45 protein-coding genes (1 of these 45 only partly in view) are annotated in these 57,671 nt (G+C 41.9%); 21 read left to right on the top strand and 24 right to left on the bottom strand.

Going from position 1 to position 57,671, the window contains the following annotated elements:
- The 5 genes from AC59IL_RS04610 to AC59IL_RS04590 form a co-directional block, all read right to left on the bottom strand.
- Window positions 1-946, bottom strand: partial view of a RagB/SusD family nutrient uptake outer membrane protein gene (locus tag AC59IL_RS04610; protein ID WP_496550912.1) — the 5' portion only. It extends 704 nt beyond the left edge of the window; the window shows 946 of its 1,650 coding nt (coding positions 1-946); it begins with the start codon at window positions 944-946; its stop codon lies beyond the left edge, outside the window.
- A 28-nt stretch (window positions 947-974) separates the two neighbouring features.
- Window positions 975-4,454, bottom strand: coding sequence for a SusC/RagA family TonB-linked outer membrane protein (locus tag AC59IL_RS04605; RefSeq protein ID WP_496550911.1), 3,480 nt, complete (start codon window positions 4,452-4,454; stop codon window positions 975-977).
- A gap of 239 nt (window positions 4,455-4,693) precedes the next feature.
- Window positions 4,694-5,854, bottom strand: a complete 1,161-nt coding sequence (locus AC59IL_RS04600) for a FecR family protein (protein WP_496550910.1) — start codon at window positions 5,852-5,854, stop codon at window positions 4,694-4,696.
- Window positions 5,855-5,923: 69 nt separating this feature from the next.
- Window positions 5,924-6,454, bottom strand: a complete 531-nt coding sequence (locus AC59IL_RS04595; RefSeq protein WP_496550909.1) for an RNA polymerase sigma factor — start codon at window positions 6,452-6,454, stop codon at window positions 5,924-5,926.
- Between the two features lie 244 nt (window positions 6,455-6,698).
- A complete protein-coding gene (locus AC59IL_RS04590; RefSeq protein WP_496550908.1) occupies window positions 6,699-7,463 on the bottom strand; it encodes a LytR/AlgR family response regulator transcription factor in 765 nt (254 codons plus the stop codon).
- Between the two features lie 180 nt (window positions 7,464-7,643).
- Between AC59IL_RS04590 and AC59IL_RS04585 the strand changes: the two genes are divergently transcribed.
- From AC59IL_RS04585 to ppsA, 9 genes are all read left to right on the top strand, one after another.
- Window positions 7,644-8,189, top strand: coding sequence for an RNA polymerase sigma-70 factor (locus tag AC59IL_RS04585; protein ID WP_496550907.1), 546 nt, complete (start codon window positions 7,644-7,646; stop codon window positions 8,187-8,189).
- Window positions 8,190-8,253: 64 nt separating this feature from the next.
- Window positions 8,254-9,270: a FecR family protein gene (locus AC59IL_RS04580; protein ID WP_496550906.1), complete on the top strand. Its 1,017-nt coding sequence runs from the start codon at window positions 8,254-8,256 to the stop codon at window positions 9,268-9,270.
- A 46-nt stretch (window positions 9,271-9,316) separates the two neighbouring features.
- Complete coding sequence (locus AC59IL_RS04575; RefSeq protein WP_496550905.1) at window positions 9,317-11,944, top strand: carboxypeptidase-like regulatory domain-containing protein; 2,628 nt, start codon at window positions 9,317-9,319, stop codon at window positions 11,942-11,944.
- Between the two features lie 257 nt (window positions 11,945-12,201).
- The gene (locus AC59IL_RS04570) at window positions 12,202-12,909 is read left to right on the top strand and encodes a c-type cytochrome domain-containing protein (RefSeq protein ID WP_496550904.1); all 708 of its coding nucleotides are present in this window, start codon (window positions 12,202-12,204) and stop codon (window positions 12,907-12,909) included.
- A 29-nt stretch (window positions 12,910-12,938) separates the two neighbouring features.
- Window positions 12,939-13,322 carry a hypothetical protein gene (locus AC59IL_RS04565; RefSeq protein WP_496550903.1) on the top strand — a complete coding sequence of 128 codons (384 nt, stop codon included), beginning with the start codon at window positions 12,939-12,941 and terminating at the stop codon, window positions 13,320-13,322.
- Window positions 13,323-13,330: 8 nt separating this feature from the next.
- Window positions 13,331-13,753 carry an OB-fold protein gene (locus AC59IL_RS04560; protein ID WP_496550902.1) on the top strand — a complete coding sequence of 141 codons (423 nt, stop codon included), beginning with the start codon at window positions 13,331-13,333 and terminating at the stop codon, window positions 13,751-13,753.
- A gap of 22 nt (window positions 13,754-13,775) precedes the next feature.
- Complete coding sequence (locus tag AC59IL_RS04555) at window positions 13,776-14,327, top strand: YceI family protein (protein WP_496550901.1); 552 nt, start codon at window positions 13,776-13,778, stop codon at window positions 14,325-14,327.
- Between the two features lie 14 nt (window positions 14,328-14,341).
- On the top strand, window positions 14,342-15,217 hold the full coding sequence (locus tag AC59IL_RS04550) for a DUF5777 family beta-barrel protein (protein WP_496550900.1): 876 nt from the start codon (window positions 14,342-14,344) through the stop codon (window positions 15,215-15,217).
- Between the two features lie 219 nt (window positions 15,218-15,436).
- Complete coding sequence (gene ppsA, locus AC59IL_RS04545; RefSeq protein WP_496550899.1) at window positions 15,437-17,839, top strand: phosphoenolpyruvate synthase; 2,403 nt, start codon at window positions 15,437-15,439, stop codon at window positions 17,837-17,839.
- 133 nt (window positions 17,840-17,972) lie between these two features.
- Here the strand turns inward: ppsA and AC59IL_RS04540 are convergent, their stop codons facing one another.
- The 3 genes from AC59IL_RS04540 to AC59IL_RS04530 form a co-directional block, all read right to left on the bottom strand.
- Entirely contained in the window at window positions 17,973-20,513 is a 2,541-nt protein-coding gene (locus AC59IL_RS04540; protein ID WP_496550898.1) for a cation-translocating P-type ATPase, read from the bottom strand.
- Between the two features lie 297 nt (window positions 20,514-20,810).
- Window positions 20,811-21,788 carry a CFI-box-CTERM domain-containing protein gene (locus AC59IL_RS04535; RefSeq protein ID WP_496550897.1) on the bottom strand — a complete coding sequence of 326 codons (978 nt, stop codon included), beginning with the start codon at window positions 21,786-21,788 and terminating at the stop codon, window positions 20,811-20,813.
- A 269-nt stretch (window positions 21,789-22,057) separates the two neighbouring features.
- Entirely contained in the window at window positions 22,058-22,834 is a 777-nt protein-coding gene (locus tag AC59IL_RS04530) for a glycoside hydrolase family 16 protein (RefSeq protein WP_496550896.1), read from the bottom strand.
- Window positions 22,835-23,234: 400 nt separating this feature from the next.
- Here AC59IL_RS04530 and AC59IL_RS04525 point away from each other — a divergent pair, with 400 nt between their 5' ends.
- From AC59IL_RS04525 to AC59IL_RS04505, 5 genes are all read left to right on the top strand, one after another.
- Window positions 23,235-25,067, top strand: coding sequence for an ABC transporter ATP-binding protein (locus AC59IL_RS04525; protein ID WP_496550895.1), 1,833 nt, complete (start codon window positions 23,235-23,237; stop codon window positions 25,065-25,067).
- Between the two features lie 125 nt (window positions 25,068-25,192).
- Window positions 25,193-25,618, top strand: a complete 426-nt coding sequence (locus AC59IL_RS04520; protein ID WP_496550894.1) for a DUF3276 family protein — start codon at window positions 25,193-25,195, stop codon at window positions 25,616-25,618.
- Window positions 25,619-25,942: 324 nt separating this feature from the next.
- Window positions 25,943-28,345: an endopeptidase La gene (gene lon / locus AC59IL_RS04515; RefSeq protein WP_496550893.1), complete on the top strand. Its 2,403-nt coding sequence runs from the start codon at window positions 25,943-25,945 to the stop codon at window positions 28,343-28,345.
- A 400-nt stretch (window positions 28,346-28,745) separates the two neighbouring features.
- Window positions 28,746-29,798, top strand: a complete 1,053-nt coding sequence (gene porQ / locus AC59IL_RS04510) for a type IX secretion system protein PorQ (protein ID WP_496550892.1) — start codon at window positions 28,746-28,748, stop codon at window positions 29,796-29,798.
- A 237-nt stretch (window positions 29,799-30,035) separates the two neighbouring features.
- Window positions 30,036-30,458, top strand: coding sequence for a response regulator (locus AC59IL_RS04505; RefSeq protein ID WP_496550891.1), 423 nt, complete (start codon window positions 30,036-30,038; stop codon window positions 30,456-30,458).
- Between the two features lie 114 nt (window positions 30,459-30,572).
- On the opposite strand, the gene bioB is transcribed toward AC59IL_RS04505, so the two are convergent.
- From bioB to AC59IL_RS04465, 8 genes are all read right to left on the bottom strand, one after another.
- Window positions 30,573-31,553 carry a biotin synthase BioB gene (bioB, locus tag AC59IL_RS04500; RefSeq protein WP_496550890.1) on the bottom strand — a complete coding sequence of 327 codons (981 nt, stop codon included), beginning with the start codon at window positions 31,551-31,553 and terminating at the stop codon, window positions 30,573-30,575.
- Window positions 31,554-31,715: 162 nt separating this feature from the next.
- The gene (locus AC59IL_RS04495) at window positions 31,716-33,215 is read right to left on the bottom strand and encodes a sulfatase-like hydrolase/transferase (RefSeq protein WP_496550889.1); all 1,500 of its coding nucleotides are present in this window, start codon (window positions 33,213-33,215) and stop codon (window positions 31,716-31,718) included.
- A 101-nt stretch (window positions 33,216-33,316) separates the two neighbouring features.
- Entirely contained in the window at window positions 33,317-34,702 is a 1,386-nt protein-coding gene (locus AC59IL_RS04490) for a class I SAM-dependent methyltransferase (protein ID WP_496550888.1), read from the bottom strand.
- Window positions 34,699-34,878 (bottom strand): hypothetical protein, encoded by a 180-nt coding sequence (locus tag AC59IL_RS04485; RefSeq protein ID WP_496550887.1) that lies wholly within the window; start codon window positions 34,876-34,878, stop codon window positions 34,699-34,701. Before AC59IL_RS04485 ends, AC59IL_RS04490 begins: the two co-directional genes overlap by 4 nt.
- A complete protein-coding gene (locus AC59IL_RS04480) occupies window positions 34,875-35,981 on the bottom strand; it encodes a M42 family metallopeptidase (protein WP_496550886.1) in 1,107 nt (368 codons plus the stop codon). The genes AC59IL_RS04485 and AC59IL_RS04480 overlap by 4 nt, the downstream gene beginning before the upstream one ends.
- Window positions 35,982-36,048: 67 nt before the next feature.
- On the bottom strand, window positions 36,049-37,608 hold the full coding sequence (locus tag AC59IL_RS04475; protein WP_496550885.1) for a hypothetical protein: 1,560 nt from the start codon (window positions 37,606-37,608) through the stop codon (window positions 36,049-36,051).
- Window positions 37,609-37,643: 35 nt separating this feature from the next.
- Entirely contained in the window at window positions 37,644-38,486 is an 843-nt protein-coding gene (locus AC59IL_RS04470) for a UbiA prenyltransferase family protein (RefSeq protein WP_496550884.1), read from the bottom strand.
- Window positions 38,487-38,535: 49 nt separating this feature from the next.
- Entirely contained in the window at window positions 38,536-38,991 is a 456-nt protein-coding gene (locus AC59IL_RS04465; protein WP_496550883.1) for a hypothetical protein, read from the bottom strand.
- Between the two features lie 52 nt (window positions 38,992-39,043).
- Between AC59IL_RS04465 and AC59IL_RS04460 the strand changes: the two genes are divergently transcribed.
- The 4 genes from AC59IL_RS04460 to AC59IL_RS04445 all read left to right on the top strand — a co-directional run bounded on the left by AC59IL_RS04460 (window position 39,044) and on the right by AC59IL_RS04445 (window position 41,933).
- Complete coding sequence (locus AC59IL_RS04460; protein ID WP_496550882.1) at window positions 39,044-40,030, top strand: LuxE/PaaK family acyltransferase; 987 nt, start codon at window positions 39,044-39,046, stop codon at window positions 40,028-40,030.
- 277 nt (window positions 40,031-40,307) lie between these two features.
- Window positions 40,308-40,688, top strand: coding sequence for a hypothetical protein (locus AC59IL_RS04455; RefSeq protein WP_496550881.1), 381 nt, complete (start codon window positions 40,308-40,310; stop codon window positions 40,686-40,688).
- Between the two features lie 267 nt (window positions 40,689-40,955).
- Window positions 40,956-41,423 carry a cupin domain-containing protein gene (locus AC59IL_RS04450; protein ID WP_496550880.1) on the top strand — a complete coding sequence of 156 codons (468 nt, stop codon included), beginning with the start codon at window positions 40,956-40,958 and terminating at the stop codon, window positions 41,421-41,423.
- Between the two features lie 36 nt (window positions 41,424-41,459).
- Window positions 41,460-41,933, top strand: coding sequence for a nuclear transport factor 2 family protein (locus tag AC59IL_RS04445; protein WP_496550879.1), 474 nt, complete (start codon window positions 41,460-41,462; stop codon window positions 41,931-41,933).
- A gap of 96 nt (window positions 41,934-42,029) precedes the next feature.
- On the opposite strand, the gene AC59IL_RS04440 is transcribed toward AC59IL_RS04445, so the two are convergent.
- From AC59IL_RS04440 to AC59IL_RS04425, 4 genes are all read right to left on the bottom strand, one after another.
- On the bottom strand, window positions 42,030-43,103 hold the full coding sequence (locus AC59IL_RS04440; protein ID WP_496550878.1) for an oxidoreductase: 1,074 nt from the start codon (window positions 43,101-43,103) through the stop codon (window positions 42,030-42,032).
- 163 nt (window positions 43,104-43,266) lie between these two features.
- On the bottom strand, window positions 43,267-44,376 hold the full coding sequence (locus AC59IL_RS04435) for a D-TA family PLP-dependent enzyme (protein ID WP_496550877.1): 1,110 nt from the start codon (window positions 44,374-44,376) through the stop codon (window positions 43,267-43,269).
- 84 nt (window positions 44,377-44,460) lie between these two features.
- Window positions 44,461-44,937 (bottom strand): RidA family protein, encoded by a 477-nt coding sequence (locus AC59IL_RS04430; RefSeq protein ID WP_496550876.1) that lies wholly within the window; start codon window positions 44,935-44,937, stop codon window positions 44,461-44,463.
- A gap of 76 nt (window positions 44,938-45,013) precedes the next feature.
- Window positions 45,014-46,327, bottom strand: a complete 1,314-nt coding sequence (locus tag AC59IL_RS04425) for a gluconate:H+ symporter (protein ID WP_496550875.1) — start codon at window positions 46,325-46,327, stop codon at window positions 45,014-45,016.
- Window positions 46,328-46,528: 201 nt separating this feature from the next.
- Between AC59IL_RS04425 and AC59IL_RS04420 the strand changes: the two genes are divergently transcribed.
- On the top strand, window positions 46,529-47,536 hold the full coding sequence (locus AC59IL_RS04420) for a metal-dependent hydrolase (protein ID WP_496550874.1): 1,008 nt from the start codon (window positions 46,529-46,531) through the stop codon (window positions 47,534-47,536).
- A gap of 143 nt (window positions 47,537-47,679) precedes the next feature.
- On the opposite strand, the gene AC59IL_RS04415 is transcribed toward AC59IL_RS04420, so the two are convergent.
- The 4 genes from AC59IL_RS04415 to AC59IL_RS04400 form a co-directional block, all read right to left on the bottom strand.
- Window positions 47,680-48,852 (bottom strand): phospholipase D-like domain-containing protein, encoded by a 1,173-nt coding sequence (locus AC59IL_RS04415; RefSeq protein WP_496550873.1) that lies wholly within the window; start codon window positions 48,850-48,852, stop codon window positions 47,680-47,682.
- Window positions 48,853-48,917: 65 nt separating this feature from the next.
- Entirely contained in the window at window positions 48,918-50,132 is a 1,215-nt protein-coding gene (locus tag AC59IL_RS04410) for a FecR family protein (RefSeq protein ID WP_496550872.1), read from the bottom strand.
- Window positions 50,133-51,914: 1,782 nt separating this feature from the next.
- Window positions 51,915-52,514 (bottom strand): RNA polymerase sigma-70 factor, encoded by a 600-nt coding sequence (locus AC59IL_RS04405; protein WP_496550871.1) that lies wholly within the window; start codon window positions 52,512-52,514, stop codon window positions 51,915-51,917.
- A gap of 434 nt (window positions 52,515-52,948) precedes the next feature.
- On the bottom strand, window positions 52,949-53,980 hold the full coding sequence (locus tag AC59IL_RS04400; protein WP_496550870.1) for a GntR family transcriptional regulator: 1,032 nt from the start codon (window positions 53,978-53,980) through the stop codon (window positions 52,949-52,951).
- Window positions 53,981-54,172: 192 nt separating this feature from the next.
- Here AC59IL_RS04400 and rhaT point away from each other — a divergent pair, with 192 nt between their 5' ends.
- On the top strand, window positions 54,173-55,300 hold the full coding sequence (rhaT, locus tag AC59IL_RS04395; protein ID WP_496550869.1) for an L-rhamnose/proton symporter RhaT: 1,128 nt from the start codon (window positions 54,173-54,175) through the stop codon (window positions 55,298-55,300).
- Window positions 55,301-55,496: 196 nt separating this feature from the next.
- Complete coding sequence (locus AC59IL_RS04390) at window positions 55,497-57,620, top strand: bifunctional aldolase/short-chain dehydrogenase (protein WP_496550868.1); 2,124 nt, start codon at window positions 55,497-55,499, stop codon at window positions 57,618-57,620.
- The last annotated feature ends 51 nt before the right edge of the window (window positions 57,621-57,671 follow it).

The following is a 57,671-nucleotide window of genomic DNA, read 5'->3' as shown; positions in this document are numbered from 1 at the left end:
TACGAATGCAAAACTGGTAGTCGGTTGCTTTAATGCCGGCATTGGCAAGGGCGAGTACCTGGCTCCAGTCGGCAGTTTGCATATCGGCTACTTTTTTATTTACCAAAAGCGTGCGGGCTTCAAATGTGTTGATGTTATCGATCCATTCCTGGGGCGAGGGATACGATTTGCCTGCAAACTGCATGGCTCCGGGAATAATGGTTGCCATCACTTCGTTGTAACCGCCGCCGGTTGTTAAACCACTCAAAATAGTTTTGGCGGCTTCCATTTTAGTAACGGCTTCGGTAATAAGCGCCTGATTCGTAACATAATTGCCATTGCTGCCATTGGCCGAATCGGTAATGATACCGGCTATATACATAGATCCTATGCGGCTGTATGCATAACCTTTCCACCAGTATGCCCATGCTTTCAGTACGTTCTTTTTGGTAGCTGCATCGCCGCTAAGGCTTACCTCATCTAACTTCGACAATAATACATTGGTGGCATTATTTAAGAAATACATATACGTCCATTCGTTGATCAGTGCATTTTTGCCGTTGTACGAAGCGCTGTTGCGAAGCCGTAATTCAGGAATTTGTCCTTTGCCAATGGGTGAAGTAACTACGGTTCCATTATCTGTTTGAATTGAAAGCGGACCATTCACATACATCAGGCTGCTGTTGCCATAAGGGCACCATACGAGGTCGCCCATGCCTTCGTGATAACCTGATACAATTTTAAACATGCCCATGCCAATACCATCATCGTTGGGTGAAAAAGTTTGATCACCAAAGGCCAGTTTATAAACCCCTTTTGCATATGCCAGTACACCGGCTTCGTTATTCAATACTTCAAGCGGCGGCTGGTTCAGGTTCATCACTTCGAGCGAGGTTTTTTTGCAGGCCGTATTAAGCAGCAACAGGGTTAATGGTATCGTAAAGGAAATATATTGAATGCTTTTCATGATTCGAATAATTTAAGCTGTGAATGGTTTAATTGATACCGATATTCAAACCTACCTGTACCGATTTGGTATTGGGGAAAGCGAAATAATCGAGTCCCTTCAGTACCGTGGTTTGTGAACCGCTCACGGGGCCGCCGCCTGTTGTATTTAAATTGGCTTCGGGGTCCATACCGGTATATTTTGTTTTTGTCCACAGGTTTCTACCGCTAACCATTAACTGCAATTTGTTAGTGAAAGATATTTTGATCACTTTGGCCAGGTTGAACGACAGCGATACATTTCTTAAACGCAGGTAAGAAGCGTTTTCGAGGAAATAATCTTTGGTGCCATTGGTTTCGCCGCCATCGTAAATTGAACGGTAAAAAGCGGCCCATGCCCCTGTTTGTCCGTTTATGGTAACAGGATTGGCAAAGTCGCTGTGCAACCCATCGCTATACATCCATTCCTTGGTCTGGTTATAATTATGCTGACCGCTTATCCAGTCTAACTGAAAGCTGAAACTGAGATAATCTTTATAAGTAAAAGAATTGGTGAACGACATGTTGAATTTGGGCGCCGTTGTGCCGATGTATTGTTTATCGGTGGTTAACACTACCCGTTTGGTGGTTTTATCGGTCACAAAACCATTCACGATTTCATAGTTGCCCTGAAGGTTCTGAGCAATATACAATTTGCCCGAAGGATCGGTTTGGTTTATGCTGCGCAGTATTTTGTATCCATATAAAGCGCCGATGGGTTGTCCTTCAATTAAACTGAAATTGGCTGCATTGGGCCATTTCAACGGAAGCTGGTTGGCAATGCCGTAAATATCGTCTATATGCGTCGTATACTGTCCAAACGTAGTCAGAAAATTCCAGGTAAAGGGTTTGCTTTTATAAACATTTACATCGAGGCTAAACTCGGTTCCTTTTGATGACATAGCCAGTGCATTGTTCTTTATTTCAACAGCGCCTGACGATATGGGTACCGGTAATATCCAGATTACGTTTTTGCTTTTCCGTTGCCACCAGGTAGCAGAGAAGTTGATAAGGGAAAACCAGTCGCCTTTAATTGGTCGAAAAGTGAGATCCATACCCATTTCTGTTTCACTCGAACGTTCTACAGTTAAAGCGGGGTTGGCAATACGGGTGGGGTTGTAAATGCCGGGGCCGTTATCGAAGTTCAGGGAGTTGAGCGACAATATGCGGTCGAATACGCCCGGCTGTATACCTGCCTCGCCATAGGCTATGCGAAGTTTTGCCTCCGGCCACCAGTCGGTCCATTTCCAGAAGCTAAGAGCAGTTGGCCGAAAATAGGCGTCTCCGCGTGGAAAGGTTTGTGGTTTTTTTGAATCGCCGAAGGTAGATGAATAGTCAGAACGAAAGCCTCCCGAAATGCCTGCGATATCGCCCCATTCTAACCGTTCGTTAATAAAATAACCGAATGTGGTAAATATATCCTGATACACGCCAACGACCGATTTGGTTGAAGCCTGGTTGGCATTGGCAGCGTATAAAGGTAATCCAGCGTATTGATTGCCGGTTACATTGTACGTGCGCTTGCGCCAGTCGTAAGCAGCTGTAGTGGTACTTACTATTGGTAATTTGGTGTGAAAGTCTTTATCAAGATCGAGTTTAACCGAAGTGGTGAATAAAGAGTTTTGTGTTACCATTCTGCTGATCTGGTTATAAACACCGCCTGTAACACCTTCCTGTCCGGCATACCAGGTGCTTTTATTCAGCATCGACGTTTTGTTTTGGGTTTGATTATCTGCCGTACGGGTGCTATCGCCCCGGCTAACGTTGATACTGTATTTATAATCGAATTCAACAAAGCGGGGCAATTTATAATTCAGGTTGATGCTGGGTATTACATCTAATTTTTGCAGGTCGAAATGCTGGTATCGCTGAAAATAAAATGGATTGGTTGAGTTAACACCGGCGCCGCCATATTTATAGGTAGGGTTGCCATCTACATCGAGCATTCGCAGATCGGCAAAAGGATACGTATACAGGGCTGCACTGATTTGCGTGTTGCCGGTGGTGTTATTCGTGTATGCCAGTTGGGTAATGCTGCGGATCTTAAAATTTTTGAATACCTCAAAACCCATGTTGCTGGTAAAATTGGTGCGGGTATATTTGCCGTCTACCACACTTTCCTGCGACATACGGGAAATGCTAAGGGCATAATCGCTTTTTTCTTTACCTCCCGAAACGGTAAGACTGTTATTAATGGTTTGTGCGGTACGAAAAAGTTGTTTAAAGTGATCGTTATACTGTGTGTTATCCTTGTAAGGTTTATTAAACTGATCGTTCACGCCTGATAAATAAATAGGGTTACCCCATAGTCCGTACGCATCTTTCGCAAGAGGAACCGGCTGGTTGGCGCTGTTGAGCATAACAATATCGCCATTGGCATCTGTTTGAAAAGAGTGGGTGGTGGGCTGGTGTAGGTTGCCTGTATTCAGGTAACTATCCCAACCCATGCGCGATGAAAATTCAATGTGCGTGGCGCCCGATTTTCCTTTTTTGGTAAATACATTGATCACGCCATTGGCGCCCTGTGCTCCGTAAATAGTAGCAGCGGCAGCGCCCTGCACCACTTCAATATGATCTACCGTACTTAAATCAATCGTATTTAATGCCGAAGCGCCCATTTCAACGCCGTCGATCAGCACCATAGGCTGCGAACCATTTTGAACGGTGTTGGGTCCACGAAGCTGAATGCTTACAGGAGCGCCGGGATTACCTGAGGTTGTATTGATGCTGGCGCCGGCAATTTTACCAACCAGCGCCTGATCGATAGATGCATTGGGAACAGCCGGTAATTTATCGGCCCCAACAGTTTGTACAGAGATGGCAACTTTTCTTTTGCTGGCAGCGCCGCCCACACCGGTAGTTACTACCACATCGGCCAACGCCTGCATTTCAGGTGCCAATTGAATGATAATGTTATTATCTGTAACAGCTACTTCACGTTTTTGATATCCGGTAGCCGATACAATTAAAATAGTGCCGGGTTTTACTTTCAACACAAAGCTGCCATCGTCCCCGGCACTTGTTCCCCTTCTGGTACCCTTTTCTATAACCGACGCACCTGATACGCCGCCTCCGGTTTCGTTTTGAACTTTTCCGCTAATTTCAATGAACCCGGAAGCAGGCGAATCGTTCGATATATCATTAACAGTATGAGAGGCTTTCTTTTTCTGCAACACGATCACCTGGTTGCGATAGGTCCAGGAAATGTTTTTTTCTTTGAGAAGGGTCGTGAGCAGGTCATCGAGCTTTACTTTTTCTCCGTTAAGTGTAACTTTTTCCTGGTCGTTTAACAGGCCATTGCTGTAAAATACAGTAAGCCCGGTTTGCTGTTTGATTGATTTGAAAACTTCTGCAAGATCAACTTCTCCCTTTTGTGTAGTTACCCACTTCTCTTCGCTTTTTTGCGCCCTGGTTGAAAAGCACATAAACAAAAGCGGAAGAAACAGGCAATAACGGGTTTTCTCTTTTACCTGTTGTAGTAAAAAAAGCATAAGCAGCAGTGTTTGTGTATTGTAATCGGTTCCTTTCTTTTTAAGAGACAGATTTTACTTTTCGAACGGGTGAAGGGAGGAGAAATATTTTTGGTGAATAGTGAATGGTCAATGGTGAATAGTGATCGGAAGTCTTATGTTACTGGTTTCAGGTTGCAAGGTTTCAGGGCCTTTACAGCAGTTATTCCGTGTAACTTGTGACCTGTAACCTGAAACTGTTAACCCAAACGTCGCCGCCCTCACCAGAAATATACTACATCATTCCTGAGTTCTGCGTTAACTGCATCGGATTCGCGAAGGTTATCGAGAAATGCCTGCAGAGATTCTTTTTTAAATAATACGCCACTGAAAGTTTTGCCGGTTAGTGTGTTGTTTTTGAATTGCACCTGAACTGAAAACCATCGTTCCAGTACTTTTGATAATTGTTGCAGCGACACGTTATGGAAATAATAAGTGCCCTGTATCCACGACAATGTTTCATTTGTATCGAACCCCGCTACAGCGAAATGGGCTTTGTCGTTATTAAATACCGCTTCGTATCCGGGTTTTAATGTAACAGCAGTATTGCCGGCGGTTTGAATATGTACTGAACCTTCAACAAGGGCCGTACTGATCTTTGCCGAATCGTAGGTGTTCACATTGAACCGGGTGCCCAATACCCTGATATTGGTTTTGGGAGTATGAACAATAAAAGGCTTGTTTGCATTTTTCGATACATTAAAAAAGGCTTCGCCATCAATATATACTTCACGTGTATTGCCGGGAAAACTAAATGGAAATTTGATTTGTGTTTGCGAATTCAGGATCACTACGGTGCCATCTGCCAGTGTTAATGTATAGTTTCCGGCTGAAGGAATGTATAAGGTATTCCATTCCTGTACAGCGGCAGATGCCTGCGCCGTATAGCTTAATCCATTGCCGGCGTTGTGAATGGTGGTGTTGCCTGCCTGAATGTTTTTGTTGGCGGCCTCTGACAGGTTAATTTCCTGCCCATTAGCGAGGCGGAGTGTAATAGCGTCTGAATGTTTAACGGTTGGCGTTTTGACTACCGCATGCAATTCAGGTTGTTTGGTTCGATAAAAATAAAAAGTGCCCGTTACCAGTAGCAGGCAGGCGGCTGCCGCTGTTGCTATTTTGGTAAAGTTGATAATGCGGCCTTTGGTAGTATGATGTTGTTGTAAATCTGGTTGCAATCGGGCCCAGGCAGCATCTTCATCAGTATTTTTAGTAAAACCATTCTCCATGGCTTCGGCTAATTTGTTTTGCAGTTGCGCCCATTGTAGCTGAATGGTTTCATCTTCCTGTATCAACGTGGTAAGCAATGCATCATTAGCCGGGCTGATGGTACCCGCCAGCTTTTCAATCATCAATATCTGTATGTCATCTCCGGTATATTCCATAATGCTTATCTCAACCTGCGCTTTGCCTCTTTTTATTATAAGACAATAATATGCATTAAAGCGGGTGAATTATTTAATATTATGTAAATGGTTTTTCAGTGATTTAATGGCCAGCTTCAAGTGGCTTTTAATAGAATTAATGCTGATGCCCATTTCGGCTGCTGCCTCTTCGTACTTTTTTTCTTCCATATATACCAGGGTAAACGCTTTCAGGCGTTGGGCCGGCAGCTTATTTAAGGCAGATTGAAAAATATGTGGTAAGGAAATATCGTGCTCGTTGGGTAGGGTGGTCAAAGAAGGATTATATGCCTGAACTTTCTTTTGCGTACGTTTTTCTTTTTCAAGGTAGTTAAGGCATTTATTGCGTATAGCCATGTGCAGGTAGGCGCCTATGGCATGTTGCACATTGCGGTACAGTTGTTTGTTCCATATATCAAGAAAAAGCTCCTGTACAAGGTCTTCTGCATCTTTTTGGTTTTTAAGCAGCAGAAAGGCCTCCATGCGCAACTGTTTATAGTAGCGTTTAAAAGCGGCTTCAAAGGCCGTTATATCCCCCTTTTTAAAAGCCTGCAGTAAGGCTGTTTCCTGGTATTTATCCATGAGCCCTTAATAACCCGGCAACCGGTTATAGTTGAATAATACAATATGTGTTATGGTTAATTACCCGAACGACAAGCAGGAAATAAGTGTAAAAATGATCTTTTTTCAGGCGAGCAACAGCTGAGAGGTACAGATCGACTGGTATAGAATGTTATACCATCGAATTAAAGATAGGGGGAAAAATGATTACTGTTAATTTATCATGAGGGATTTTTTTACGAAAACGTTAGAGAGGGCAACAGGTTTACGACATGCTAAAGCCTCCCAGTATCCACTTGCAAAAAGAATCGGTTCGCCCAAAGCTCGTTGTTGTATTGTAACGGGTTTCGGGCCTGAGTAAAACTTCGAGCCGTGATTTGCTGGCCGGCACCATTTTTACAATGGCTGAAATATTGATAATAAACTGGCGATTGATACGAAAAAATATTGCCGGGTTCAATAGTTGCTCAAGTCGTTCAAGTGTGAAACCTGTACAATATTTGGCCCCTGCAAAAGTGATGAGGTATACCATCTTCTGTTCCGAAAAAAAATAGGCAATCTCATCTGCAGTAACCAGCTTCATCTGGTTGCCTACAGTAACTAAAAAACGTTCCTGGAACCTTTTGTTAGCGGCATTCCGGCAATTGTCAGCCGGGATGTTTTTCAGCTCATTACAAAACAAATTCCGGTACCGGTATATTGCTTTCTGAACTTCTTCTTTATTTAATGGCTTCAATAAATAATAAATTCCATTCGACCTGAAAGCATCCAGGGCGTATTTGTCATTTGCACTTGTGTATATAACCGGTAGATTGTTTTCCGGATTTTTAAACGAATCGAAGCTCAAACCTTCAGGGAAATCGGCCAATGAAAAAACAAGATCGGGTACTTCATTGTTACGGAGCCAGTTCATAGCTTCATTTATACTGCTACAACGGCTGATCACAATTTCCCCGGGCGTCACCTCCTGTAAGATATGTTCGAGTTCTTCTATAGCTGCCGGCTCATGGTCTACAATCAGAATGCGCATATTGTATTTACGGTAAAAAGCATCTTTCCTATACTATCAGACCAAATAAAAAGCACATGGTCCTATAGGGTTTTAAAAAAAAGCTGTGATCATAAAAAAATATGTACATTTCAATCATAACGTTATTTTGCGGGGTACGATGCCCATTCATAAGGCCTTTACTTACTATCTGCAGCATTAATGAACCCATCAGAGGAAATAATATGGAATCAGATCAGGGAGAGGAATATATCCGTTTTTGAAAGCTATTATAAAGAGCATTTCAAAGAGTTCTTCCTGGTTGCCTACAAATATGTCAGATCGGTTTCTGTATCACAGGAGATCGTGAATGATGTATTTTTAAAGATCTGGGAAGATTCGGATAAGATCATGATCGAATCCTCGCTCAAAGCCTATTTATACAAGGCAGTGGTGAACAGAAGCATCAATGCCCTGAACAAACAACAAAAAGAAAAGCAAAACCAGCGTGAGTTAGCCCGGTTGCCGCAGGAATTTTATGAAGAAAAGCAGATAGAGGCTAATGAATTGAAAATACAGTTGTATAAAGCCATTGATAATCTGCCCGATCAATGTAAAAAAGTATTTCAGCTTAGCCGGTTCGAGGGACTGAAGCAACAGGAAATTGCGAACAAGCTGGGCATTTCAATAAAAACAGTCAAAAACCATATAACGCATGCACTAAAACAACTGGCCAGGGTTGCCGGCAAATTGATGATTATATTCTGATCATTTTATTTTTTTAACATTACCGGGACCACACCGGATTTATTTTGTCTTAGTAATGAATAACATGGATTTTTTATCTGACCATACCATTCCGTGGGAACTGATCAGCTCCGCGCTGATTGACAACCTCAATACTGAAGAAGATGCGGCTTTTCGGCAGTGGGTGGAATCAGACGTGCAAAACAGGGAATTGTTCATGAAGCTGAAAGAAATCTGGAACAATGGCCTGAATGATTATACGGTTTACCAGCTGGCCGGCGAAACAGTTGCCTGGAATGCTTTACGCAGTAAACTGAATGAACAAGTAACCGCAGAAAAGCATCAGCAGCCGATGGTGGTTGCCCATGCCGGGATCAGGACCGCCCGTTTTATGAGGATAGTATCTATTGCGGCCATTTTTGTAATTGTAACAGGCATTGTTGCCTGGTATATGATGACAAAAAACGATGACAGGAACTATAATACAGGAAATGCTGAACAGTTAGTTTCCCTGGCAGATGGTACTGTTATAAAACTATTCCCCGCTACCAGCATCGAAGTACCCGCTGATTATGATCAGTTGGTTCGCAAGGTTATATTAAAGAATGGGGAAGCATTTTTTGAAGTACAGCATAAAGAAGAAAGACCCTTTATAGTTGACCTGGGTACTGTCAGTGTAAAGGATATCGGCACCGGTTTCAGTATCCAAAAATCAAATGACAGTATAAATATTAAAGTAGTTTCCGGAAAAGTAGAATTCATAAATCATGAAAATAACCAGGTGCGGCTGTTAACGGCCGGAATGCATTTAAGGTTCCTGCCCGGAGCAGGTGATTCCCGGCCGCTCATTTTTGTTGATTCTTCTGCTGCTGACAGCGAAAGCCGCCTGCATTTTTTCAATACGCCATTACCTGAAGTAATCGGCAGGTTTAAAGAAGTTTATAATAAACAAATAATTATAATTGATACCATGGTAAAGCAAAAAAGGTTTACCGGTCACCTCGAAGAACAATCTTTTGAAAGTGCTATGGATGTGCTTTGCAAATCGATGAACATCACCTTTGTTCAGAAAAATGATGTTTATTATTTAAAAAAAGAATAAATTCATAGTGACCAGCCATTCTGTACCCAATCCAATAAAATACTCAATGTTTTCTGTTGCCAATAAAAAGATACCTAAAAGTCTATTATTGCAGATAACTTCATTTGTATTATTTCTGCTGGCATTTACTATATCCTTACAATCGCAGATCGTTAATGAAAAAGCAAACAGGATCACTATTGATGTAACAAATGAGCCCCTGCAAAAAGTACTCACTGCTATAGAAGCGCAGTCATCCTTCCGGTTTGCCTATGACGCTGAATTGATTGCATCGCAAAAGAATATCACATGCCGGGTTATTGACGAGCCTTTAACCAAATTGCTGAATAAGCTGTTCAAAGAAAGCGGGATCACTTACCATATCAGCGGCAACCAGGTGATTTTGCAAAAAAGCATGTCCGGTAAAATAACGCTCAGTGGTTATACCAGGGATAAAAAAAATGGAGAATTACTCATTGGTACAAACATATTTTTTCCGGCCATTAAAAGAGGCATTGTTTCAAATAATTACGGCTTTTATTCCATTACTGTACCTTCAGCAGATTCCCTGGAAGTGGAAATTTCCTATGCGGGATTTCAAACCATGCACACCACTATCAAGGCACAAAAAGATCTTTCGCTGGATGTGCAACTGGGCCACCGCGAAGATTCCGTTACGTTTAAACCGGTGATCGTAATGAATGAAAAAGACAATCCCCTTAACAGGAGCGAGGTTGATCTGATAGATATGTCGTCTGAAATCATTACTGCAATCCCGGCTGTCAGTGGTAATGGTGATATCATCAATTCGGTACAGCTCTCTGCAGGCGTTCAGGCAGGCCTCGATGGATCTGCAGGATATTTTGTAAGAGGCGGCAATGCCGATCAGAACCAGGTATTGCTTGATGAAGCCACTCTGTATAATCCCGGTCACCTGTTCGGGTTAGTTAGTGTTTTCAATTCGCCTGCCATAAAAAAGGCAACCCTGATGAAAGGAGGTTTTCCGGCCTCTTATGGAGATTATTTAAGTTCTGTGCTCGAAGTATATATGAAAGACGGCAGCAACCAGCAGCCGGGCGGAGAGTTGCAACTGGGCACCATGACTTCATCATTTGCTTTGTATGGTCCGGTTTTTTCCGACAAATCTTCTTTCTTTTTATCGGCCCGAAGAAGTACCATCGACTGGATGCTTCGACCTGTTTCAACGACCGGCTACTTCAGTAATTATTATTTCTATGATCTGAATGCAAAGTTTCAGTTCCGGTTGTCATCGCGCGACAGGATCTTCCTCGGATTTTACCAGGGATACGACAAGGGGGGCTATAAATCAGGTGAGGAAGAAGATGATGATGCCCCGGACCATTATATAGATTATAACATTGCTTTCGGTAACAGGGCATTCAGCACCCGGTGGAACCATGTGTTTTCAAATAAACTCTTTTCAAATACATCGCTGGTTTACAATTCGTATTTTCAGCGGCTTTCAACTATACAGGGCAACTATTTTGCAGAATTGTATTCGGGCATCCGCGATCTGCATGCCAAAACAGATCTGTATTATTATCCGCATATTGCACACAGAATGCGCCTGGGTTTCGATTACCTGCAGCAATCGCTTTTTCCCGCCACCATATCAGATAAGATATCTTCAACGGGGTTTATAAACATCAATGAAGACGATATACCGGCAAAGAGATCGGAACGTTTTGCCGCTTACCTGAGCGACGACTTTAAAATTACCCGCCGGTTTGCCGTATATGCAGGTATCAGAACGCCCGTATACCTGAAACCTGACGCCCGGTATTTAAACTTCGAACCGCGTGTATCGCTGTTGTACCTTATCGGCTTAAACAGCAGTGTTAAACTGGCCTATAGCCGTATGCACCAGTACATTCACCTTGTGCAAAGTTATAATGCCACTTTTCCGGCAGAAATATGGATAGGAAGCAGCAGCAAAGTAAAACCACAGGGCAGTGATCAGGTATCTGCGGGATTATATAAAAACTTCAAAGGGAAAATGTTTCAGGCCAGCCTGGAAGTTTATTACAAGAAAATGGATAACCAGTTGCTGCTGAAGGGCGGCACCACGCCCTACATAGATAATAACCTCGAAGAACGGCTGATATTCGGAAAAGGCTGGAGCTATGGAACAGAATGTATAATCAGAAAAAACAGTGGCAAAATAAAAGGATGGATATGTTATTCTTTTACCAATGCATTTCAACAGTTTGATTCACTGAACAATGGGGTAAGTTTTCCATTGGCTGTTAACCGAAAACACAGCCTGTATGTTTTAGCCGCCTATGACCTGAATCAGCATTGGTCATTTGCTGCAACGGGTTACCTCACAAGTGGCCGCTCTGTTACGTTGAATACAAATTCCAATACTACACCGGGTAACGGAGATGATAATCCATTATATGAAGATGAACATGACAACAACGGGAATGATGCCTATTACCATCAGCTTTCACCATACAACCGGTTAGATGTAAGCATTACCTACAGGAAAAACAGAAATACCAAACACCGAACATTGACAAGTGAATGGGTGCTATCGGTTTACAATGTGTACGCACACCAAAATACCCAATTCTATTACAGAACAATCAACCCCGAAACAAAACAGCCGTATATAAAGGAAATATCATTTTTCCCTGTTATACCCACGCTCACATACAGGCTCAAATTCTGATGATATTTATCACTGCCCTCCGCTTAAACATAACAGACTTTCCTTTACGCAAACCAACCATACGCCGGTAACCAGTATGCGGTAATCTGCACATCTTCTATTTACAACCACCCGGTATTATTAAATAACTATCCGGTCGCTGTTTTTTTACCAGTCGGTAACTCTGAACAAAACTGTGGTAATAACTGCATAGAAATTGAGTTATAAGCATACCCTCACGCAACCCTGCCGCATTACATCACATAAATGAAATAATAGTGAAAGTTAAATTGCTTTTAACGTTTGTAATAACCGCATGCCTGGTTGTTACCTGCAAGCACGAAATTCCACTAACCGGTAAAAACGATAATGGAAATGGTAGTGGAAGTTCTTCGGGTAATAGTAATCCGTGCAGTGCAGATACTGTTTATTTTTCAAATACCATTCTTCCTTTACTTACATCAGGTTGTGCGATAGCCGGTTGCCACGATCAAACTTCGCATAGGGAGGGGGTGATATTAAACAACTATACCGGTATTATGCAAATAGTGAAAGCCGGCAATGCCTCCCAAAGCAAGTTATACCAGGTAATTACTACAACCAACCAGGGCGATATTATGCCGCCGCCCCCACATGCGCCATTTTCGGCTTCGTCAATTGCTGCCATTCAAAAATGGATAAACCAGGGCGCCAAAAACAATGGATGTACCGGTAATTGCGATACTACGGTATTTACTTATGCTGCTGCTGTAGTACCATTAATAAATACTTTCTGTAATGGCTGCCACAACCCGGCTTCTTTGGGCGGAAATATTGATCTCAGCACATATAACGGCGTAAAAACAGTTGCCTTAAACGGCAGGCTTGTGGGTAGCATAAAGCATGCAACCGGATATGTGGCTATGCCGCAGGGCGGCAATAAACTACAGGACTGCCAGATACGCCAGATTGAAAAATGGGTACAGGCAGGTGCAGCAAATAATTGATTATTTCTAAAAATACACGATGAAAAACCATGAACAGAAAAAACACCAATGAAGCTAAATCCCCGAAACTCTTGTTCTTCTTTATTGTATTGATACTGTTTGCAGGCGGGTGTTATTACGATAAAGAAGAACTTCTGTACCCGGGCAGCGCGGTAGACTGCACAACAGTAAATGCTACGTTTGGAAATGTGAATTCCATCATAACGTCGAAATGTACTACATCGGGTTGTCATAATGCAGGTACTGCAGCAGGCGCAGTTGTACTTGAAACTTATGACCAGATCAAAGCAAAGGCCGACAGAATTAAACAACGGTGCATCGTGGAAAAAACAATGCCGCCGGGTGGATCGCTTACAGCTCATGAAATAGCCATTTTACAATGCTGGATAAATTCAGGCATGCCCAATAATTGATTTGCCATATGAAATATGCAAAGAAAATAATCGCTGGTTTGCTGTTACTGATAATGGCAGCTGTTGGCTATGGCTGGTATTTGTATAACAAACAACCGCCTGATGTGAGAATGCAATCTGCCGATACTGAAATTTCAGCAATCCGCCTTATAAACGCTTTTAAAGAAAATGAAACGAATGCCAACAGGCAATACGTCGATAAAGTATTGATCGTTTCAGGAAAAATAAATGACATACAGGTTGATTCAGCCGGTATAGCTACTGTTTTTTTGGATGCAGGCGATCCTTTATCATCTGTAACCTGCAGTTTTTATAATAATGAAGCCCTTGTGGTTAAAAAACTAACCGCCGGAACAACGGTACGCATAAAAGGAATCTGTACAGGTATGTTAACCGATGTTATTTTTAATAAGTGCAGTATAGTAAAATAATATTAGCCTAAAATTTAATTACATGAAATCTTATGTTTTGCTGGCTTTAGGCCTGCTTGTAGCTGGTATTGCCTTCCCCCAGAAAAGGTACTTCACAAAAACCGGTCATATTGCATTTAATGCAGGAACGTCGCTTGAAGATATTGATGGTGCAAACGCTGCAACAACCAGCGTATTTGACGCCGGTACCGGTCAGATCGAATTTGCAGTGCTTGTTAAAGGATTTGAGTTCAAAAGGGCTTTAATGCAGGAGCACTTTAATGAAAATTATATGGAAAGCGATAAATACCCCAAAGCGGTTTTTAAAGGAAAGATTACCAACATCGATAAAGTGAATTTTCAAAAAGATGGCGTGTATCCTGTAACTGTAAAGGGACCGCTTGAAATGCATGGCGTAAAAAAAGATATAGAAACCACCGGCACCTTAAAGGTAACCGGTGAAACCGTGGTATCCAATGCCGAATTCACTGTTTTGCTGGCAGATTATAATATCGCCATACCGTCCCTGGTAAAAGATAAAATATCCAAAACAGTAACCATAAAAGTAAACTGCAATTATAATGTACTTAAATAATTAACCTTTTGTACATGCAAAAATTTTTGATTAGCCTGTTGCTTACGATTTTAAGTTTCAGCCTGCAGGCGCAGGATTTATTATCGCTGGTAGAAAAAAATGAGAAAAAGAAAGAACATGTTTCCAATGCATTCAAATCGAGCCGGGTTATAAACGGGCATTCGATGGAGTTGATCGCAAAAGGTGTACTGGATGTACGCATCCTGCATCGCTTTGGCGAAATCAGTTCCGGCGCCAATAACCTTTTTGGTCTTGATCAGGCCAATATGCGTTTTGGATTCGATTACGGCCTGCTGAATAGTTTAACAATCGGTTTTGGCCGCAGCAACGTGGGTAAGGAATGGGATGGGTTTATAAAATTCCGGCCTGTATGGCAATCAACCGGCCCTGGTTCTTTTCCGTTCAGCATTGTACTGGTAACCGGTGCAACGATAAGCACATTGCCCTGGAGCGATACCAGCCGGAAAAATTATTTTAGCAGCCGGATGGCGTTTTATAATGAGATCATTATTGGCCGAAAATTCAGTGAACGGTTCAGCCTGCAGGTGGCGCCTGTTTTTGTTCATCGCAATCTCGTAGCACAGACTGCCGATGAAAATGATGTGTACGCGGTAGGAGTGGGCGCCCGTTTTAAATTGTCGAAACGGGTAGCGTTCGTTGCCGATTATCATTACATAGTGAAAGGATTGAATAAAGACGTATATAAAGATCCTTTATCGGTAGGATTTGATATTGAAACAGGCGGCCATGTATTTCAATTACATTTTTCAAATGCTACCGGTATGAATGAAAAGGCTTTTATAACCAACACTACCGGTAACTGGGCAAAAGCTGAAGTACGTTTTGGTTTTAATTTGTCGAGGGTGTTTACAGTCAGTCATTCCCAATAATAAAAATAATAACGGGTTATTGTTCAACCATCCGGTTAAAGGCCTGCGATTAGCCTCCCGCTCAATCGTAAGGCCTTTTATGCATTGTTGCACCTTCGTTTGTTTGATTACTATCATTTATACCTATGACCAGCTTCATTCCTGAATAATTAAAACAAACAGAACTTTATAAATATCCTGCCCGTTATAATAAAGTTAACATCATATAAAATCTATAATATGGAACCGCTGGTAATGAAGTTTGCAAACATCAACATAAACGACGTGGCAAAGGTGGGTGGTAAAAATGCATCACTTGGAGAAATGTACAATCAGCTGGCCGACCAGAAAGTGGCTGTTCCGGGTGGTTTTGCCACTACTTCAGATGCCTTCTGGTTTTTTATTGATGAGAATAATCTGCGTGATCGCCTTAAAGATTTGATGGCGCAACTTGACACAAAAGAATATACTAACCTGAGCCGTATTGGCGGGCAGGCAAGGGAGATGATATTAAAAGCAACTTTGCCGCAGGAACTGGCCAATGCGATCAAACAGGAATATAAACACCTGTGCGGCGATACGTATTTTGAAGTGGCTGTTCGAAGCAGTGCCACTGCCGAAGATTTGCCACAGGCCAGTTTTGCGGGTCAGCACGAATCGTACCTGAACATACTGGGAGAAGAAAGGTTATTAAACGCCGTTCAAAAATGTTTTGCTTCCCTGTATACCAACCGGGCCATTAAGTACAGGGAAGACAATCATTTTGAACATGAAAAAGTGGCTTTGTCGGTAGGCATACAAAAAATGGTACGGTCAGATAAAGGCTGCGCCGGAGTAGGTTTTACGCTGGAACCCGAATCGGGTTTCAGGGATATTATTCATTTAAGCGGTGTTTGGGGACTGGGAGAAAATATTGTGCAGGGTACAGTAACGCCCGATGAGTTCTTTGTATTTAAGCCGGTTTTGAAAAAAGGGAAGAAAGCGATCATTCAAAAAAAGCTGGGAGAAAAAACAAAGACCATGATTTATGAAACCGATCAGCATGCAGTGTCGTCTACCGTTAATATTGAAACGCCTGCTACGAAACGGGAACAATATGTTTTAAGTGATGAAGAGGTTATACGCCTTGCGCAATGGGCATTGATCATTGAAGAGCATTATAAAAAACCAATGGATATTGAATGGGCGAAAGACGGCATTACCAATGAGCTGTTTATTGTTCAGGCACGACCCGAAACGGTGCATACCCAAAAAAATCCATACCTGATAAATGAGTACCGGTTACAAAAAAAAGGTGAGTTGCTCGTGCAGGGTCAGGCTATTGGTTCAAAAATAGCTACCGGTGTTGCCCGGGTATTGCAATCGACCAGTGAAGCCGACAGGTTACAACCGGGCGAAATAGTAGTAACAGAAATTACCAGCCCCGATTGGGACCCGATACTAAAAAAGGCAGCCGCCATTGTTACAGATAAAGGTGGCCGCACCAGTCATGCTTCAATTGTTGCACGTGAGCTGGGGGTACCGGCTGTGGTGGGCACAGGCGATGGCACCCGTAACATTCACGACGGTGATGTAATAACCGTTTCGTGTTGTGAAGGGAAAACAGGTTTTATATATAAAGGAAACATACCTTATAAAGAAGTGGTGCATGATTTCAGTAATATCAGTATGCCCGCTCATACAAAACCAATGCTCATAGCAGGTGATCCTGATAATGCATTCCGCTTATCCTTTTATCCCAATGAAGGCATTGGCTTAATGCGTATTGAATTTATTATTACGCACTTTGTTCAGGTGCATCCAATGGCGTTGATAAAATTTAATGAATTAAAAGATGCGGCGGCAAAAGAAAAGATAGAGACACTTACGCATCACTACCCCGATAAAGAACAGTATTTTGTTGATAAACTGTCGCAGGGCATTGCCACCATAGCAGCAGCTTTTTATCCCAAAGAGGTTATTGTGCGCATGAGCGATTTTAAAACCAATGAATACGCCAATCTTGTTGGAGGTGCTATGTTCGAACCCAAAGAAGAAAATCCTATGCTGGGGTTCAGGGGCGCATCAAGGTATTATAACGACCGGTATAGAGAAGGGTTCAGGCTTGAATGCGAGGCTATAAAAACAGTGCGCGCCGTAATGGGGCTTACCAATGTAAAAGTAATGATACCCTTCTGTCGTACAATAGAAGAAGGACAAAAAGTGATTGAGGTAATGAAGGCAAACGGGCTCGACAGGGAGATTGATACTTCCCTCGAAATTTATGTAATGGCAGAAATTCCGAGCAACGTATTGCTGGCTGAAAAGTTTGCACAACTGTTCGACGGATTTTCTATCGGGTCTAACGATCTTACACAGCTTACATTGGGCATCGATCGTGATTCGGCCATTGTAAGCAACCTGTTCAGCGAACAAAATGAAGCCGCCCGGCAAATGATAGCAATGGTGATTCAAAAAGCTAAAGCAAGCGGTACTAAGATCGGTTTATGCGGCCAAGCGCCCAGTGATTTTCCTGAGTTTGCACAATTTCTGGTACAACAGGGAATTGATAGTATTTCATTCAATCCCGATGCCTTGTTGAAAGGGATTGAGAATATAAAAAAGGCAGAAGAACAGCAGGGCGTGTTTGACAAGATGCGTTAAGCAGGTGTTTTCATGGGCTGGGGTGCGCACGGGTACTTGTTTTTGGGTTATTTAAAAATGGTATACCGAATTTAACGGAAGTGCTCATTTTTTTCTATGTACCTCCATCATAGGTGCAGATGAGAATGGTCAGTTAAAGGACCGAATCGTTGCCATGGCGGCGCATTATGATCTGTTTGTGAGGTTTAAACGGGTGCGTTTTAAAAAATTCGAACCATACTACGCTTATAAAAGCTATACCGGCGCATAACATAAATCCGGAAAAGGGAATGGGAGCCAGACCAAAAATTTTACGTATCGGAGAAACGAAATGCAGCATCGATAAAAATAAAACGGAGATAAATAATATCCAGGGTACGAGGTTGTTTTTGTAATAAATGGTTTTTATAAAGTTATCCCTGAACGACCGGTTCGCGAATGTTAAAAAAACATTACTGATAATTAGCGTGGTAAATACCATTGTTCGGGTTTCATTCAATGGGGCTCCGTTGTTCATTGAGAAATAATATAACCAAAGCACCCCCACAGTTATCATTATCCCCTGCACAATACTGATCAGTAATTCATCCTGCTCAAATAAGCCTGTACTTCGGCGGCGTGGCGGCAGCTCCATGATATTTTCTTCAACCGGTTCACGTTCAAAAAAAACAGAACAGGTGGGGCCCATGATCAGTTCAAGAAAAATAATATGAACAGGTGAAAAAATGTTGGGATATTTCCAGCCAAACAACAGAGGTAACGATGCTGTAAGAATAATGGGTATATGAATGGAAATGATATACCGGATCGCTTTTTTCAGGTTATTGAAAATTTTTCTTCCCTGCTTTATAGATTCCACCACCTTTTCAAGATTATCATCTGTTATTATCAAATCGGCAGCCTGTTTAGCCATTTCCGTTCCCTTTTTTCCGAGGGCAATGCCAATATCCGAGGCTTTTAATGCAGGCGCGTCGTTCACTCCATCGCCCGTCATGGCAACTATATTACCGTTCGCTTTTAAAGCATTGATAACTCTTAATTTGGCCTCGGGAAACATTCTTGCAAATACACTAACAGTTTCAACCGTTTTCTTTAATTCATCTTCCTTCATACGCAATACCTCATCGCCGGTTACATATTTCAGATTACCCTTTATACCCACCTGCCGGCAAATATTCAGCGCTGTTTCGGCATAATCGCCTGTAAGCATTTTAACCTCAATACGGGCATCGTAAAAATGTTTCAGAATCAGAGGAATATTTTGTTTGGGAGGATCGTATAAGCACAACAGGCCTTCGAATTTCCAGTTAAATGCATCCTGGGAACCCGGAAATTCTTTTTCCCTGTGAATGGCGCTGGCCACCCCAATCACACGGTAACCTTTTTTTGCCTGGTCTATTGCATAACCGGTAATCTTTTGTGTATCATCACTGCCGAGCCTGCAAATTTTCAATATTCTTTCTGTAGCGCCTTTTGCAGCTGCCAGATAAGCATTGCCGTATTCATAAATATGGGTCATCATGGGCGGCCTGCCTTCCAACGGGTATTCATATATCTTCTTTGATAAATCAAAACGGGTATCCTGCGCATAATGCTGATATGCTTCATGTATGGCTTTTTCCATGGCATCAAAAGGGTTCACTTCGCTGGCCAGCATGGCATATCCTAAGATGCCTGAGTTGCTGAGTTTGCCGGATACATCGATCAATTCATCTTTTTCATAATCATAAATGGTTTTTATCGTCATTTTATTTTCCGTAATGGTGCCTGTTTTATCAAGGCATATTACGTTCACCGATCCGAGGTTTTCAATGATCTGAGGCTGGCGTGAAATAATGCCCCGCCGGCTCATTTGCCAGGCCCCCAAAGCTATAAAGGAAGAAAATGCCACCGGTATTTCTTCGGGCACGGCGGCCATGGCCAATGTAAGCGCAAACAACAGGCTTTGCACAGGTAAGCCTGTTTTCAGGTAATTGATAATCAGAATTACGAAAAATGCACTTAAGCCAAAAAATGCCAGTTGTGTTACAAACCTGTTTACCTGTTGTTGTAAAAGGGTTTTAGGAATTGTAACAGCGCTTACGGTTTTACCCAGTTTGCCTAATGTGGTATTATTACCGGTAGCTGTTACAACTGCATAACATTGCCCGCTGTTAATGGTAGTACCCTGGTATATGATATTGTTTCCGGCGGTTTCATGCTTTTCTACCGAAAAAGATTCACCGGTGATAACCGATTCATTCACCGAAAAATCGTTTTCCTGTAAAATAGTGGCATCTGCAGGAACCTTATTGCCTTCTTCAAGTGATATAATGTCGCCCGGAACAAGTTCTTCCGAACGGATATTTATTTGAACCCCGTTCCTTATGACTGTAACTTCCGGTTCGGTAAATTGTTTTAAAGCCTGTAATGCTTTGGTGCTGCGTACATCCTGATACAGTGAAATGGCCGCTACAAAACAAATGGCCACCAGCATCATGAACCCTTCGGTTGCCTGACCGAGAATAAAATAAAGTACACAGGCAATGATCAGCAGTATGAACATCGGTTCGCGCACTATATCGAGCAAAATGTGGTATAGCTGTCGCGGTTTTTCGATGTGAAAGATATTTTTTCCATATTGTTGCTGAAGCAACGGTATAGCATCGTCGGGCAACCCCTTTAATTCGCCTATGTTTATAACTTTTCCTGACATAACATGTATAATTTCTTTTTTTCCAAACCTATACTATCGCAAAGTTCCCGACATGACTATTTCCGGCATGCAACTTCCTAAACTTTTTATACTGTTTTCAATGACGGTAGTCACATATGTTGCTGATAAATCTCATGAATCGATTGGCTGGTATAAAGTTCTCAATTATACAATTCCTGTTGTTCTCTGGCATGAAGATATGATTGGGTCATATTCTCTCCTGGCAGTCTATATAAAACAAAAAGCCGGGTTATTACAACCCGGCCCAAAATTGATAACAAAAAAGCCTTTCAGGCTCTATCCAAATACTTCCTCTTTTACTTCCTGCGCTAAAAACCTGTTGGCCAGGTTGTGCAATGAGGTAATATAAAACGCTTGCGCTTCTTCGAACCTGCTTTGTTCAATTAAGTCTGCCAGTTTTAAAAAATCATTATTGTATATATCCTGCCAGATGCTTTCCTGATCTGCACGGTGTTCTATTTCGGCTGCTATGCTGCCACTCAGGAAATAATACAATTCGAACAATGCCTGGCCGTTTTGTTGTTGTAACAACCAGTTATCTCTGAATGATCTTAATACATTCAGCTTAGGTTCGGCATTGGTTAAAAATCTTTCCGAAGCAACGGTATAAATGCATCCGTCAACGCCGTCGCCGCCGTCGCCTGTGCAGGGAGGTGAACACTGTCCGTACTCCATAAATACGTTCAGGCTTTTTTGGCTGGCGTCAACCACTTCCAAAACGCTTTGAAATTGCCGGCAGCGTGTGGGCATTTCGGTGTTAAATCCAAAATGAAATACCAGACCGTTACAATTTTCAACTTCCAGTAATTTCTCAATTTTTTTAATACCCCAGAAATAACCTCTTGGTAACCTCGTTAAAGCCATTTCACTTTCGGTGCTTTTAAAATTGGTTACATGATTTGCCAGCAACGTCAATAATTTTTCGAGATCGATTCTTTCGCCATCGTTATTTAAAAAACCGTTCTCAGAAACAATGTTGATCATAGCCGATTCTCCGTTGCCTGCATTACGGGTGGGAACCAGCGTAAGTTTGCGTGATGCACCATTGGCGGCATTATCTAATCCATAACTAAACAAAATACCTGATACATTAGAGAGTCCGCGAAGGCTGTTTAATATAACCTCCCTGCTTAAAAATACGGATGGCGCCTGATCGGGATACTTTTTTGAATAAGCGGCTTTCAGATCCTGACATTCCTGAGCGCTAATAGGCGCCCCGATCAATGAAGCGGGTTTCTTTTTAAAATCCGGCATGATGTTAAAGGTTTTTGATTGTGAGGAATAATAAGGTATAAACTGCAGTAAAGTACCTATTATAAATCTCTCTCATTTCCGTAATATGAACAAATCAATTTGATATCCGTGCTATTTTGCCAATAAGTGTGTTGTTTTGACCGATAAATGTGTAAATCAGGAGAAGATCGGCCACTCAGATACTATTAAAGAAAACAAAAAAAGGACAAAATGAACCATAGCGTTCATCTGTCCTTTTATTCGTCTGATTCAATAACTCCCTGATCAATCTACCCTGCCGTGTACTTAAAATTGTGAATAATAATCTCTACCTCTTTACCATCTGAAGGCACTAATCCGTCGAACAACCAAAGGTTCATGTGAACCGGCATACTTAAAGTGCTGATGCTCCAGGCAGGGGAGCTACAGGTGGCAGTAGCGAACTGGTTGGTATTATCATTAACATGGCCGTGCATGCTTCTGAACACGACCGAACTGCTGCTGCGGGTGAAACGATGCGTAGTATACGAGCCGTTAAGTGTAAAGTTTTTGGTATAGTTCCAGTCGTTGGAACCAGTTGTGGCGGGCCATACAGTGTAATTGAGGTTAGGCCAGGCGCTGTTACCCCAGCGGGCAAACTCAATATCCATTTCATCAAATCCGTCGTTGCCTGAATAATTAAATAAACCAAGCACAATGTTTTTGTCGAGTGAATCAATACGGCCTTCTACCTGCCATTGATAAGTACCGTATCCGAAATTTTGCGTACTGTATATTTCAGCGCAATTCCATTTGCCGGTGCTGGTGTTCTTTGAAATTTTTAAATGCAACCAGCCGTTGCTATCTACCCAGGCATTACTGCCGCTGAAAATATTGGGGCCCGGGCCTTCGGTTGAACTGCCGGTATTGCGAATGGTCCAGGTATAACCACTGAATTGAACGGTGGCTGCTTTTGCATTTGCAGTTTGAGTAATACTTTCTGAGGGCGTTTCACTTAGAGATGAATTGTTCTTTTTGCACGAAGCGGCTATCAGAACAATCATCAATGGATACATGATTTTTTTCATTGATAAAGTTTAAGTTGTAAATAGATATCGAATTAAGTAGCACCTCAAATAACGGCATAAATGATGCCATGGTCATTCATTGGGTATAACTAAATAACTATTTCGGTTGTTGATCGTAGTTGCTAAACTGTTCAGCGTAATAAAGCTTGTGCCGTTTATGTATTTTTCCCAACACCCGCTAAAAATGTTATATTCGAATTAAATGTACAGGGATGGAAATGGGTCGATGAAACCTATGGTGAACTTTGGGGTTAGGGAATATCATCTTATAACAGGTATGGAGCAATTGACGGAACCGGTTGCAGTCTGAAAATTTTTTAGCATATTATTCACTTCCTGGTCGTTCTTACTTCTGACTTCCGGATTCTGACTTCAGTTTTCCTTCCTACCTTCGCATTGCATGAAACATCTGAAAGCGCTTAATCAATATTTCTGGAAGTACCGGTACAGGTTGTTTTTGGGCCTTTTGTTCATCGTGGTGTCGAACTATTTTGCGGTATTGGCCCCGCAGGTTACAGGCTATGTGTTCGACGTAGTGCAGCGGGCCTTCGGCATCGAACAAAAAAAAGCCCCGGTTCAGTACGACTGGCTGGTTATCTGGTTTATTCGTTTTGCCGAGCAATATAAATCCATTTCTGTAATCGCTATATGTGGCATTACCATTCTGGTGCTGGCTTTAATACGTGGTATTTTTATGTTCCTGATGCGGCAAACCATTATCGTAATGAGCCGCCATATTGAGTACGATCAAAAAAATGCCATCTTTAAGCACTATCTCACGCTCGATACAAATTTTTATAAAACCCACAGCACGGGCGACCTCATGAACCGCATGGCCGAAGATGTGAGCCGGGTACGCATGTTCACAGGACCTGCCATAATGTACCTGATCAACCTGGTATCGCTGATTTCGCTGTCGGTATATTATATGGTAAAAAAAGATCCGCTGCTCACCCTGTATGTACTGGCGCCTTTGCCCATATTGGCGGTAACTATATATGTAGTAAATACGATCATCAATAAAAAAAGCGAACGCATTCAGGCCCTGTTATCCGATTTAACCACCAATGCCCAGGAATCTTATTCGGGCATCAGGGTAATTAAATCGTTTGTACAGGAAAGGGCCATGTTCGGTTTTTTTGATAAAAACAGCGAAGAATACAAGGAAAACGCGATCGGACTGGCAAAAACCGAAGCGCTGTATTTTCCCTCCATGACCCTGCTGATCGGGTTAAGCACCCTGCTGACCATTATGATAGGAGGTATTTATGCCATTTACGGCCGCCATGGTATTCAATTGAGCACCATCGCCGAGTTTGTGATGTATATAAACATGCTCACTTTTCCCGTTGGCGCCATCGGGTGGACGGCCAGCATGATTCAACGGGCGGCCGCTTCGCAAAAGCGTATCAATGAATTTTTACATACAGAACCGGTCATTGTAAATCCGCCGGAGGCTGTTACACCTGCCCTGCAGGGAAACATCGTTTTCGATAATGTTGATTTTGTGTACCCCAATACTGGTATACAGGCAATTACAGGCTTTAACCTGCATATTAAAAAAGGACAAAAAATTGCCATCATCGGCCATACAGGAAGCGGCAAAACCACCATTGCCCAGTTATTATTACGTATGTACGATCCTTCAAAGGGAAAAATTACCATCGACGGCGCCGACCTGCGTTCAATGGACCTTCAGGAACTACGCCGGCAGATTAGTTATGTACCACAGGATGTGTTTTTGTTCAGCGATACCATTACTAATAATATATTGTTTAGTCCGGGTATTGCCAACAAAGAAGCAACCACCACCGCCGCCCGGTTTGCCAGTGTTGAAAAAGAGATCGATAGCTTTCACGACAAATACGAAACCATGGTAGGGGAGCGGGGTGTTACCCTGAGTGGCGGACAAAAACAGCGTATTTCCATAGCCCGGGCATTGGCAAAAGATCCGCAGATAGTGGTTTTCGACGACTGCCTCAGCGCCGTGGATGCCCGTACCGAAAAGGAAATATTAGGGAACCTGGGTTTATACCTTCAACATAAAACTGCCATTATTATTACCCACCGGATTTTTACATTATTTGATTTTGATACCATTGTGGTGCTGGATGAAGGTAAAATTGTAGAGGTCGGAACACATGACGATTTATTGTCAACTAATGGTTATTATGCGTATTTATACGAACAACAGCAGCAACAAGAGCGGGAAGAAACAAAAAACAGCAAATAAAGTTGGACAAATGAGGGAAATTACTTCGTAAAATGCTAATCAAATTTTGTTGATTCTAAAACAATATTATATTTGTAACTGCTTTTTTTTGTGAAAACTTGATAATTGTTAACTGCAAAACTTATATGACTGTGGCGTACGAAAACAACGACAAACGTATGGAAAGCGTTTATAGCAAACGCATCAGGGCCGGGAAAAGAAGAACATACTTCTTCGATGTGAGGGCAACCCGTGGAAATGACTACTACATTACCATTACGGAAAGCCGCAAAAAATTCAACGAAAACGGGTACGACAGGCACAAAATCTTCCTTTATAAAGAAGATTTCAACAAATTCTTAAAAGCATTGACTGAAGCAGTAGACTACGTGAAGACTGAATTGATGCCCAATTTTGATTTTGACGCCTACAACCACGATCAGGTAGCAGAAACAGAAGTTGAGGACGTTGCCGGAGAAGCAGAGACTCCCGCCTTACAGATCAACAGCACCGCCTCTGGAAACGGAGCAGGTTCTGTAGCTGATGCCGGTGATGAAGTTGACAAGTGGTAATTAGTTGTGATTTGCATTCAATTTATTCTAATATAAAGCTCCCCATGCGGAGCTTTTTTTATGCCCATAAGACGCAGAACGCAAAACGTAGAACGCTTAACGCAGAAAGCTCAAGGCAACTTCGCAGAATGTGTTAAGCGTTAAGCATTTTGCGTTAAGCCTTGAGCGTTAAGCGTTAAGCATTTTTACTGCCAAAAACCGTATCAATGGCGTTGATAATTATGCCTTTATTTCACTGGCATTAAAGTTGGGATATATAGCAATTGCCTCGAATTCATGGTATTTTAATCATTAGTATGTTATTTTGTCACAGATAAATCAAGTATGAAAGAAGCGAAAATTTTATTCACGCCAGAAGATGAGATGGATTTTATACCTATTATTCCCCTCAATGAAAATGAAGGGGATAACAGTGCAGACATAGTCATTCCGTCGGAGTTGCCCCTTTTACCGTTGCGAAATACAGTTTTATTCCCCGGTGTGGTTTTACCCATTACCGTGGGTCGCGATAAAAGTATAAAAGCAGTAAACGATGCCTATAAAGCCGACAAGCTGGTGGGTGTTATTGCGCAAAAAGACAGTAATGTCGAAGATCCCGTTATCAGCGATCTGGAAGATATTGGAACCGTTGCCCGTATTATTAAAATGATAAAAATGCCCGATGGCGGCACCACCGTTATCATTCAGGGCAAACGCCGTTTCAGGGTAACATCTATATTGTCTGAGGAACCCTATTTTAAGGCGCAGGTTGAATTGCTCGAAGATGACGAAGCGCCTAAAAAAGACGATTTTGACGCTTATGTAGCCAATATCAAAGACCTGGCAACCCAAATCATTCAGCTGTCGCCCAATATTCCATCCGAAGCATCTATTATTTTACGAAATATCGAAAATCCGTCGTTTCTTATTCACTTCATCTCCAGCAATCTGAATACAGAATTGATCGAAAAGCAAAAGTTGCTTGAGCTGAATAATATCGAAACCCGGGCCGATTTACTGATGCAGTTGCTGCAGCGCGAACTGCAGTTTGCCGAATTAAAGAATAAGGTAACCACAAAAACAAAGACCGAGCTCGATAAGCAGCAGCGCGAATACTTTCTGCAGCAGCAGTTGAAAAGTATTAAGGAAGAGCTGGGTGGCGATACCAACGAGCGCGAAATAAAGGAAATGCAAAAAAGGGCAGAAGCCAAAAAATGGCCTGAAGCCGCCCGCGAAATGTTTAAAAAAGGCATCGAAAAGCTGGAACGCATGCATCCCAGCACACCCGATTACTCGGTAGTGTACAATCACCTTGATCTGATGCTCGATTTGCCCTGGCACGATTGCACCGAAGATCAGTACGACCTGAAAAAAGCACGAAAGGTGCTCGACCGCGACCATTATGGAATGGAAAAGGTAAAAGAACGCCTGCTCGAATACCTGGCCGTTTTGAAATTAAAGGGCGACATGAAGAGCCCGATCCTGTGTTTTGTTGGCCCTCCCGGTATAGGTAAAACATCTTTGGGAAGAAGCATTGCCACGGCCATTCAACGTAAATACGCCCGTGTAAGTTTGGGTGGTTTGCACGATGAAAGCGAAATAAGAGGTCACCGCAAAACATATATAGGCGCCATGCCCGGCCGTATTGTTCAATCGATACGTAAACTGAAATCATCGAACCCCGTGTTGATCTTAGATGAGATTGATAAAGTAGGCAACGACTTCAGGGGCGATCCCTCTTCAGCATTGCTCGAAGTTTTGGACCCAGAACAAAACCATACATTTTACGACAACTATCTTGAGCTGGAATACGACCTGAGCAAAGTATTGTTCATTGCCACAGCCAACGATATCAACAATATTCAACCGGCCCTGCGCGACAGGCTCGAGATCATAAATCTCAGCGGCTATGCGGTAGAAGAAAAAGTACAGATCGCAAAACGCCACCTCGTTCCCAAACAAAAGGAAGCGCATGGTTTAAAGAATATTGATTTTAAGATCACCGACACCATATTGCAAAAGATCATACAGGATTATACCCGCGAAAGCGGCGTTCGTGAGTTAGACCGTTATCTGGCATCGATCATGCGTTACGAGGCAAAAGAATATGCCATGAAAGAGCAGGTAAAAAGCGCTCTTACCGAACGTGATATAGAAAAGATACTGGGCAAACCAAAGTATAATAATGAAATGTATAAAGTGGCCAACCTGCCCGGTGTGGCAATTGGTTTAGCCTGGACCTATGTGGGTGGTGATATATTATTTATGGAAACCAGTTTAAGCGATGGTAAAGGCGAATTGAAACTAACGGGTAACCTCGGTAATGTGATGAAGGAAAGCGCCACTACTGCATTAACTTATCTGCAGTCGAATGCAAAAAAACTGGGTATCGATAACAGTTTGTTCGACAAGAAGAATATTCACGTGCATGTACCCGAAGGTGCTGTTCCAAAAGATGGCCCCAGTGCGGGTATTACTATTATGACGGCCATTACATCGGCATTAACCGGTAAGCGGGTAAAACCATACCTGGCTATGACTGGTGAAATTACCTTGCGCGGGCAGGTATTACCGGTGGGAGGAATAAAAGAAAAGGTGCTTGCTGCGCGTCGTGCAGGCCTACGCGAGATTGTGCTTTGCTGGCAAAATGAAAGAGACATAAAAGAAATTGAAACGAATTTTATAAAGGGCCTCACATTTCATTATGTAAAGACCATGCAGCAGGTGCTTGATATAGCACTCGGTTAATATAGTCCGAAAGTCAGTAAAGTCGGAAAGTCCGAAAGATCGAAAGACAGTTGCAAATGTTTGCTCTTCTTCCGGACTTCCGGACTTTCGGTCTTTCGGACTATTTGCTTTAATTGAATTTTAATGTAATCTTCTTAAGTTCATTTGAACAATCAGATATTAAACCCTGTTAGTAATAGTCAACCGAGATTTTTTTTCATGTTGGTTGTTTTAAGGGTTAAAGAAATTCCTCCATGTCAATGGAGGAATTTTTTTTAAGTAGTTCAGTTGGGAATTTAAGTCATCACTTCTGCATTTTTTAATCTTCGCAAACGTTTTCGTTGCTAACACTTGTCTTTCAAACATATTCACTATTGACCATTCACCATTCACACTTAATGACTATTTTCGTTTGCCGTACATGCAAAACAAACTGCATATATTATTTTTCCTGCTGATTGTAGCGCGTACCCAGGCCCAGACATTGGGCGGTAATACGGTGTACAATTTTTTAAAGCTGTCGAACACGCCCCAGTTAACATCTTTAGGCGGTATTAATATTTCCAATCAAACGGCCGATATTGGTCTTGCGTTTAACAATCCCGCTTTGTTAAGAGCAAACATGCATACCCAAACATCCTTTGTTTTCAATTCATTTTACGCTGGTATAAAGAACTATCATGTAATAACGGGGTTTCGGCACGAGCCATTGAAAACCACCTTTGCCGCCGGGGTGAATTATTTTAGTTACGGGTCGGTTGAACAAACCGATATGGCAGGTAACATGATGGGCAATATGCGGCCGGCCGATTATGTGGTACAAGTTAGTGCGGCCCGGGAATATGGGGAGCGATGGCATTATGGGGCCACTGCCAAATTTATCCATTCATCTTATGGCATATACCGTTCGTCGGGCATAGCTATGGATATAGGGGTTACGTATACCGATACGGCGCATTTGATACAGGCATCGCTCGTAGCCAAAAACATGGGTGGCCAGATAAAGCGATATGCAGGAAGCAGCTCAGGCGATCTGCCATTCGATCTGGAACTGGGTATTTCAAAACGCCTAGCTCATGCGCCGATACAGTTCTCTGCCACCGTTTTTCAGGTACACCGGTTTAATATACGTTATGATGACACTTTATTTAATAACGAAAACGGGCTGAATCAGGATAAGAAGGAAAAAAAATATATATTTGACAAGTTTTTCAGACACGTTGTGTTAGCTGTGCAGTTATATGTTACCGATAAAGTTGAAATAACTGCAGGCTACAATTACCTCCGCCGCAAAGAATTAAATGTAGGGAATGCCGGAAACGGACTAAACGGTTTTTCAATAGGTGCCGGTGTTCTTTTCAAAAAAATCCAGATCCGCTACGCGAGGAGTTATTATCAGAATAATTCTTCATATAACCAATTCGGATTAAACCTCAGGCTAAACGATTATTTCGGCTCGGGCGCTAAAAGCTAAATGCAAAACGCAGAACGCGAAACGCAGAACGCTAAATGCCAAACGCGCAGAAATACGCCTTTACAGGGTTTTTGCGTTAAGCTTTAGGCATTATGCGTTGAGCGTATGTGAGTAATTGTTTCCCCTTAACATTTCTTAACCGCTTTCCTTAAACTTTAAAAATTTAAGGGGTTATGAATATTGTTTATCCCGCAAATTGAGTAATCTTAATTTTCGCCACTATAAATCCATTACTTAATGATCAGAGTTGTTATAGCAGATGATCATAGGTTAGTGCGTGAGGCCTGGAACCTGCTGCTTAGCAGAGACAAAAGGCTTTCAATTATTGCCATATGCGAAAGTGGTTTTCAGGTTATTGAAGCCTGTAAAACGCTTGAGCCCGATGTTGTATTAATGGATATTAATATGGAACCTGTGAGCGGAATTGATGCAACAAAGGCCATTCGTCAGTTCGACGAAGATGTACGCATTATAGGCATTTCAGTTCATACCGATCTTCCCTACATCAACGCTTTAATGCATGCCGGCGCCAATGGATATGTTACCAAAAACTCATCGGGCGAAGAAATGATCAGGGCTATTATGCTGGTAATGGAAGGAAAACAATACTTCTGCAAAGAAATTGCCGATATAAAATCCGAAGTAGGAAGTCGAAAGTAGTAGGTAATAAGTAGTAAGTAATAAGTAAGAGAAAGTCCGCAGGAAGCGTAAGTACGATTCCTGCGGACTTTTTGTATTGACTTAAAACTTACTACTTATTACTTATAACTCGAATTACACAAGTTCTTTTTCTTCTTTAAACGCTTCACGGGGAGTAAGGCCAAGCAGTTTAAACATGGCGTTATCTTCCTCAAATGAAGGATTGGGCGTTGTCAGCAGCTTTTCACCTGCAAAAATTGAATTGGCCCCGGCCATAAAGCACAATGCCTGGTCCGAAACGCTCATGGCAGTTCTGCCGGCGCTTAACCTAACCATTGCTTTAGGCATTAATATACGGGCAGTGGCGATCATACGCACCATATCCCATACATCTACTTTTTGGTTATTGGCCAAAGGGGTTCCTTCTACAGGCACCAATGCATTGATGGGTACGCTTTCAGGATGTTCGGGCAGCGTACACAGCGTTTGAAGCATGTGAATGCGGTCTTCGTGTGTTTCGCCTAAACCAACAATACCGCCGCAGCAAACCGATATGCCGGCTTTGCGTACGTTATCGAGTGTTTGCAAACGGTCGTCATAGGTGCGGGTGGTGATGATCTCACTATAGTATTCTGACGAAGTATCGAGGTTGTGGTTATAAGCGTATAAACCGGCATCGGCCAGTTTTTTAGCCTGATCGTGTGTAAGCATGCCCAGGGTGCAGCAAACCTCCATACCCATTTCATTTACGCCTTTAACCATATCAAGCACCCGGTCAAAATCGCGGTTATCTCTTACTTCGCGCCAGGCGGCGCCCATGCAAAAACGGGTTGAACCGGCTGCTTTGGCTTTGGCAGCGTATTCAAGTACTTCAGTCTTTTGCATCAGCGGGTGAACGGTAACATTGGTATGGTAGCGGGCAGCCTGCGGACAGTACGCACAATCTTCGGAACAGCCACCGGTTTTTATCGAAAGCAGGGTACAAACCTGAACCTCGCCCGTATCGTTATACTGGCGATGTATAGTAGCAGCACGAAAAACGAGGTCGAGCAGGGGAAGGTTATATATTTCCTGTATTTCGTTTAATGTCCAGTCATTTCTGATTATAGCCTCCATAGCGAATGATTTTCAGTGTGTTTATAGTTCGTATTGCTGTTTTATATATTAGCTTTTATGTCTTTATGAGGGTGTGAAGATAGGAAAAAAACAACTATGCGATTTATGGTGGATAGGCTATAGCAGCATTGGTATATTATTTCATTTCCGATTGCTGGTTGCCTAATGAGTAACAAAAGTGGATGAATCTTTAAGTAATTTTAATTGCTGGCAAAAGAACTGATTGAAAATAGTTCGAAAAGTATTCACTGGAGTCATTTCTTTATATAACCCTGAATAATTGCCATCAGGAAAATAAATACTATTAAAATTCGGAAAATGATACTCCGACATCGCAGGGGAAAAGTTTCTGAAGCCATGATCGCCTTCAATAATAATGATGGTATTTTTTTTGTTTTTAGTTAAAATGAACTCTACCAATTCCATTATTACTTTATTTGCATACACTACTTCTTCGGTATAGGTATTAAATAATTGAGCCGATTTAAGTATTCTCGCATTGCCCGATGAGTCAAACAAGTGGGGGTCATGCGTAATCATTAAATGTCCATAAACAAATTTAGGCCGGTTGTTTGCAGAAGAATCTGCTGTAGATTTTATTTTGTTTATGGTAAGCCAGGTGTTTTCGGTTATGTTTTTACATTTGGAAGAGAAATTTGTGTCTGCATCATCGACAATCGTTGCTGCCAGTTTTCTTAAAGCAGGAAATTTCCATAGAATATCTTTTTTCAGCCTTTCTGGTAAGGTTTCATTATATAATTTTTTTCGTGAAAGTTCATCTAATGGAAGTGATAAGTTAATTCTTCCAAAAGGACTGTTGAAAGGAGCCAGAAAATGTAAGCTGTAATTTTCCTTTTGTAATAAACAAAATGTTTCATTATTACTAATTGAACGAATGGCCTGTAATATATTAAGAGGTATATCGCCTCTATTTCCCTTTTCCCGGCCTATGTAATCCATATTTAATGTTGAGCTTACTGAAAATGCAGTAAAATTATAGTTTGCCTTACTGTGTTCTACTATATAAAAGCCCTTGTGTGATAGCCAGTTAGTTATAGGGCTGTTGTCAAATTTCCATAATTTTTGTAAAGTTTCATTGTTTGTGTATTCATCAAATACCAGGAAGTAAATATCTGGTTTTAAAGAGTCTGGTTTATTACACGATTTGTATGCCTTACATATTGGTTTTTCAGAATAAATAAGGTTATGATCAATTCTGACTCTATTTAAATGAAAGAGTAGGTTAAAAATTTCAAACAGGCATAGTAACGTTAATAAAATTGCCTGGTATTTTGAAAAATTTTGCAATGAATTGGGATGTTTAATGAAGTAGTAAGTAATGATGGATAGCAAAAAGATTGAAAATGGCAATACGATTTTATAACTACTTAGGCTCGAATTGTGTGTTACAGCTTTAATAAAGTCATGATAAACGCCAAAAAAAAGAGTAAATATTAAAACGAAAAAGGTTATAATAGCAGATTGAGTAAAAGATTTATTGAATAAATAAGCAATCAAAAAACAAAAAAAAGCTAAACCAATAATTTTTAAAAAAAATACAAGCACTTCTTTGATTGGCATAAACCCAAACAAATCATTATAAGTATGTAATAGATAAAAAACAGGAAGTAATAATAAGATGTAAATGTATCTTTTTTTCATTGTGATAGCATTAGCTTTGGTTGCGGGTATTTACCAAATTAATCTCATAAGATTGAAAAAAGTAGTGATACCATGGGAAACTGCGCTTAATGTTAGCCTTGTTATAAGCTATTATCTTTCCTTTTCAAATAATATAAAACCCGATGTGTGCCTGGAATGTTTTTTTTAATAATACATTGAAAGTATTTTAAAAATGCATCTTCAAATAATGTCTGCGTATAATCAGGAAAGGTATCGGGCCTGCTGCTCAACATTTGCTGTACCTTTTCATCTTCTTTCGGAACAAATTCAATAATAAGTTCAGGCGCTATGTTGCTGAAATATTCAGCCAGCGCAGGCATGGAAATGTTTTTACCGATCACCAGGTGATGAACAAGCGCCAGTGCTGCCACCAGATCGGTTTTAATGCGATCGTGAAAAGCTGCGCGTTCCCTGTTGTGAAAACCAATGGCGGGTGAAGGATTGGCTATATCTAAAATAAGCGGCAATATATTTTGAATGTGATTTTTTTTCACCTCAGCGTACAACTTCGAAATGCAACGGCTGTCGGCATCTGTGGCGATCACCTGCATGTTATATCCCGCAAAGATCTTTGAAAAGTGACCATCATTAGCCCCAAGGTCCAATAAGCTGCGGGCTGTGCTGTTTTGGCAAAACGCATGAATGATTGTTTCTTTTTCGCGCAAATACTCCTGGCTTAAGATGGTATCTTCATAATAATTGCTCCAGGTAGTTTGCCAGGGTTTACTGCCGGGTAAGTTTTTAATGATGCTGGTAAGATGATTGATAACATCGAGCAGCTTCTTATTGTTGAAGTGAACCGGTTGTTTGTTCGTTTTTGCAGTTGCATTAGCGGTGGCAGTATGTTGCAGATAAACATGCAACCAAACGCCCAGGCTTAGCCGGCTTTTGAGCGGTAATAATTTGGCTATGATATCAACCGGTATACCGTCGATATAGGTGCTGAGTATTTTTTGTATATCGGTTTTTAAGTAATGTTCAAGATATAAGGGAAATAAAAAGCATTGGCAAAACTGACGGTAAGCGATCCACGGTTGCTTTGGATTGTAAAGTTCAAATGATAACGTGTCGATGAAAACCGGTTTCCCCTTATTGAACTGGATGTTATAGGGCGTGGCATCTTTTAATATCATGCCATGCTGAACAGCTATTTGCAAAACCGAAAGCGTAAGCAGGGCAGCATCCCGTAACTGTTCAAAACACCATTCGTAGGGATAGGTAATGCGTTCGAGCGGTTCGGGAACCAGGGTAATAAACCAGTCTTTTGAGTTGGTGAGGTTTTCGGCCAGTTCCTGGTGCGCAACGAGCAGCTTATTTTTGGTAAGCGCTGTATAAAGGCCGCTCTCCATTAGCTGCCTGTACTCAATGGCATAATATTGATTTACCTGGCGGTAAATTGTTCCGCCCGATTCAAATACAAAACCGGAAGGGTCTTTAAACGATGCAGGATGGCGTGTATAAGTCATTTCACAATATCTTCTCCCTCGGCATCCTCTTTTTTCGGCTTAAAGAAAAATGCTTTGATCTTCCACCAAAGGTTTTTGAAATAGAACAAAGCGCCCAGAATCGCAGCGATAATTACCTGAATCAGGTAACTACCGCTCCCCGGATCTATATACAGGAGGATGCATGCTTGTATCACAGGTAACTCAGATTTGTTTTCGGCGTTAAAGTTAATAAAGTCTCGTACATTAATTGAATCGTTTGCTCAATATCGCTCTTATGCAGCATTTCAACGGTAGTATGCATATAACGTAATGGAATAGATATCAGTACCGAAGGACAACCGTCATTGGCATAGGCAAACGAGTCGGTATCGGTTCCGGTACTGCGCGATACAGTGCGCATCTGCACGGGAATTTTATTCTTTTCGGCCACGTCCTGTACCAGGTTCAGCAGTTTATTATGAACCGCCGGACCATAGGCGAGGGAGGGCCCTTTACCGCAACTAACATCCCCTTCAATAATTTTATTGATCATAGGGGTATAAGTGTCGTGGGTAACGTCGGTAATGATGGCTATATTGGGTTTTATGCGACGGGCAATCATTTCGGCACCACGTAGCCCTATTTCTTCCTGCACCGCATTTACAACGTACAGGCCATAGGGCAGTTGTTTTTTATTTTCTTTTAATAACCTGGCAACCTCGGCAATCATAAAGCCGCCCACGCGGTTATCGAAAGCACGGCCTACATAATAATCAAAGGCCAGTTCATCAAAGCCATCCTGGTAAGTTACCACCGCGCCAATATGGATGCCCAGTTCATCCACTTCTTTTTTCGACCGTGCTCCGCTATCCAGGAACAGGTTCTCTACCTTCGGTTGCGGATCTTTGGCATCGGGGTTATGTAAGCGCGTGTGAATGGCCGGCCAGCCGAAAACAGCTTTTACTGCTCCTTTTTTGCCATGTATAAATACGCGTTGACCCGGGGCAATCTGGTGGTCAACTCCACCGTTTCGCTTAAGGTAAATTAAACCCTCGGGAGTAATGTAATTCACAAACCAGCTGATTTCATCGGCATGGGCCTCAATAACTACCTTAAACTCAGCTTTGGGATTTATAATGCCCACTGCCGTGCCGTAAGGGTCAACATAGGTGGTATCAATAAACGGTGTTATATAATCCAGCCATAACTTCTGGCCACTGCTTTCAAAACCTACAGGCGAAGGATTGTTGATGTATTCTTTAAGAAAATTGAACGATGACTTAGTCAATATTGATTTTTCTTTTTTTATTGTCGCCATACATTGAATGCATTAATCGTTGGAGTCAAAAACCTTTTTTTAGTATTATCTATTGATTGCTAACAAGTTATTTCATTTTTAGCAAAAGCAAGTTAGGCATTTTTGTGTTAATTTCCTGTAATGCGGTTTTATAAATAGCGGTGTTTTTAAATGTCTCCGCTTCCTGAACCGAGTTATAATAGAAGAAAAAGTAGTTAATGCCGTTTTTACGGCAGGCATCACTTAATTCATTATAGGAATAAGAAAAACTGCTTTGCTCGCAAAGCGTGCTGCCGGTGAGGTAGGCTAATTTGGCTACCATATCGGAATTATTCGATAGTAATTTTCCTTTCACTCCTTTCGATTGCAATTCTTTTGCCAGGTCGAACACCGCTGAGTCTTTCCCTTTCATATCTTTTAGGTTATCGATGGCATTTATTAAAAAACTTCCGAAGAAAATGCACCAGAATAAATTTAATAGCGGTTTTTTAATGGGTATCAGGGGTAATATTTTTTGGCTGAGTGCAATACCTGTAATAAGTGTTAGATAAAAAACAGGCCACAAAAACCTGTCTTCAACATGCAACAATAAATAACCGCCTGTATAGGTTGCAATGGTTAAAAGAATGATCGTGAAGGTTGTTTCTTTTTTTTGTAAAACATACAGCAATAGCGCCGTAATAATAGCCCCGCTTAATATAGAAAAAATACCGAGCAGTTTCAGGGCTATTGTAATGTTAAACAGGATGGTTCTTACCTGATTTGTTATTTGTGAAAACGAAATAAGCGACGAATAGTACTGCTGTTTTTCTGTCAATGAATAATATGGGTTTTCCCAAAAGCAGCTAAGGGGTGACGGGGGCGTTAATATAACTTCATTGGAAGCTGATTGCACCGGAAAAAAATAATACGAAAAATTTAAGTGGCCCGAATTGCCAAATATAAGTACATGACCGAGGGTAAAAACATGGTACCTGCTGTACAAAACAAAAACCCAGGGAATTGCCAGTATTATAAAACTACCCATGCCAGCCGCAAAATTTTTTATCAGTATGTGCTTTTTGCCCAACCGCAGCGATCTTTTATACAATACGATCTGTAAAATAGAAAAATGCAAAACGAAAAAAGGAAATGCATATGTTTTTGCAAAATAACACAGGCAGCCGATGATGCCGGCTGCGGCATTTTTTAACGGGTTTTCGAAAAAGTCTTTATCTGTTATTATATCAACATAAATAAGCAACAACAGGCATAATAAAATATCGGCCGAAAGCTCAGAAAATGCAAAAGACAGAGTGATAGGTATGGAAACGAATAAGGTAATCAGCTGCAGATTGGTTTCAATATTGATTTTTGAAAGCAATCTTTTTACAACGATGAGAATACCGGCGCCTGTTAATCCACTGATTATTCTAAACGCTGCAAATTCATTCACGCCTGCTTTGTATAAGGGAACCGCAAGCCATGAATGAAGCGGGCTCCAGAAGCCATTGATGCCATGTTCAAAATTACCGGCAGCGAGGTAACGGGTTACCGACAAATACCCAACTCCATCTACATCGAATATATATTGATAAAAGGGGTAAAGCAGAATATAACTTATTGCATAAACGATCAGTACAGCAGAAAGCGGATATTTGTTCAGCATTTAATGGATAGTTTTGCCAATCCTGATTGCCAAAACTACTGATTTGGTATGAATAACGTTAACAGGGCCGAAAACATCATCAGTCCGTCAAGTACAAAGTAATACAGGTAATCTGAGAAATTCTTTTTTGCAACAGGGTATAATACCAGCACAAAAGCGCCCGGCAATAGCAATATGGCAATAACCGGTAATGAAAATCCATAAAAATACAGAGCAATCGTACTCAGCGTAAAGCCCAGTAGTGAAACAGCGAACAGGTTATTGATGCCTCTTTCGTTAAAATAAGTGATCATGCTGCGTATACCTGCCTGTTTATCATAATCCCGGTCGCGGTAATCGAAAATGATGCAAATGGCATAAATTAAAAAGAAGCGGTGAAGGCAAAAGAGCAGGGAAGGAATGTTCCAGTGGGCATCGTCGATGGCTATAGGTAAAAACGTGGTTACATACATCCAAACAAATGCAAGGAAAATGGTTTTGCCTATGGCTATTTTGCGCAACCAGCCAAAAGGGCGAAATGATAATTTGGGGGCAGAATATAAAAACGTAAGAACGGCTGAACCGCTGAGCCAGGACCAGTGTGCAATGAAATGAAAAAAATACACGACTGAGCCAATGGCCCCGATGGCGGTTAAAATCAGGTGCAGTATTTTATGGTGCTGCGTCCACCGAACCCGGTCGTTTTCGCTGGTTGCATCGGCGCTCAGGTACCAGTGAAAATTATAACTGCAAAGGGTTGAAAAAAATATAAAGATCAGGTAACCGGTAGTATCGTAATGCAGGTGCAGCAGGTCGTTGGTCTGGAAGGCCATCATTACGGCACAACCCGCAATAAAACAACTGGTGAACAGGAACAGATCGAATAAATACTTAAGCATCCTTCAGCACAAATCTGCAGGGTTAGTAAAAAATAGTTTTAAAGGTTTATTACTGACGTAAAATAACAATAAGACCGCTTGTTGCTGTATCGCTGATGTGTTTAGCTTTGTCCTGTAAGGCAAATTTGAAAATAAGCGAATCGGGTGCTGCATTTGGCGGAGCACCGGGATTTTCAGCAGAAATTAAGTAATCCTGGTAGCCGAAAGTGAGGCGAATGGTTCCTTTTGTTTTTTTAGGCACATCGCCGGGTAAAGGCAGGGCAAAACTGTCGCGAATGGTTTTAATCTGCTTTTGGTTTGTTCTTATTTTTCTTATGAAAATTGAATCGGCTATATCGCCTTCTTTATCAGTATACTCTAAATCTACCGTTAAAGTGCCGTTCAGCGGCACGGTGCCGGGCGTTATTGATTTTATTTCGATGGAGGGTGTTGACGCAAACTTATCTTTGCTGCAGCCCCAGATCGTTAGCAGGATAAGTGAGCCATATAAAACCAATTTTTGCATATATTTTAATTATCGTGTACAAATTTAAAAGCCAAAGGTCTGCAATAAATATATGATTTGTGAATTAGAAGATAAAATTTTTACTGTTGAACAACCTGATTTTGAGCAACTGGCGCTGGAAATCTTCCAATTCCAGTACAATAATAATGCTATTTATCAGCAATACGTAAATGCCCTGTCAATAGTTGGGCCAAATGTAAGATCCATCGATAGCATACCGTTTTTGCCCATACAGTTTTTTAAAACGCAGGAAGTAAAAACCACCGCTTTTGAACCGCAGGCCGTTTTTGAAAGCAGCGGCACTACGCAAACCGTCAATAGCCGGCATTATGTAAAAGATTTGAATATGTACCGCCGCAGTTTTTTGCAGGCATGGGAACTGTTTTACGGACCCGTGCAGGATTGGTGCATCATTGGCCTGTTGCCGGCTTATCTGGAACGGCAAAATTCATCGCTCGTTGTAATGGCCGATGAATTGATCAGGCGCAGCGGCCATACATTCAGCGGGTTTTACTTATATGAACACGAAAAGCTGGCACAGGTTTTACAACAACTTGAAAAAGAGAAACAGAAAACCCTGTTAATTGGCGTTACATTCGGGTTGCTTGATTTTGCCGAAAAGTATCCCATGCCCCTGCGCCATACCATTGTAATGGAAACCGGTGGTATGAAAGGCCGTCGTAAAGAAATGACAAGGGAAGAAGTGCATGATGTTCTTAAAACGGCATTTCAACTGAAGGCGGTTCATTCTGAATACGGTATGACTGAATTATTATCGCAGGCATATTCAAAAGGCAATGGGATTTTTACGTGCCCGCCATGGATGAAAGTATTGGTACGGCAGGACGATGATCCGCTCGATGTACGCATATCCGGAAATGGAATTATTAATATTATTGATCTGGCTAATTTGTATTCGTGCTCTTTTATTGCCACGGATGATGTGGGAACGGTTATGCCAGATGGTGACTTCAACATACGCGGACGTATAGATACCAGCGATATGCGTGGGTGTAATTTGCTGATAGCGGGAGTGTAAACTCTTTTTTCTCTTTTAGTCCCGCTACGCGAGACGTTTTTTAAAGCTAAGAGGATATAAGAGTTGAAAGAGAAAAAGGAGAACCTTTTTTATTAAGTTCAACAGTTTATTCTGGCAGTCAACAATTTTAAATAATATAACATCTCTTTTTCTCTCCTGAGCGAAGTCGAAGGATGCTCTTTTAAGCTCTTAGCGCTACTGCACATAGGCGCTTGCGCCTTTTTTAACAGCAAACACGCAACGAAAGCACCATTAAACAAGTCATTAAGAAAAAGTTATGAAGAAAGTATTTATTGCTACGCTCGTTCTGCCATTTTTAGCTTTTAAATGTGATAAAGCGGCCAAAAACACCTGGCTGCAGGGTAAAGTGGTTCGTATTTCATGCGCGAGTTTTATTGTTCAGGTATTGAATAACGATGCCATTGGTGAAGACGGATGGAAAGACATGACCAACCATGATGCTATGTATGATAATGTTTTCACCGCTAATAATAAATGTTCTATTCCTGATGATATAAAGGCCGGTGCCACCATTCGGTTTAAACTCGGTCAGCCTGCAAAAAATGATTGTGTGCTTTGCATGATGTACGATGGTCCGCCAAAGGTGAAGTTTGATATAAAAGAGGTTTCGGTGGTTGAAGAACCAAAAAGCAAATAACAACGAACAAATAAATATAAGGGTTAGGGGCACAAAAAAAAGCTCAAGGCTCAAGGTACAAGGCACAAGGCCTTGAGGTTCGAACAGTGTTTATTATTATCCGCCCTCTGCGACTTGTACTTTGTGCCTTGTTTCTTGTAGCTTGTTCCCTGGTTCCTGAATTTTTGTTTCCTGCTTTTGAATTTTTGTTTTGGTTTTTGGTTCCCGGGCCTTGTTACTTGTGCCTTTTTTTAGTAATTTCAGATAGCATCCCTTAACCACGCAATTATGGAAACCAAAACACCGCAGGGCTTTATAGTTGAAGCCGGGAAAGATCGTTTTAATGAACAGATTTCATTTTTAGGAGGCACATTCGAATGTAAAGTGTCAACAAACGACAGTCGCGAAGGTTTTTGTGTTTTTGATACTACCAAAATTGAAAAAGGCGGCCCTCCCTATCATTTCCACTACACGCAGGATGAATGGTTTTATATTCTTGAAGGCGAGTTCGTTTTCAAAATAGGCGATGATATTTTTAAAGCCAAAGCAGGAGACTCCGTTTTCGCTCCCCGTTTAATTCCTCATGCATTTACAAAGATCAATGAAGAAATTGCCCGCATGCTGGTAATGTATCAGCCGGCAGGTACTATGGAAGACTTTTTTTTACAGGCCCGTGAGCTTAAAAACGGAACATTGCGCGATTTTGAAAAGCTATACCGTAGTCACGGCATGGAAATAGTTGGCCCACCCCTGTAATTCATCTATTTTGCGTACCTGAAAACACTGAACCGAATGCCATCCAACAAAGAAATTATTCAAACATTTTACAAAGCCTTTCAAAATAAAGATTACAAAACAATGCAGGATTGCTATGCAGCCAATGCTGTGTTTAGCGATGAAGTATTTAAAAACCTGAATGCTTTGCAGGTGAAAGCTATGTGGGAGATGCTTATTAAAGCAGGAAAAGACCTTGAACTGGAATTTAAAAACGTGCAGGCAACCGATACAACCGGCAGTGCAGAATGGATAGCTACATATACTTTTTCGGCAACAAACCGCAAAGTAACCAATCACGTAAAAGCCGCGTTTACTTTTGAAAACGGTAAAATTGTGCAACACACCGATCGCTTTAGTTTTTATGCCTGGGCAAAACAGGCGCTCGGCGCACCTGGTTTTTTATTAGGCTGGACGGGCTCTTTAAAAACGAAAGTGCAACAAAAAGCCATGAAAAACCTCGAAGCGTTTATGCAGAAGAATAAAGCATAAACTGACAGTTGAATTACTTCTTCGCGAATCTTTAGTCCTGAGCGTAGTCGAAGGAACCCAGTGTCAGGCGTTGAGCGTAGTCGAAACGCTGTGAAGTTACCGGTAGTTAACCGGTAATAACCCGGTGCATTCAATAGTTTTTTGCAGATGATGACTTTCGAACGCAAGTTCAATTAACCGGATGGTATTATAACCGTGTTCAATTCTTTCTTTTACAGGCGCAAGGTGCGCAATGCTTTCATATAAATTTTTATAGTATAAGGCATAATCACCGAAGTGAGAAGGATATCGTTCGCGAATGATTTTGCCGTCAATTTCTGTATGCAGAATGCCATATATTTCTTCCGGTTCTTTGCCCCAGTTTTCACCAACCGGTAAGCGGCCTGCCCGAAGCAGCGCTTCCTGCGGATCTTCGCCCGACTTTACAAATGAACCTTTGGTGCCATGAATCAGGTACCGCGGTCCCGGTTCGCGTACCAGCATACCGGCCTGCAAAATCACTTTTATAAAACCATAATTCAAACGGATGTCGAAGTAGTCATCAACTTTGGCATGTGGTCGCTGCATGCGTATATCGGCTGTAATTTGCTGAGGCATGCCGAATAAATACAATACCTGATCAAGAAGATGGGGGGCCAGGTCATATAAAATGCCGCTGCCGGGCAAATCATGTTCACGCCATGCCTGCGTACGAGCCTCGGCCCGGTAACGATCGTAATGCCCTTCGAACGTATGAATATCGCCGAGCAACTTTTTATCAAGAATATCTCGAATAGTAAGAAAATCACTCACATAACGGCGATTCTGGTATACACTTAATACTTTGCCGCTACGACCTGCAATTTCAATCAGCTGTTTTGCTTCGGCAGATGTAATGGTAACCGGTTTTTCCAGTACCACATGTTTACCGGCTTCCAGCGCAGCTTTGGCATACGGAAAATGAGTTTCGTTGGGTGTGGTAATTACAACCAGATCGATGTTGGGTTGCTGTAATAGTTCATCAATACTTTTTACCACCTGAACAAACGGAAATTTTTCCTTCGACTCCTGTTTATTTCTTTCTACCACACTTACCAGCTCATATTGCTGATTGGTGGTTATAAAAGGCGCATGAAAAACCTTGGCCGAAATGCCAAATCCTACCAGTCCAACTCTTATGGGGGTGCTCATGTGAAATTATTTCGTGAATTGTCAATTGTGAATCGTCAAACGGCAAGCGTGAAACGGCAACGAACTGTTACCAGTTTCCGGTTTCCCGGTAACCGGTAACCGGTAACTGGTATCTGGTAACTGGTATCCGGTAACTGGTATCCGGTATCAAGTATCAGGAATCTTACAAAGTAATCTTTCTGTTGCGCGCAATGATCTTCCACTCTCCGGTTACCTTGCCGTTTTCAACAGTATAAGCTCTTTCGTATAAAGCCACTGTAGGACAAACATGTTGTGGTATACCATACAAAACATCACCGGGCTTATAGTTGTGGCCTTCACCGGCATCAAGCACCAGGTGCTCTTCGCTTTGTGAAACAGGTACCAATTGCGGTGCAGCAGGAAAAAACACGCGTTTGGTTAATTCGTTTTCGGCTGCTACCGATTTATGTCCGAGATCAATACAAATTTGCGTTGGCGTGGGTAACGAAATCACGCGGGTTATCAATACGGCTGCTACCCCAAAATGTTGTTCGGGGCATGAATCGCTGTATCCTTTATCCCAGAAAATAAAAGTACCCGGACTGCATTCTACCTCTTTTCTTTTGGCATGAATGGGAAAGCCGGGCGTGCCGCCGGCAACAATGGTAATGTTTCCGTAGCCCATCGATTGCAACGTTTGCTTCATTTTTTCTACCGGTGCAAATGCTTCGTTACAGGCTGCAGTGCGCTCATCGATTGGGCCGCGTATATGTCCATCATAGGCATGTAAGCCGGCTACCAAAATACCGGTTAATTGAGCGCTATAGTTATACAGGGCAATCGCCTGTTCGCCGGGAACAATGCCTGTGCGGTTTTGTCCTACATTCAGATCAATATAAACCGAACAAGTGGCTTCCGATGCGGCAAAGGCATCGGCAATTGCTTTTGCACTGCTGGTATTGTCGATCAAACACGAAAACCGGGTAACAGTATATTGCTGTGATAATTGTACAAACCGGTGTAGTTTGGGACCAATGGGCTGATAAGCCAGCAACACATCGGGAGCGCCGCACATAGCCAGCATTTCGGCTTCGGCAATAGTGGCGCATTTGAATTTTGTAATGCCCGCGTTCAGCATCAGTTGCGTAGCCTCTTTGGTTTTATTGGTTTTTACATGAGGCCGTAACCGCTGCACATCATCTATCATACTTTTTAACAGCTCAATATTTTCCTTCACCCGTTGCGGATATACAACCAGCGCCGGAGAATCCAGTTCGTCGATGTTATCAATCAAATACCAGTTATCGTTCATTGTTTATAACTTGTTGTTTTAATATTGACTGTTTATAAATTTTAAGCAAAGTAAAAATGGCGGCAATCATTGACCATTGACCATTCACCATTCACGCACCTCAAACATCGCTTCTATTTCAACCGCTGCATTACAGGGCAACGACGCCATGCCCACCACACTGCAAACGCCTATGCCATATTCATCGCCCCACAATTGCGCGTACAATTCGCTGCAACCGTTAATCACCAAAGGATGCTGTTCAAAATCAGGCGTACAGTTTACCATGCCCAGCAGTTTAATAACCCGGTGAATGGTATTTAATGAGCCCGAAAATTGTTTCACCGAAGCCAGTATGGCCAGTCCGGTATGACGGGCTGCTGTCTTTGCCTGTTCAATATCCATATCGTAACCTGCTTTTCCGGTAATATAGCTTCCATCGCTGCTAACCGAAACATGGCCTGAAACATATAAGTACTTAACTGTTTGCAGGCAACGCTTGTAAATGCCGCCTGAAACAGGTAATACAGGTAATGATAATCCCATTGCCGCCAGTTTTTGTTCTATGGTTTCTGCGCTCATATAGCAATAAACAGTTTTTAAAAAAGCGATAAGTTCCTGGCAACAGTTAATCGAAGATAATTATTTAGCAAATGTGTTAAATAAAGATATCCATTATCAATGCGCCGGCAAGGCCGGTTACCGAAACAATTGTTTCCATTACCGACCATGAGCGAATGGTGTCGCGTATGCTGAGGTTAAAATATTCTTTAAACATCCAGAAACCTGAATCATTTACATGCGAAAACAACAGGCTGCCGGCGCCGATCGACAAAACCATCAAATTCGGGTTTACATGCATTTGGGGTATTAAGGGGGCAATGATACCGGCCGCGGTAAGGCCTGCTACAGTGGCCGATCCGATGCATACTCTTATTACACCGGCTATCAGCCATCCTAAAATAAGCGGGTGTATGCGCCATTCTTTTAAATTGTTGGCAATAACAGTACTTACGCCGCTATCGGAAAATACCTGTTTCAAAACACCGGCACCGGCCACTATCAGTAAAATAAGTGCAACGTCTTTCATTGCTTCGCTGTAAATATCCATAATGGCCTTCATCGATTTCCCGGTATGAACACCTAAAGTAAAAGTTGCAGTTAATAAACTTAACAACATCACAATTATAGGATCGCCTATAAATTGAAGTATCTCTTGCCATACTCCCTGCGGAGTGGTAATAAAGGGTATAATGGTGGTTACTGCCAATAATATTACAGGTAGTAGCGATGTTAAAAAACTATTGGCGGCATGGGGTAGTTCATTAGCCGGAATAACCCGGGGCTGAAAGGTTTGCATCGGCTCATTGCGCATATGCCTTAGGGTTTTAGCAAACAAAGGGCCTGCAATAATTATTGAAGGGATGGCCAGCATCATCCCATACAGCAAAGTAAGGCCCATATTGGCATTTAGTTGCTTTACCAGGGCGGTAGGCGAGGGGTGGGGCGGTAAAAAGCCATGTGTTACCGATAATGCGGCCAGCATGGGCAATCCGGTATACACTGCCGGTAATTTGTATTGATATACTACCGAAAAGATCAGCGGTATCAGCAGTACAAAACCCACATTATAAAACAGGGGAATGCCAACCACAAAACCCGTGATCATTAAAGCCCATTGCAGATATTTTTCGCCAAATATGCGCATAAGTACCTGGGTGATCTTTTGGGCAGCACCCGTTTCGGCCACTAACTTTCCCAGCATAGCGCCTAATCCAATAATAATAACCAGTGAGCCCAATGTATCGCCAATACCTTTTTGAACAGAAGCCGAAATTTTAGGTAAAGGAATGCCCAGTAGCCAGGCTGCTATTATTGATACAATCAAAAAAGCAAGAAAAGGGTTGAACTTTGCCCAGGTTATAAGCAATATCAATGCTATGATGCAAAACAGAACAATTAGTAAGGTCATGGTAGTATTTAATATGGCAGCTATGGTACCGGTTAAACGAAATTCCCTGGCACAACTTTTTCTCCCCTCACTACTAATGTAAGATTCTTTTGCGAACCCCATCCCCATCTCCTAAAGGGGAGGCCAAATGGGCAAAGGTGGATGCTCCCTTTTAAAGGATGGAGGTTAACTTTTTTGACCTCTTTCTCTTACCTTGGCATTATGGATTCTGTTACGCATATCGTATTGGGCGCCTGCATCGGCGAAGTATTTGTTGGGAAAAAAGCCGGCAAACGGGCATTGTTACTCGGAGCGATTGTCCAAAGTATACCGGATATTGATTTCGTGGCCTCTTTTTTTCTACCACCTACGCAGGACCTCATAGCTCATCGCGGTGTTACACATTCTATTTTATTTGTATTGATCATAACACCATTGCTGGCCTGGCTGGCCGACCGCTGGCGACGGCCGCATAATATTGCATTCACCACCTGGTTATTATTTTTTGGGGTAGAATTGTTCACGCACCTGCTGCTCGATTCGTTCAACGCCTATGGCACTGCACTGCTGCTGCCATTTACGCACCGGCGGTTTGCTTTTCATGCCATGTTTGTGGCCGATCCGTTGTTTACAATATTGCCCCTTGCTGTTTCAATAGCACTGCTGTTTATGAATGCTGACCGAAAACGAAAGCGATGGGCTGCGATAGCTATCAGTTGGTGTGTATGTTATTTACTGGTTGATTTGTTTAACAAAGCCATTGTTGAAAGCGCTGTAGCCCGCTCGGCTGAGCAACAAAATATAAAATACCGGCGGCATTTTACAACGCCCACGCCGCTGAACAATCTGCTGTGGTATGTGGTGCTTGAAAGCGATAAAGGATATCATATCGGATACCGTTCGGTATTCGATCATCAGCAAAATATCAACTTTACCTGGTTTCCCCGTAACGATAGTTTATTGGTGCCTGTAAAAGACCTCGACGAATTAAAAGACCTGTTTATATTTTCGCAGGGGTATTATACTGTTGAGAAAGCCAAAGACACGTTGATGTTTAACGATCTTCGGTTTGGCCAGATGGTTGGCTGGTACAATCCGCACGCCGGTTTTGTATTTCATTATTACCTGAAACGGCCGTATAGCAATAATATGGTTGTGCAGCGCGGCCGCTTTGCCAACTGGAATAAAGAAGTGTTTGCGGCAATGTGGAGGAGGATAAAAGGTAGTTAGTAATAAGTTGTAAGTAATAAGTTTTAAGTAGTGTGTAAGCAGGTGTGGGCGGGATAAAATGCAGGTTACATGATACAAGTTACAAGGCCCTGCAACCGTAACTGGCACAACCACAAACTACAAACCGCAAACTACAAACCAACTCACTGTTGTTTAAAATAGAATGTAAACAAATAAAAAATAATCCGCACAATCCAGTATGAAAAGTATTGAATGGTGCGTTGAAAAATGCTGTACTTCTTTATAAATTCTTCTTCGGTGATAAGCACACAATCTCTGGCAATAATGGCATCGAGCTGTTGTTGCGCCGAGGTGGCAAAATCGGCATCGTACACATCAACATTCAGTTCAACGCTGGCATAGGCGCTTATGTCGTTTACGTTGTACGAGCCTATGGTTACCCATTTATTATCGCGGGTGGCCAGTTTGCCGTGCAAAACACTCTTTGTATACTCGTACAGTTTAATATTTCTTTTAAGCAACCACCGGTACATATACCGCTCGGCATGTTTGGCCAGCTTTACATCTGATTTTTCAGCCACGATCACCTGAATATCCAACCCGCGTTTCGCTGCCCTTGATAAATGATGCCGTATGATGGTGCCCGGTAAAAAATAGCTCGACATAATAGTCACATGCGAAGTGGCTTTCTTAAGCATTTCAACATAACTGCGCGATATTTGATTTTTACTTTTTACCCAGTCGTTTCGACGTATACGAACCATGCTGTGTCCGGTAACGGGTAAAGAAAGCACATCATGCCGCAAAATTCTTTTTAATGCCATTTGACCGGGGCGCGCCCATACTGCAATGCAAACTTTAAATAATTCAGCAGCCACTGGTCCTTCCATGTACAGCGCCCAGTCTAACCATGCCGGGTTGCCATCCTGATCGTTATACCGGTTGCTGATATTAATACCGCCAACGAGGCCATAATGCGCGTCGGTTACCAGTATTTTTTGATGCATGCGGCGACCGAAATAAAAATGTTCACTTTTTAACAGTGGTTCAAAAAAGCGAAAGTTTATGCCGGTTATTTGCAATCCTTTTATAAAGCCGGCCGAAAGGTTTTTAGATGCGTATCCGTCGGCAAGCAGGTACACGTGTACTCCGCGTTTGGCAGCTTCTTTCAGCGCCGAAGCCACTAACTGACCGGTTTCATCTTCTTCATAAATATATACCTGCAAATGAATGGAGCGCTGGGCCTGGTTAATAAGCGCGGTCAGTGTAGAAAAATAATCCTTACCTCCACGAACCAGTTTAACTTTATTATGAGGAATATACTCTTTGGATGGTCTGTTAATTCGCCGGGCCATGGCGCCAAGCTACTAAAAAGTTGGCAGATAAGGGATACCTGTTACCTGATTCCTGTTACCTGTTGTTACTTACTACTTATGACTTTAATCACTCTGTTGGTAATGGTAAAATGCACGCCACCTGTATACTCCAGCATTTCCAGTACTTTGGTAATAGATGAACCACGGGGAATTTCGCCGGTAAAGTGTAACGAGGGGGCAGGTTGTTCGTATACAACATCCATATCATACCAGCGGGCCAGCTCATTCATCACTATTTGCAATGATGAATTATGAAAAACAAAATCGCCGGTTCTCCAGGCGGTTTCCGTTTTTACATCAGCATCTTCAATGGTCATAGCAGTATCGCTGGCTACCAGTTTTTTACCCGGTGATAAAAGATGATCTTTATGTTTACGGCTTACTTTCACCAGTCCTTCAACCACGGTGGTTTGCGTATTATTATCTTCTTTGTAAGCCGAAATATTAAATGAGGTGCCGATTGCCTGAACTTCCATATTATCTACACCAACAATAAATAATTTTTTATGACCTGAGCCCGACAGGGAATGGGCCACTTCAAAATAGGCTTCACCAGTCAGTTGTACTTTCCTTTCTTCGTTATTAAAATGAATCGGAAAGCGCAGGGTCGAAGCGGCATTCAGCCATATGCGGGTTCCATCGTTCAATACCACTTTATATTCACTGCCGCGGGGTGTTTGAATGGTGTTGTAGTTTGTGCTGTTTGCGTCAGCGTTGCCTGATATCACATATTCCAATTCACCGTTACGTATTTTATTTACGGTAATATTACCCTGTTGCACTACAAAACCATTATTCATTTCATTGAGTGAAACAGCCGATCCGTCATTGAGCAGCAGCAGGGCTTTTTTACCATCGGGTTGTAAACCGGGCGCTTTTTTAGGGGCAATAACTATCATTGAAGGAGCCGGCTTGCTGCTTTTATTAATATACAGATAGGTTATTCCACCTGCCATAAGCAACAGCGCGGCGGCTGCCATGTACCACCATATCGTAATGCGTTTGGGGATTGGTTCATTGCTAAATAATCTTTGCGATAATTTTGCATAAGCCGATTCCTGATCAATAGCATGCATTTCGTCAAGCGCCTCACCGAGTTTTTCTTCATCCATCAGTTCTTCAAACAGCAAAAAATTCTCTCCACCTTCCTGCAGCCAGGTATTCAGTTCCTGCCGTTCCTCGCTGGTGAGATTGTCCTGCATATTGCCGACAATCAACGAGGCAATGCGTGATGCTTTCCCAACTTGTTGCTCATTCATGCACTTTAGTTTTGATTAAAAAGTAATAGCTCAAGTCTGGCCTGTTTCAGTTTTTCATCAGGTGGCTGTTGGCTGAAAACCTTTTAATGATGAAGAAATCTGTTTTTTGGCTTCAGGTATTAATGTAAAAACAACAGTTTTTGCAGTTAGTACTAAAAGGGATACAAAAATTATTAAAAAAATAATGGTTATATAGAAAATATTTTAATAAAATGGGCAGATCATTAAGGAATTAGCTATAATACTAATCGTTTATATTAATATTTTCTTTTAAAGAGCACTTACCCAACTTCTTTGAATCTCTAAAACAGTGTCGTTACCAGGTAATGCTGTAACCATTCATTGGCTAATTTATCAGGCCTTCTATTATTTAAAACAATTTATGATTACAGTTGACCCAAACAAAACGGTAAAAACCTCAAAGGTTATGATTGTAATCAAGCAAATAATAGAAATCATGATAAAAAGCGCTTACTGTAATAGTTACATGGTTAAAGCAACTTAAGCTTATTTGGGGGCGCATACAATAGTGTTGTACAAGAGCTACAGAGTATTGCCGATAGCTATGGGAATAAAAGCAAATCACAATGAATCAATCAGTGTTATCGGGAATGATGGTTATGGGCTGCTAACAGAACCGGAAAGGAAAAATAAAATCTACGGAAGTCACCGGTATGCCTGGCGTTGAGTAATCAGGTCACCGGTACAATCTTTTAACAGGGTTGGTATTAAAAATTCAGGGCTGTTATTAAAAAGCGAAGCCGGGTAAGACTACCCGGCCGTGGGGGATTCCTGCGCCTCTTCTGTACCATGAAGAGGGATAATTGATGCACATGAGGAATGCGAATGAGAAAAAAGATGCTAATATGTAATTAGGCAATTAATGACGGTGTACAGGAATTACAGCTTAATTCGATTATCATACTATCGGAATGAAAGCAATCACAACGTATGAACACGAATGATAAGCGGTTACATTTGCTACTAAAAAGAAAACCTGGGAAATGTTACTACTAATGAGGTCGAAATTGATTAAACCTTTTGGTATCCAATACAGAAGCCATAATGTTCCTGTAATTAAAAGGATGTGGTTTGATGCGCGTGCCTTAGCAGGCTTGTAATTACTTTATTTAGAATTAAGAGTTTTTAAAAAAAAAGGGAGAGTAGAAACACTCCCTTGTAGTGACCCAACCAAACAGTCACATGAGATTCCCGCTCGACATACCGTCTTTTCGTCTGGCTGAAAGAACGAAAAGTACAGATGAATACTATCGGGCGGACAAAAGAGGCCTTTTGTTCTTTAAGGCTAAAATTCTTTTATTGTTCAGGGGTTACTATTAAAACCCGGTAATTGTGTTTTGCATACATCTTCAATTGTTCGTGTCTGATAGGTATACACCACACAAAACCTTCATTGATTTTAATATAACCGCTCCACAAGTCTTCAATTTAAAGGCTGCTTTATAGCAAAATCGCTTCAACAGCCTTTGAAATCCTGCAACTATTATTGCCGGTTCTTGAATAACATTTAATAAAATCGCAAAGAGTTTCATGGCTTTACTTTAATAAGCGATTTTCATTAAACATATTTAAGTGAAGAGCTTTACTGTATCCCGCACGGCCGAATTATATTCAGTTAGTATTAAAACAACTTTTAGGGCTAAGATTACTACTCAAAATCAAAAAATATTTTAATTATTTGATCAAAACGGTGTTTTCACCCCATTATGCCTTCAATAAGGGTACTAAAGCTGATGATTAGGCAGTTGAAAGTCATGTTTGTCAGTCGGTAGTAGTGGTAGTAAACAACGAACACAGAAAAAGAAACGCCAGTAGGTCGCGGTCGCGGAGTTTTATCTTTAAAAGCTGTATGGCCCTTGCTTTTTGATTTTTTACAGTGTGTACCGAAATGTGTAGCAAATCTGCTATCTCCTGGTTCTTTAACCCCTCCAGGTATCCCAGTTTAAGCACCTTGCCGCATTGTTCGGGCAGCTTTTCGATTTCCTGCATTATTTCCTGTAAAACTTCGGCCCTTATTATTTCATTCAGAATAAAATCTTCTTTTTCGCCTGTTAAATAGGATAATTGTTTTTTTGAAAGTGTTTCGCGTTTCAGCATTTTCAGGTAATTAAGACTGGCATTGCGCACAGCTATATACAGGAACGCCTTTATATTCTGAACATGCTCAAAATCGCATCGCCTGTGCCATAGTTTTGTAAACGCTTCTACAACAATATCTTCTGCCACTACCTTGTCTTTTAATAAACGTTCGGCAAAAAGACAAAGCGGATTATAATAAACCTTTATCAGCGACTGCAAGGCATTGGGTGTTCCCTTTTTGAACGAGCTTATAATGTTATTGCTCAACTCGGGTGAATGCATCAGGATGTTTGTTTTGGCTAACCTTGATGTAATCAGGCTGTTTAATTTACAATGAGTTATGGGTAATATAATATGGGTAGGACATTGCTTTTTTCTTTCAATAAGGCATAGCTACATTGGGATAATGGTTAGGGTTTGATATAAGATAAGGTGAAGCGCCAGGTTATCAGATTCAGATGTGATGGGAACGATTGTTCGTGTTGTGTTAAATAGCAGCAATAATAAAGCCAATGCTATTAATAATGATCACAAGATTACACGTAAAAACTAAAAACACAAAATCAAGTATGGATTAATGTGACTTTTTAGTAAGACACAAGACTCAATGCACAAGGTAGAAGTCCGTAAGGGCAGAAGCAATATCCTTATAGCTAAAGGTTACCTTAGTTGTTTCGCCCTCTATGTCTTTCCTTGCGTCTTGTACCTTGTGTCTTTTATAAAGAAGCCCTTAATGTTAGATAAAACGGTATTTCAATATGCTCGGTAGATTGTTCAAGGATCAATTGCGCGGCTTTTTCTCCCATCATCTCAAAGTCAGTAGATATAGTGGTAATACCATTCAGGATAATTTTCTTCAACGGAGTTTCATTATAAGATATCACACCTACATGCCTGCCTACCTTTAATTTGGTGGCCAGAATTTTTTCGATCAGTATAACCAGATCGTTTTCCATAAGGTTTATAAACACTTCGCCTTCCTTTATCGGTTCATTGGCTATATCGTGTACAACCTTGTAGTTAAAAGCATATTGCTGGCAAAAACGGTAAAACCCTTTTAATATCTCTACCGGGTGATACGTATATTCAGGAAAGATGATCTTGATGGTGTGGTATTTACTCAATTGTTCAAGCGATTGCTCCAGCGCTTCATAAATATCTTTTTCAAAATTTTCATAAACCGCGCCGTACCGGCCATCAACACCTGGAATCAGTTTGTCGAGCAAAATCAGTTTTTCTTTGGGCAGGGTATTGATGATCTCATGCGCATTTTCACCGCCGTCTAAGAAATGCGGAATAAGCACATAGTGCGTATAATCATTTTTCTTATTATGAATAAGCCGCTTAAAAAATGCAAAGTCATTATTGTAGATGTAAAAGTCAACTGACGCCAGTTCGCCGAGAGAAGCTACAAAGGCATCGTATATGATTTTTTTATGCGGACTTAATTTATTGAAGAGCAGAAATATCTTCAGATGTTGCCCAACTTCGGCATTCTTTACAAAATACCCCTTTCCTGGTACGGAACCAAGTACGCCTATTTTTTTCAAATGCTTGTAGCCCTTTTCGGCTGTATCGCGCGATATTTCAAATTCAAAACTCAGCTCGTTGATCGAAGGCAACAGCTCATCTTTTTGAATCTTACCCTCACCAATAGCCTTAATAATTGAGTTGGCTAACTGCAGATACTTGGGTGTGGCAGAATAGTAGTCGATGAATAAATGTTGAAATATGGAATCTTTTTTCATTGCAATCTCTTATGGATGGCGAACCATCAAATAGTCAAGCTATCAATCAGAGTCAAACTTAGTTAAAATGCTAAATATTAAGCATGTTATGTGAAAAAAGACCATGATAGTACATGACGGGCTAATAATCGGTAACTTATACTTTCACTTTTTCATCCGGCATCAGCTGGCCATATCGAAAAACTGCTTCAAATGAATGTTATTCTTGGGGTTATATTCCATTTTTTAGGAGGATTTGCGTCCGGAAGTTTCTATATTCCATACAAAAAAGTAAAGGGGTGGGCCTGGGAAAGTTATTGGATCATTGGAGGGTTGTTTTCGTGGCTGATCGTCCCTCCACTGGCAGCCTGGCTTACCATTCCCAATTTTTCAGAAATTATCAGTCAGGCTGGTGGTTCGGTATTAGGTTATACGTTTCTGTTTGGGATATTGTGGGGTATAGGCGGCTTAACGTATGGCCTCGGAGTGCGTTATCTGGGCGTATCGCTCGGCAGCAGCATCATCCTGGGACTTTGCATGGTGTTTGGCGCTCTTATTCCTTCCATATATTATGATTTTTTTCCGGCGGCCGGTAAAGACACCTTTAGCGCCATGGCCGGTCACCAGTGGGGGCTTACTGTTTTACTGGGCCTTGCTGTTTGTATAGTTGGTATTATCATCTGCGGAAAGGCCGGTACCCGTAAAGAAAAGGAGTTGTCGAAAGCCGCTTTTCTTAAACAGATGGAAAAAGACCCTTTAAAACCTGTCACCGATTCGCATGGAGTGGTAGTAAGTACCGAATTTAAGTTCGGACTTGGTTTACTGGTGTCTATTATATCGGGTGTGCTGAGCGCCTGTTTCAACTTCGGGCTCGAGGCCGGTAAGCCAATGGCAGATATTGCCAATAATCTGTGGGTAGCTGCGCATCCCGGTGCGGAGTCGTTTTTGTACCGGAACAATGTGGTGTATGTAGTTGTTTTATGGGGAGGGCTTACAACCAACTTTATCTGGTGCATGATCTTAAATGCACGTAATAAAACCTTTGGCGATTATACCAATTCAAAAACACCGCTGCTGGCCAATTACATTTTTGCGGCGCTGGCCGGTACTACCTGGTTTTTGCAATTCTTTTTTTATGGTATGGGTGAAAGCAAGTTGGGCAACGGTCCCAGCAGCTGGATCCTTCACATGGCATTCATCATTTTAACAGCCAACATGTGGGGCCTGGTACTGAAGGAGTGGGCAGGAGTGAGCAAAAAAACCAAAACAACGGTTATTATAGGTATTATAACCATTATTGTTTCGGTTTTACTGGTAGGGTATGGTAATTCGTTGAAGTAGCCAGGCAAGTTGTAAGTGATAAGTATTAAGTGATAAGTAGTAAGTAGGGAGTGGGAGTGGGAAGTAACGAAGTTGATAAGTTAACAGGTTGAAAAAGTTAATAAGTTAAGAAGACAGCGTGCTTTGCCGATTGCCGTTTCACGATTGACCATTGACCATTCACCATCAATCACGTACATTATAAAAGGGAACAAATATGTCAGTGACTACAGCAACTAAGTTTAAGCATGTAAGCTATTTGTGGGATGATGCCAAGGCAGCTTCCCTGAAAGGAGATGAAGTGGCCTTATTAATTTACCGCTCGAATTTGCTGGGTGCCGATTTACGGCTCACCAATTACGGTGGTGGTAATACCTCGTGTAAAGCTATTGCCAAAGATCCGTTAACCGGAAAAGAAACCGAAGTCATGTGGGTTAAAGGATCGGGCGGCGATTTGGGTACGCTGAAAAAAAGCGGCCTTGCTGCGTTGTACGTTGACCGTTTACGCAGTTTGAAAAATGTTTATCGGGGCATTGAACATGAAGATGAAATGGTAGAATTGTTCAACCATTGCATTTTTGACCTCAGTTCAAAAGCGCCTTCGATCGATACACCCCTGCATGGATTTCTTCCCTTTAAACACATCGATCACCTGCACCCCGATGCGGCCATTGCCATTGCAGCAGCAAAAGATGGCAAACGCATCACCCAGGAATTATTCAATGGCACCATTGGCTGGGTCGACTGGCAACGCCCGGGTTTTGACCTTGGTTTAAAACTGGCGAAGTGTGTTGAAGAAAATCCAGGTATCCGTGGCATTATGCTGGGATCGCATGGTTTGTTTACCTGGGGCGATACTGCCTACGAAAGTTATATCAATACGCTCGAAGTAATAGAACGTTGCGCCGAATTTATCGAAGAAAGCGTGCGTAAGCAAAAAGCCGTTTTCGGAGGCGCAAAAATAACTTCATTACCTAAAGAACAAAGAACAAAACAGGCCGCTGCACTGGCGCCTGTGTTAAGAGGTTTTTGCTCTGCCAAAAATAACATGGTTGGTCATTTTACCGATGACGACAGAGTACTTGACTTCATCAACTCAAAAGATCTCGACCGGTTGGCGCCCATGGGTACCAGCTGCCCCGATCACTTTTTACGCACCAAAATCAGTCCGCTGGTATTGAACCTTACACCCGACGAAAACCTCGCCGATGTAAGTAAAATAAAAGAAAAACTGGCCCCGCTGTTCGAAGCCTACCGCGCCATGTACGCAGAGTATTACAATACCTGCAAACATCCTGACAGTCCGGCTATGCGCGATCCCAACCCCGTTGTGATCCTGTATCCCGGTGTAGGTATGTTCACCTTTTCGAAAGACAAGCAAACAGCACGCGTAGCGGCTGAATTTTATATCAATGCGATTAATGTAATGCGCGGAGCCGAGGCTATATCAGCCTACACTTCATTGCCCCGTCAGGAAGCATTTAATATCGAATACTGGTTACTGGAAGAAGCCAAGCTGCAGCGCATGCCAAAGCCCAAAGCATTATCGGGCCGCATTGCCCTGGTAACCGGCAGCGCCGGCGGTATTGGTAAAGCCATTGCAAAGAAATTTGCCGATGAAGGCGCCTGTGTGATCATCAACGACAACGATGCCAAACGGCTCGAAAGCGCGAAAGAAGATTTCGGCAAAACGTATAGTAAAGATGTATTTGCTGCCGTGGTGCTCGATGTAACCAGTGCAACCGATATAAAAGGCGCCTGTGATACCGCTGCATTGGCTTTTGGCGGATTAGATATTGTGGTGAACTGCGCCGGTTTATCGGTATCAAAACCCATTGAGGAGCATACCGAAAAAGACTGGGATCTGTTATATGATGTACTGGTGAAAGGCCAGTTCTTTGTTACACAGGCCGGTGTTGAAGTAATGCGTAAACAGGCCATTGGTGGCGATGTAATAAACATTGTAAGTAAGAATGCATTAATGAGTGGTCCGAATAATGCCGGTTATGGTTCGGCCAAAGCTGCCCAGCTGCACCTGAGCCGCTTAAATGCCGCTGAATTAGGAAAAGATCACATCAGGGTAAACGTAGTAAACCCCGATGCAGTAATTTCAGATAGTAAAATTTGGGAAGGCGCGTGGGCCGAAGGAAGAGCCAAAGCCTACGGCGTTAAGGTAGAAGAATTACCTGCCTACTATGCCAAACGCACCTTGCTCAATGAAATTATATTACCCGAAGACATTGCCAATGCCTGCTTTGCCATCACCGGCGGTTTGTTGAACAAATCAACCGGTAATGTGATCAATGTAGATGGGGGAGTGGCTACGGCGTTTGTTAGGTAATACCGAAGTCAGAAGTCCGATGTCCGATGTCAGAAGTCCGAAGTTGGTAAT

Source organism: Niastella sp. sgz303648 (assembly GCF_059587045.1).
The sequence above is the reverse complement of the archived record's forward strand: the minus strand, read 5'-3'. Positions and strand labels throughout refer to the sequence as shown.

Excerpts from the sequence above, each read along its gene's own strand:
- AC59IL_RS04520 (WP_496550894.1), top strand. The coding sequence starts at position 25,193 with ATGACTGTGGCGTACGAAAACAACGACAAACGTATGGAAAGCGTTTAT.
- AC59IL_RS04550 (WP_496550900.1), top strand. The coding sequence starts at position 14,342 with ATGCAAAAATTTTTGATTAGCCTGTTGCTTACGATTTTAAGTTTCAGC.
- AC59IL_RS04505 (WP_496550891.1), top strand. The coding sequence starts at position 30,036 with ATGATCAGAGTTGTTATAGCAGATGATCATAGGTTAGTGCGTGAGGCC.
- lon (WP_496550893.1), top strand. The coding sequence starts at position 25,943 with ATGAAAGAAGCGAAAATTTTATTCACGCCAGAAGATGAGATGGATTTT.
- bioB (WP_496550890.1), bottom strand. The coding sequence starts at position 31,553 with ATGGAGGCTATAATCAGAAATGACTGGACATTAAACGAAATACAGGAA.
- AC59IL_RS04565 (WP_496550903.1), top strand. The coding sequence starts at position 12,939 with ATGAACAGAAAAAACACCAATGAAGCTAAATCCCCGAAACTCTTGTTC.
- rhaT (WP_496550869.1), top strand. The coding sequence starts at position 54,173 with ATGAATGTTATTCTTGGGGTTATATTCCATTTTTTAGGAGGATTTGCG.
- AC59IL_RS04585 (WP_496550907.1), top strand. The coding sequence starts at position 7,644 with ATGAACCCATCAGAGGAAATAATATGGAATCAGATCAGGGAGAGGAAT.
- AC59IL_RS04605 (WP_496550911.1), bottom strand. The coding sequence starts at position 4,454 with ATGCTTTTTTTACTACAACAGGTAAAAGAGAAAACCCGTTATTGCCTG.
- AC59IL_RS04440 (WP_496550878.1), bottom strand. The coding sequence starts at position 43,103 with ATGAGCACCCCCATAAGAGTTGGACTGGTAGGATTTGGCATTTCGGCC.
- AC59IL_RS04600 (WP_496550910.1), bottom strand. The coding sequence starts at position 5,854 with ATGGAATATACCGGAGATGACATACAGATATTGATGATTGAAAAGCTG.
- AC59IL_RS04425 (WP_496550875.1), bottom strand. The coding sequence starts at position 46,327 with ATGACCTTACTAATTGTTCTGTTTTGCATCATAGCATTGATATTGCTT.
- AC59IL_RS04535 (WP_496550897.1), bottom strand. The coding sequence starts at position 21,788 with ATGCCGGATTTTAAAAAGAAACCCGCTTCATTGATCGGGGCGCCTATT.
- AC59IL_RS04435 (WP_496550877.1), bottom strand. The coding sequence starts at position 44,376 with ATGAACGATAACTGGTATTTGATTGATAACATCGACGAACTGGATTCT.
- AC59IL_RS04480 (WP_496550886.1), bottom strand. The coding sequence starts at position 35,981 with ATGGCGACAATAAAAAAAGAAAAATCAATATTGACTAAGTCATCGTTC.
- AC59IL_RS04405 (WP_496550871.1), bottom strand. The coding sequence starts at position 52,514 with ATGCATTCACCCGAGTTGAGCAATAACATTATAAGCTCGTTCAAAAAG.
- AC59IL_RS04445 (WP_496550879.1), top strand. The coding sequence starts at position 41,460 with ATGCCATCCAACAAAGAAATTATTCAAACATTTTACAAAGCCTTTCAA.
- AC59IL_RS04465 (WP_496550883.1), bottom strand. The coding sequence starts at position 38,991 with ATGCAAAAATTGGTTTTATATGGCTCACTTATCCTGCTAACGATCTGG.
- AC59IL_RS04430 (WP_496550876.1), bottom strand. The coding sequence starts at position 44,937 with ATGAGCGCAGAAACCATAGAACAAAAACTGGCGGCAATGGGATTATCA.
- AC59IL_RS04525 (WP_496550895.1), top strand. The coding sequence starts at position 23,235 with ATGAAACATCTGAAAGCGCTTAATCAATATTTCTGGAAGTACCGGTAC.
- AC59IL_RS04410 (WP_496550872.1), bottom strand. The coding sequence starts at position 50,132 with ATGAATGAGCAACAAGTTGGGAAAGCATCACGCATTGCCTCGTTGATT.
- AC59IL_RS04530 (WP_496550896.1), bottom strand. The coding sequence starts at position 22,834 with ATGAAAAAAATCATGTATCCATTGATGATTGTTCTGATAGCCGCTTCG.
- AC59IL_RS04475 (WP_496550885.1), bottom strand. The coding sequence starts at position 37,608 with ATGCTGAACAAATATCCGCTTTCTGCTGTACTGATCGTTTATGCAATA.
- AC59IL_RS04460 (WP_496550882.1), top strand. The coding sequence starts at position 39,044 with ATGATTTGTGAATTAGAAGATAAAATTTTTACTGTTGAACAACCTGAT.
- porQ (WP_496550892.1), top strand. The coding sequence starts at position 28,746 with ATGCAAAACAAACTGCATATATTATTTTTCCTGCTGATTGTAGCGCGT.
- AC59IL_RS04555 (WP_496550901.1), top strand. The coding sequence starts at position 13,776 with ATGAAATCTTATGTTTTGCTGGCTTTAGGCCTGCTTGTAGCTGGTATT.
- AC59IL_RS04400 (WP_496550870.1), bottom strand. The coding sequence starts at position 53,980 with ATGAAAAAAGATTCCATATTTCAACATTTATTCATCGACTACTATTCT.
- AC59IL_RS04420 (WP_496550874.1), top strand. The coding sequence starts at position 46,529 with ATGGATTCTGTTACGCATATCGTATTGGGCGCCTGCATCGGCGAAGTA.
- AC59IL_RS04495 (WP_496550889.1), bottom strand. The coding sequence starts at position 33,215 with ATGAAAAAAAGATACATTTACATCTTATTATTACTTCCTGTTTTTTAT.
- AC59IL_RS04450 (WP_496550880.1), top strand. The coding sequence starts at position 40,956 with ATGGAAACCAAAACACCGCAGGGCTTTATAGTTGAAGCCGGGAAAGAT.
- ppsA (WP_496550899.1), top strand. The coding sequence starts at position 15,437 with ATGGAACCGCTGGTAATGAAGTTTGCAAACATCAACATAAACGACGTG.
- AC59IL_RS04590 (WP_496550908.1), bottom strand. The coding sequence starts at position 7,463 with ATGCGCATTCTGATTGTAGACCATGAGCCGGCAGCTATAGAAGAACTC.
- AC59IL_RS04540 (WP_496550898.1), bottom strand. The coding sequence starts at position 20,513 with ATGTCAGGAAAAGTTATAAACATAGGCGAATTAAAGGGGTTGCCCGAC.
- AC59IL_RS04490 (WP_496550888.1), bottom strand. The coding sequence starts at position 34,702 with ATGACTTATACACGCCATCCTGCATCGTTTAAAGACCCTTCCGGTTTT.
- AC59IL_RS04595 (WP_496550909.1), bottom strand. The coding sequence starts at position 6,454 with ATGGATAAATACCAGGAAACAGCCTTACTGCAGGCTTTTAAAAAGGGG.
- AC59IL_RS04470 (WP_496550884.1), bottom strand. The coding sequence starts at position 38,486 with ATGCTTAAGTATTTATTCGATCTGTTCCTGTTCACCAGTTGTTTTATT.
- AC59IL_RS04580 (WP_496550906.1), top strand. The coding sequence starts at position 8,254 with ATGGATTTTTTATCTGACCATACCATTCCGTGGGAACTGATCAGCTCC.
- AC59IL_RS04560 (WP_496550902.1), top strand. The coding sequence starts at position 13,331 with ATGAAATATGCAAAGAAAATAATCGCTGGTTTGCTGTTACTGATAATG.
- AC59IL_RS04455 (WP_496550881.1), top strand. The coding sequence starts at position 40,308 with ATGAAGAAAGTATTTATTGCTACGCTCGTTCTGCCATTTTTAGCTTTT.
- AC59IL_RS04415 (WP_496550873.1), bottom strand. The coding sequence starts at position 48,852 with ATGGCCCGGCGAATTAACAGACCATCCAAAGAGTATATTCCTCATAAT.
- AC59IL_RS04390 (WP_496550868.1), top strand. The coding sequence starts at position 55,497 with ATGTCAGTGACTACAGCAACTAAGTTTAAGCATGTAAGCTATTTGTGG.
- AC59IL_RS04575 (WP_496550905.1), top strand. The coding sequence starts at position 9,317 with ATGTTTTCTGTTGCCAATAAAAAGATACCTAAAAGTCTATTATTGCAG.